Raw genomic sequence first — 56,404 nt, forward strand, 5'->3', positions numbered from 1 at the left:
TCCAGGTATCACAACACTCTCTGAGGCGGGGCACCGGCCTTGCGCTGTGCGCGGGTGGCCGGTGCCCCGCGGCGAGCGCGTGACGCACGCCGCCTGGCGGCAAAGCGTGCCTTCCGGCCCGTGTGATGCCCCAGAATGCCGCATCCCGCTGGAGGGGAGCGGCGCCCCGCGGCGGTCGGCGCCGCTCCCGGTCGGGCTCAGTGCACGCGGGCGAGGGTCACTCCGTCGGCGATGGGGAGCATCACCACGTCGACGCGGACGTCGGCGAGGACCTCGTCGTTGAACGCGGCGATGGCCCGGTCGTCGGCGTTCTGCGGCGCGAGCACCCGGCCGGCGCGCAACGTGTTGTCCACCGCGATGACCGCGCCCGGCCGCATCCGCGGCACCAACTCGTCCCAGTAGATCGGATAACCCACCTTGTCCGCGTCGATGAACGCGAAGTCCAGGTACCGCTCGCGCGGCAGCTCGCGCAGCGTCTCGGCGGCCGGGCCGATACGCAGCTCGATCCGGTCCTGCACTCCGGCCCGGGCCCAGTAGCGCCGGGCCACGCCGGTGTACTCCTCCGAGATGTCGAAGCAGGTCAGCCGGCCACCCTCGGCGAGCCCCCGGGCGATCGCCAGCGAAGAGAGCCCGGTGAAGGTGCCCACCTCCACCGCCTGCCGTACGCCGAGCAGCCGGGTGAGGAAGGTCAGAAACGCGGCCTGTTCCGGCGCGACCTGCATGGTGGCCTGAGCGGGCAGGGCCGCCTGGGTCTCCTCGGCCAGGTCACGCACGATCTCGTCCGGGGCCGAACCGTGGGCCACGAGGTAGGCGTGCAGTTCCGGGGTCAGCGGCAGCGGCTTTGTGGTCATGACCGGAACCTAGCCGAGATGCTCGATCTCCTGGCCCCCCGGCGCGACCTTCGTCCACAGGTCGGTGACGTTGAGGCCCAGCTCGGCCAGCAGGGTGCGCAGCAACGGGAGAGAAAGGCCGACCACCGTACCCGGGTCGCCCTCGATCCCGGTCAGGAACGGCCCGCCCAACCCGTCAATGGTGAACGCCCCCGCGACCGCCAACGGCTCGCCCGTCGCCACGTACGCGGCGATCTCCTCGTCGCTGATGTCCGCGAAGTGCACCGTCGTGGAGGCGACCGCCTCCGCCCGCGCCTCGTGCACCACGTCAATCAGGCAGTGCCCGGTGTGCAGCACCCCGCTGCGGCCGCGCATCCGCCGCCACCTCCGCGTCGCGTCCGCCGCGTCGGCCGGCTTGCCGAGAATCTCCCCGTCGAACGCCAGCACCGAGTCACAGCCGAGCACCAGCGTCCGCTCGTCCGGTGACGGGCGTAGCCGGCCCAGCACCGCCTGCGCCTTCAGCCGGGCCAGCTCCAGGCACAGATCCTCCGCCCGGTCGCTGACCACCTGCGACTCGTCGACCCCGCTCACCAGCACGTCGGGTTCGATCCCGGCGGCGTGCAGCAGCTTGCGGCGGGCGGGACTCTGCGAGGCGAGCACGAGGCGCAACGGCAGGGAAGTCGACACGCCTTTGACGCTACCGGCTGACCCGGGGCGGAGGATCGCCGGCACGACGACGCCGGCGCCACACCAGATATCCACCGCCGGCCGCCACCAGCACCCCCAACGTCGCCAGCCCGCGTACCGCCGCGCCGTCATCACCGTCGTCGGGCAGCGCCCGTTGCGACGCGGGCGGGGTCACGGCCGACGACTCGAAACCCAACGGAGGCACGTCCGCCGTGAGCGCGGCGACCAGATCGATGACGCCGTAGCCGTACTCGTCGTCGCGGCCCGGCGGGCCCTTGTCGATCGCGGTCGCCGTGAGGCGGTGGGCGACCTCCTCGGCGGGGAGGTCTGGGTACTTGGAACGGATCAGCGCAGCAGCGCCCGCCACGATGGCAGTGGCACCTGACGTCCCAGTGCCTTTTGAGTACTTGCCCCCATAGCTGGTACTTACCACGCCGACTGCAGGGGCCGCGATGTCGACCTCTGGCCCTGGCACTGACACCGCCGCATGTTCGCCATGTCGGTCGACCCCGGCGACCGCGATGACTCCTGGCTCCGATGCTGGATAACCGACGTGCGCGTCCTCTGGCCTATTGCCGGCTGAGGCAAGGACAACAATATCTGCTTTAAGTGCGCCCTGTATTGCCCGCTGAAGACGAACGCTGGCGCCTGCCACTGCGGAAATGCTGATGATGTCTGCCCCATGCGTTGTCGCCCACTCCACACTCGCTGCGAGTTCCTCTGTATCCCCTTTCCCATCAACAAGTGAGGACCGAATCGGTAGGATCTTCGCGTCAGGTGCAATGCCGAGGGCGCCCTTGCTTTGGCTTGCTCCATGTGCCGCGATCAGTCCGGCCATCGATGTTCCGTGGCTATCACGGTCGGTCCAGCCGTCGCCGCCTTGTTTTGTCAAGTCAAGCCCATGGAGCAAATTTCGTCGCAGATCCGGATGAGGGTCAACCCCGGTGTCTGGGAGTGCGACGACAATGCCACTTCCCCGGCTAATCTGGTGAGCTTTTTCGGCCTGAAGAAAACTCAAATGCCATTGTTCCCCTCGAACCCGAGTGGCGATATCGGCGTGGGTCGCGACGGCCGGTCCTGCAACTGAGGCGATCAGGGCTGCGACCGTGAGTGGATTAATGAAGAGAAGGGTCCCGAGTCCTCTCATGGTCGGCCAAAGCCGATTGCCGGACCAGGGTCAATGGGGCCATCGTCACTCGGCGGGAGAACTATAGGCGCAACTCCTTCCTCGGTCTCCCATGGGTTGTCCGGATCCCATCGCTGTTGCTTGCTGCTCTCTCTCGCGTGATCCGTCGATGGACATGGATTCAAGCTCGGATAGCTCGGGCTCCCCCCGAGGGGTCCGCTATGAATACTGCCGACTCCCCAAACGCGCCCACCTCTGGGACGAGAGCCAGCGCTACCAGTGGGCGCAGTACCAGCCGCGCCTCCACCGATGACGCCTCCGACAGGATTGACTCGCCGGGCAGGCGTTCCCTCACTCGGCCGTGGGAGTCCGGTGGCTGGAGTTCCGCCGATTAGTCCCCCTGCGGGAAGTGAACGTGGTGAAGGATTTGGTGAATAGCCACCCACTCCTTTCGCAGATAGGGGCGGTGGTGGGTTCGGCTTGCCGCGTGAGGGAGGGCCGCTTGAGCCGGCGGTGCCGGCCGGCGGTATTACCGCGGGCAGCGACGACGTTCCTGTCGATGGAGCCAGAGGGCCTTGGGCTGGTGACGGGTTGGGGTTGCGGGTAGGAAGGTCGGAAAGGCCAGTGCCCGCACTGCCAAGTACCGGTCCAACGCCTGGCGAAGAGGGAAGGGCGACTGGGCTGGCTTTAGCGACGGTGTGGATGCGCCTTGGAGCAGGGGGCGGCGGAAGCGGAACAGTGACAATCGGTGGAATGTTCGGAGTTGGCTTCTCGTGCAAGTCGCGGTTCTCCGATTGCCGCGGCACCTTCGGCATTGGAGGAGGTTGGCGGAGCATCACTTGGGCTTGTTGGAGTTCTCCGCTCAGCCCGGCCATCAGCCCGCGCGCCCGCCCGTTCAACCGCTCCAGGTCGGCGTCCGTCACCGGAGGCGTGTTCGGCAGGCGGCTGCCGGCTACCGCCTTCGGGTCGGCGAGGATCTCCTCGTACGCCTGCTTCTGCTTCAGCTTGGCGGCGTACTCGTCGTACAGCGGCTTGAGTTCGGCCCGGGCGCCGGCGAGGGCGCGGGTGGCGGCGGCGAGCGCGTCGTAGTTCGCGGCGGCGGCGTCGTGGGTGCGTTGGACCTTGTCGATGAGCTGGTCCAGTTCCGCGAGGTACGCCCGGGCGGCCGCGTTGGTCGCCGGCGGCCACGCCTCGGCGAGGCCGCGCCGGTATTCGCGTAGGCGGCTGAGGTGGGCCTGGGCGAGGTCGCAGATTTTGCGCCAGCCGGCGACCTGTTTCCACTGCCCGGTGGTGTCCTGGTCCTGGACGCATGCCCACATGCTGAGCACGTCCATGAGCTGCCAGTCGGTAAGGCCGGAGGTGCGGCCGCTGCCCCGCTCGATCATGGCCGCGCCACCGGGCCCTCCTCGGGCGCGGTCGGGTCGCGCAGTGGTGGCACCGGGCGGGACGCCATCGTGGACGGTCCGGCCATGGCCCACTGGACATCGGCCACCCGGGCCGCCGAGAAGGCGTCGGAGTGCTGGTACTTGGCGGCGATCAGGCCGGCGGCGTCGGCGAGGCGGCCGGTGGCGGGCACCATGCCCCACACCATCTCCACCGCGGCGGTCTGCGTCTCGTGGTGGGCCTGGAGGAACTGCACCAGCTCGACGAAGGCGTCGGCCGGGTTGGGGATCCGCGCCCGCATGTCGTCGGCGATGTACGACAGGTGCGGTGCGTAGTTGCGGGTCACCTCGTCCTGGAGCCGGTCGGCGAACTCCCGTAGCTGCCGGATGTCGGCCTCGATGCCGTCGTAGCCGCGTAGCCAGCCCGCCGGTTCGTTCTCCTCGGGGATCATCGACCCTCCCTGCCCGTCACCGCGCCGTTTCCCTGAGTGAGATTAGTGGCTCGCGGCGGATCCCGGCAGGGGGCGTACCCCGGGAAAAGGGTCAGCGGGGGAGGGCGGAGGCGCGCCACGCGCCCGGGCCGGCGACGGGCGTCGCGGCGGCCGGGCGGGCGCTGCGGGCCCAGTGCGACACCGCCGCCGGCGCGGCCGTGGCCGGCCGGGTCCGCACCATGATCGCGCCGACGAGGGCGGCCAGCTCCTCGGCGGTGGGCACCCCGCGGACGATCCGGAACAGCGGCTCATCGGCAGACATGACCCCAGGGTACGCGTCCAGAACTTGACCTTCGCCGCACAGTGGCGTGCCGGCGGTGTGACGGTCGGAGCTGGCGGGTACCGTCTCTGCGATGTCTGACGCGCTTCCCCAACTCGTCGCCGACCGGTACCGGCTTCTGTCGCCGCTCGGCCAGGGCGGCATGGGTCGGGTGTGGAAGGCGCGGGACGAGGTCCTGCACCGGGACGTGGCCATCAAGGAACTCGTCCCGCCGCCCAGCCTCACCCCCGAGGAGCGGCGGGAGATGCGGGAACGTTCGCTGCGGGAGGCCCGGGCCATCGCCCGGCTCAACAACGTCAACGTGGTCCGCATCTTCGACGTGCTGCGCACCGACGGCGATCCGTGGATCGTGATGGAGTACGTGCCGTCGAAGTCGCTGCAGGACACCATCGCCGAGGACGGGCCGGTGTCGGCGGCGAAGGCGGTCCAGATCGGCCTCGGCGTGCTGGGCGCCTTGAAGGCCGCCCACAAGGCCGGCGTCATGCACCGCGACGTGAAGCCGGGCAACGTGCTGCTCGGCGACGACGGCCGGGTGGTGCTCACCGACTTCGGCCTGGCCACCATCCCCGGTGACCCGAACGTGACCCGCACCGGCATGGTGCTGGGCTCGCCGGCGTACATCGCGCCGGAGCGGGCGCGGGACGGCACGGCGGGCCCGGAGGCCGACCTCTGGTCGCTGGGCGCGACCCTCTACGCGGCCGTGGAGGGCAAGTCGCCGTACGCCCGGCCGTCGGCGATCGCCACGCTGGCGGCGCTGGCCACCGAGCCGCTGCCGCCGCCGAAGAACGCCGGTCCGCTCAAGCCGGTGCTGCAGGGACTGCTCCGCAAGGACCCGGCCGAGCGGATCAACGCCGAGGTGGCGGAGCGCCTGCTGCGCAAGGCCGGCGGGCGGCGCGCGAAGAGCATCTCGCTGCGGGACGGCGTACGCCGGCCGGGGCCGAACGGTCCGCGCGAGCCGCGCCCGCCGCTGGTGCCCGCGCCGCGCCCCGCCGACGGGTCCGTCGAGCGGCCGGCCAAGCCGGCCGCGTTCGCGCCGGGTACGGCCGCCGCTGCCGCCGCCGGCCCGGTGGCGCAGTCCGCCGCCACGGCCAAGGTGACTCCGCCGCCGGCCGAGCCGACCACGAAGCTCGACCGGTCCGCCGCGCCCGCCGCCGTCGAGGCCCCGGCGGACGACGCCGTCGCGGCCCTGGCCGAGACGCGGCTGGACGGCACGCCGGTGCCGGCCGCGCCGCCGCAGCCGCCGAAGAACCCGACGTCGGTCCTGGCGGAGCCGGTCAGTCCGGCGCCGTCGTCCGGCCGGGCCGCGGTCATCCCCGGTACGAAGCCGGAGCGCAACCGGCGCAACCTGCTGATCGGCGCGCTGGTCGCGTTGGTGCTGGTGGGCCTGGCGGTGGCGGTGCCGCTGCTCAACCGCGGCGACGGCGAACAGGGCGGTGGACAGCCCTCCGCCCCGACCTCGGCCGCTTCGGCCGCGCCTCCGGGCCCGACCGGTGACGCCTCGGGGGCCGCATCCAGCTCGGCCGCCCCGACCAGCGCCGCGCCCAGCCAGACCCCCTCGGTGGCCCCGTCCGCCACCGGGTTCGCGCTGCCGGCCGGCTGGACCTATTACAAGGGCCCGAACGGTTTCCGGGTCCCGCTGCCGGCCGGGTGGCGCAGCAGCAACGGAAACAACTCGGTGACCTTCAGCGAGCCCAACGGGCTGCGCCGGCTCTATGTCCAGTGGACCAGCTCGCCGGAGAAGGATGCCTACGCGGACTGGAAGAGCAAGGAACCGTACCGGCACAACTACGTCCGAAACTACCAGTACCTCAGCATCACCCCCTGTGACGCGTACCGGACCTGCGCGGACTGGGACTGGCTGGAGACACGGAGCGGCGCCCGGATCCACGTCCGCAACCGCGGCATGGCCACCGCCAGCAACCGGGGCTACGCGCTGCGCTGGGAGGTTCCGGCGAGCGACTGGGACGCCAACCTGGGCAACTGGGCGAACATCACCAAGGGCTTCCAGCCGGACCGGCAGGACTGAGCTGGGGAATCCCACTGCCGCGAAACTGATTCGCATGGCCTTGCGCCGTACGGGGTACTGGACCCGTGACGACGGAAGGAGGTACGACATGCGTTACCGACACAGGGACACCGGGCCCCGGCTGGCGCTGTGGATGCTGGTCGCGCTCGGGGACGTCGTCCTGCTGCTGGTGAGCGCCGGCATCTCCGCGCTGGTGGCGGCGATCGGTGTCGTGGCCCTCGTCGTCGCGGGGGTGGCGGGCTGGCGGCTGGCCCGCCGGACCACCCTGACCGGGCGGGGCGCGGTGTCCGTGCCGACCGCCTCGCGACGCCGGGCCTGACCGCGCACGCAGACGACAACGGCGGCAGCCGGACCGAGGTCCCGCTGCCGCCGAGCGCTGTGTCGGGGTAGCTCAGGTGTTGTTCGCCAGGGCGATCAGGCGGCTCCGGTCACCGTTCCAGTAGTTGCGGTCCACGTTGCCGCTGATCCCGGAGACCGAGCCGCTGGAGGTGTACTGCCAGAAGCTCCAGACCGGGGCGCCGGCCGGCAGGGTGCCCGCCGAGCTGGCCCAGCGAGCGACCCAGAGCGGGTGGTTGGCCCACGGCGCGGACCAGCTGCCGGTGCACTGGTTCCACCAGCTGGTGGTGGTGTAGATGACCGCGTACCGGGAGGTGCGGGCCTTGTAGCGGCTGAGGAAGTCGCTGATCCAGGTCCGCATGGCCGACGTGGTCTTGCCGTAGCAGTAGCCACCGCTGTACGGGTTCGCCTCCAGGTCGAGGGCGGCCGGCAGGGTGCGGCTGTCCGCCGACCAGGCGCCGCCGTTGCTGGCCAGGTAATCGGCCTGGGCCGCGCCGCCGGAGATGTTCGGCCGGGCGAAGTGGTACGCGCCGCGGATCACGCCGGCGTTGTAGGCGTTCACGTAGTTGGCGTTGAAGGCCGAGTCCTTGTAGCTGGTGCCCTCGGTGGCCTTGATGTAGGCGAACTGGATGCCCGCGTTCCGCACGCTGGTCCAGTTGATCGAGCCCTGGTAGTGCGAGACGTCGATGCCAGGGGTGGTCGCGGCGGCGGCCGGTCCGGCCGTGGCGACGAGGGCCGCGGCCGCGGTGGCGGCGACGGTGAGGCCGGTGGCGAGCAGCCGGCGTACGGAGAGTCGGGGGTGGGCCATTGATGCCTCCAGGGACGTCAAATGATTGACGCCTATCTTTGGAGGTAACTGCCCTAGATCGCAAGGGGCCTTAAAGAAATTTTCATAGAAGGTCGTCGTGATGTCGGCGGGGCCGCACCGGGAGTTGGCTCAGCGGAGGGCGCCCGGGTCCAGCGACCAGCGGAAGGGCTCGGCCATGTGCAAGGTCTCACCGGCCTTGGCGACCCGGTCCTCGACGTAGTGTTCCCCGTCCAGCCGGTGCAGCCGCAACGAGTGGCTGTCGCCGTCCTGCTCTACGAGCAGGTACCACGGGATCCGGGCGATGGCGTAGAGCTGCATCTTGAGCAGGCGGTCGGCGGCAGCATTACCTGGCGACACGATTTCACCGACGAGGAACACCCGGTTTGCGTCGAGGTACGTGCCTTCGTCGTCGGCGTCCGTGACCACGAGGTCCGGAATGACGATGCGGTCGACCCCGAGCCGGACGTTGATCGCGTCGTAGACCGAGAGTCCTTCCGACTCCGCTGCCGCCTCGATGCTGTTCGCCAGTCGTCGTGCCACCCGCTGGTGCCGTCGGCTCGGGGCAGGGCTCACGATCAGGCTCCCGTCGAGCAGTTCGATCCGGTCCGGCGTCTCGCCCAGGGCGAGGTAGTCGGCCTCGGTCCAGAGGCCGACGTGGTGCGCGAAGGGCTCCAGCGGAGCTGCACTCACCGGCGTTCACCTCCCGTTCCGACCGCCACCCGATCAGTCTCACACCATACGAGCCGCTGGCTCCGGAGCGACACCGGTTCGCCGGGTAGGCTCCCGGCTCATGCCCCTCCTCGACGGCCTGCGCACGATCTGGGACACCTTGCTGGCCGCGCAGCCCGACCCACCGCCGCTGCTGGTCCTGCTCACCGCGGTGGTCGCGGTCGCGGTCGTCGCCACCCGGCTGCCCTGGCGGATCGCCCGCAACGCGGTGACCATCGCCCACGAGGGCGGCCACGCGCTGGTCGCGCTCCTCACCGGGCGGAAGCTGCGCGGCATCCGGCTGCACTCGGACACCTCCGGGCTGACCCTCTCCGCCGGGCGCCCCACCGGGCCCGGGATGATCCTCACCCTGCTCGCCGGCTACGTGGCGCCCGCGCTGCTCGGCCTGGGCGGGGCCTGGCTGCTCGCCGGCAACCGGATCACCCTGCTGCTCTGGCTCGCGGTGGCCCTGCTGCTGGCCATGCTGGTGCTGATCCGCAACGTCTTCGGGGTGCTCTCCCTGCTGGTCACCGGCGGCGTGGTGCTCGCCGTCTCCTGGTACGCGTCGCCGCAGGTGCAGGCCGCCTTCGCCTGGACGTCGGTCTGGTTCCTGCTGTTCGGCGGCGTACGCCCGGTGATCGAGCTGCAACGGTTGCGCAGCCGGGGGCGGATGCCGGAGTCCGACGCCGACCAGCTCGCCCGGCTCACCCCGTTCCCGCCGCTCTTCTGGGTGGGCGTGTTCCTGCTATTCAGCATCGCCGCGCTGGCCGTCGGCGCGCTGCTGCTCGCCGGACCGATCCTCACCGACGCCGGGTTGACCGGCTGAGCGCGGAGGCCGGGCCCCGGGGCGGCCCCGCGCCGGAGCCGGGCAGAAGGAGCCGGGCAGAAGGAGCCGGGCAGAAGGAGCCGGGCAGAAGGAGCCGGGCAGAAGAAGCCGGGCAGAATCGGACGGATGCGGTATCTGATCATCGGGGCGGGCGCGGTCGGCGGCACCATCGGCGTACGGCTGGCTGACGCCGGCCGGGACGTCACGCTGGTGGCCCGCGGCGCACACCTGAACGCGATCCGGGCGCGCGGCCTGACCCTGCGTACGCCCGACGGCCCGCGGACCGGCCGGCTGCCGGCGGTGGCCGGGCCCGGCGACCGGCCGTTGCCCGCCGACACCGTGCTGGTGCTGACCGTCAAGTCGCAGGACACCGAGGCCGCGCTGGCCACCTGGGTGGACACCCCGGTCGAGGGCGGTGGCACGGCGGGTGAGCGGCTGCCGATCGTCCTGGCCCAGAACGGCGTCGCCAACGAACGCGCCGCGCTGCGCCTCTTCGCCCGGGTGCACCCGGTCTGCGTCTGGTTGCCCGCCACCCACCTGGAACCCGGGGTGGTGGTCGCCAACGGGTACCCGCATCCCGGCATGCTGCACCTGGGCCGCTACCCGTCCGGCTCCGACGACACCAGCCGGGCCGTCGCCGCCGACCTGACCGCCGCCGGCTTCGTCGCCCCGGTCCGCGACGACGTGCTGCGCTGGAAGTACGGCAAGCTGCTCGGCAACCTCGGCAACGGGTTGCAGGCGCTGCTTGGCCGGGACATCCCCGCCCCGCTGGCCGCCCGGGTACGCGCCGAGGGGGAGGCCGCGCTGGCCGCCGCGGGCATCCCGCACACCACCCCGGAAGAGGAGGCCGCCGAGCGAGGCGACCGGGTCCAGCACCGGCCGGTCGACGGCGGGCAGCGGGCCGGCGGCTCGACCTGGCAGAGTCTGGCCCGGGGCGCCGGATCCGCCGAGGCCGACCACCTCAACGGCGAGATCGTGCTGCTCGGCCGGCTGCACGGGGTGCCGACGCCGGCCAACGCCGCCGTGCAGGCCGCCGTCCGCCGGGCCGTGCGCGAACGGATCGCGGCCGGCGAGTTCCCCCGCGCCGAACTGGAAAAAATGATCGGCTGAGCGGGCAACCGCACCGGTCCCGCCAGGCGTCTCTCCGGCGACGTGCAACGGGGGAGGTAACAGGGTGCCGGACGCCGACGGGTTCGACGAGTTCTACCGGGACACCCGGCAGCGGCTGCTCGGCGTCGTCTACGTCCTCACCGGCAACCTGGCGGAGGCCCAGGACGCTGTGCAGGAGGCGTACATCCGGGCCTGGCAGCGCTGGTCGACGGTGTGCCGGTACGACGACCCCGAGGCGTGGGTGCGGGTGGTGGCCAGCCGGATCGCGGTGAGCCGCTGGCGCAGCCTGCGCAGCCGGGCCCGGGCGTACCTGCGGCACGGTGCGGACGAGAGCGTTCCAGGCCCCGGCACCGACACGCTGGAGGTGGTGGCGGCGCTGCGCCAGCTGCCCGAGGAGCAGCGCGTCGCCATCGCCCTGTACTACCTGCTCGGCATGCCGGTGGCCGAGGTGGCCCGGGAGACCGACGCCCCGGTCGGCACGGTGAAGGCCCGGCTGTCCCGGGGGCGCGCCGCGCTCGCCGGGCTGCTCAAAGTCGTGGAGCTGGAGGACGCCGCCGATGCGTGACGAATTCGTCGACCTGGTGAGCCGGGACCTGCGGCGGGTCCGCTGGGCCGAGCCCGCGGAACTCCGGGCCCGGGCCCGGCGGCGGAGCCGGCGTACGGCCGCGGCGACCGCGATAGCCGTACTGGCTGTCGCGTCGTCGGCCGTGGCGGTGGCCGCCCGTCCCGACCCGGCGCCCACGGTCGCCGGCCCGATGAGCGGGTTTGATTCCCCAGGGGCCGAACTCCCCTCGATCGTGCTGCTGTCCGGGAGCGACCTGCCGGTGCGCGCCAACATCCAGCTCGGTGACATCGGCCTCGGCGAGCCGGTACGGGTCGACCCGCTGCTGGAGACGTGCGCCAAGGCGAACGGGGTGCCGCTGGAGCTGGTGACGTCGCGCTACTCGCGGTCACGCAATCTGCTCCAGGCATCGGCGTCGGGCCAGGACGGCACCGGCGGGCTGCCGGTCCTCGCCCAGGACGTGTACCGGATGGGGCGGGCCGGCTCTGCGCAGGTCTTCGCCGACCTCGACCGGTATGTGCGGGCCTGCGCCAGCTGGCGGCAGACGACCCCGGCGGAGCGGGACGGGCTCAGCGGAACGGTGTCCATCCAGCACAGTTGGCAGGTGGTGGAGCGGGACTTCGCCGGCGACCGCTCGATGCTGCTGCGGCACACCGAGGCACCCGCGCCGAGCCCGCAGGTCGTGCAGCCGACGGCCGGCGAGGATCTGCGCGCGGTCGTGCAGGTCGGGGATCTGGTCACCGTGCTCGCCCCGCAGGGGGGCGTGCGCAACCGGTCCGTACCGCTGGTGGACGGCGACGAACTCCGCGCCCTCGGCCGCACCGCCGCAACCCGGATGTGCGCCATCACCAGCCCACCCTGCTGACGCGCCGAGGCCCGCGCCGGACGTCCGGCGCGGGCCTCGACGGCATCCGCTACAGCGGGATGTTGCCGTGCTTCTTCGGCGGCAGCGTCTCGCGCTTGCTGCGCAGCACCCGCAGCGCCCGGACGATCTGCACCCGGGTCTCGTGCGGCGGGATCACCGCGTCGACGTAGCCACGCTCGGCGGCGATGTACGGGTTGGCCAGGGTGTCCTCGTACTCGGCGATCTTCTCGGCCCGGACGGCGGCCGGGTCCTCGGCGTTGGTCAGCTCCGAGCGGTAGAGGATGTTCACCGCGCCCTGCGCACCCATCACCGCGATCTGCGCGGTCGGCCAGGCGAAGTTCAGGTCCGCACCGAGGTGCTTGGAGCCCATCACGTCGTACGCGCCGCCGTAGGCCTTGCGGGTGATCACGGTGACCTTCGGGACGGTGGCCTCGGCGTACGCGTAGATGAGCTTCGCGCCGCGGCGGATGATGCCGTCCCACTCCTGCCCGGTGCCGGGCAGGAAGCCGGGCACGTCCACGAAGGTCAGCACCGGGATGTTGAACGCGTCACAGGTCCGCACGAAGCGGGCCGCCTTCTCCGACGCGGCGATGTCCAGCGTGCCCGCGAAGTGCATCGGCTGGTTGGCGACCACCCCCACCGGGCGTCCCTCCACCCGGCCGAAGCCGACCACGAGGTTCTGCGCGTAGAGCGGCTGGACCTCCAGGAACTCGCCGTCGTCGAGGACGTGCTCGATGACCCGGTGGATGTCGTACGGCTGGTTGGCCGAGTCCGGGATGAGGGTGTCCAGCGCCCGGTCCTCGTCCGTGATGTCGAGCTCCGCGTCAGCGTCGAAGACCGGCGGCTCGTCCAGGTTGTTCGACGGCAGGTACGACAGCAGCGCCTTGACGTACTCGATCGCGTCCTCCTCGTCGGTGCCGAGGTAGTGCGCGTTGCCGCTGCGCGAGTTGTGGGTCCGGGCGCCGCCCAGCTCCTCCATGCCGACGTCCTCGCCGGTGACCGTCTTGATCACGTCGGGACCGGTGATGAACATGTGCGAGGTCTGGTCGACCATCACGGTGAAGTCGGTGACGGCCGGCGAGTAGACCGCGCCACCCGCGCACGGTCCCATGATCAGGGAAATCTGCGGGATGACGCCGCTGGCCCGCACGTTGCGGAAGAAGATCTCGCCGTAGAGGCCGAGCGAGGCGACCCCCTCCTGGATCCGCGCGCCGCCGGAGTCGTTGATGCCGACGACCGGGCAGCCGATCTTCATGGCCAGGTCCATCACCTTGACGATCTTCTCGCCGAAGACCTCGCCCAGCGAGCCGCCGAAGACCGTGAAGTCCTGCGCGAAGACGCAGACCTGCCGGCCGTCCACGGTGCCGTAGCCGGTCACCACGCCGTCGCCGTACGGGCGGGTCCGCTCCAGCCCGAAGTTGGTGGACCGGTGCCGGGCCAACCCGTCCAGCTCGACGAAGGAACCCTCGTCGAGCAGCATCTCGATCCGCTCGCGGGCGGTCCGCTTGCCCCGCGCGTGCTGCTTCTCGACCGCACGGGCCGACCCGGCGTGCACCGCCTCGTCGACCCGACGGTCCAGGTCCGCCAGCTTCCCGGCCGTCGTGTGGATGTTGATCCCGGTCTCGGTAGTCACCCAGGGAATATAACGATGGTTCACCAGGACGCCGCTGTGCAGTGCGCCTCACCCGCTTCCGACCGACCCGACCGCCGGCGGGCCGTAGGCTGGCGGGATGCCCGGCTCGCCGTACACCGATCTGGACCGTCCGCCGCTGTCCGCGGCCCGGCTGCGGCGCGCGCTGGTCGCCCCGTACGGGCCCTGGCGCCGCCTGGAGCTGGTCGCCGAGACCGGCTCGACCAACGCCGACGTGGTCGCGGCGGCGCAGACCGGTGCGGCGGAGGGCCTCGTGCTGGTCGCCGAGCGGCAGACCGCCGGGCGGGGCCGGCGCGGCCGGGTCTGGCAGTCGCCGCCGCGGGCCGGCCTCGCGACCAGCGTCCTGCTCCGGCCCGGCGAGGCCGTCGCCGAGCGCGGCTGGTCACCCGTGCCGCCCTCGGGGTACGGCTGGCTCCCGCTGCTCGCCGGGGTCGCGCTGGTCGAGGCGGTGGCCCGGCTGGCCGAGCTGGACGCCCGGCTGAAATGGCCGAACGACCTGCTCATCGACGGCGCCAAGTGCGCCGGGGTGCTCGCCGAGGCGGTGCCGGGCGGCTCCCCGACCCAGCCCCCCGCCGTCGTGGTGGGCATCGGCCTGAACGTCACGCTCCGCGCCGACGAGCTGCCGGAGAACCCGACCGGGCTGCCGGCCACCTCGCTCCAGCTCGCCGGGGCCGCGGCCACCGACCGGGACCCGCTGCTGCGGGCCCTGCTCCGCGCCGTCGCCGACTGGTACGACCGCTGGCGCGACGCCGGCGGCGACGCGGTGACCAGCGGCCTGCGGGACGCGTACGTGGCGGCCTGCGCCACCGTCGGCCGCCAGGTCCGGGTGCTCCTGCCGGACGGCAGCGAGGTGCACGGCACCGCCACCGGGGTGGACGCCGACGGGCAGCTGCTGGTCGACGGTCCGGCCGGGGAGCTGCGCCTCGCCGCCGGAGACGTGCTGCACCTGCGCTGACTGTGCGGCCGGGCCGCCCGGCCACCGTCGACACCCGCCGAGCGGTGCCGGACGGGCGCCGTCGACACCCGCCGAGCGGTGGCGGGCGCCGTCAACACCCGCTGCACGCTGGCGGGCGGGTGCCGTCAACACCCGCCGCGCGGCTGATCCGCCGGGGTGCGCCGACCGGTTACGGTCAGCGCGTCCTGTTCTGCGAGGAGGTTCCCGTGGCGTTCCCTGAAGACGTGCTCACCGAGGACGAGCACGTCGTGTTGCACCTGCACCCGCACTGGAAGGCCCTGATCCGGCCGATCCTGGTGCTGGTGCTCGCCGTCGCGGCGGTGGTCGCCGGCTGGGCCCTGCTGCCGGCGGGCGACGGCGGCACGATCGCGCTCTACGTGATCGCCGCGCTCGGCCTGGTGCTGGTGCTCTGGCTCGGCCTGTGGCCGTTCCTGATCTGGCGCACCACCCACTACCTCTTCACCAACGAGCGGGTGCTGTTGCAGGAGGGTGTCTTCTCCCGCAACCGGCGGGACCTGCCGCTGACCCGGATCAACGACCACTCCATGCACCAGAAGTTCGTGGAGCGGCTGCTGGGCTGCGGCACGCTGACCATCGAGTCGGCCGGCGAGCGGGGCCAGTCGGTGCTCAACGACGTGCCGGGCGTGGACCGGGTGCAGACGAAGCTCTACGAACTCGTCGAGGCCCACCACGACAAGCACAGCCTCGGCGACGGCGAGATGCGGGAGATCCTCGCCGACATGCGCGACGGCAAACCCCTCCGCGACCCCTCCGCCTAACCCCCACCCACTTTCCCACTGGTTGGGGCAGGGCTGGCCGGCTTGCTGCGGCCCCTCACCTGCCACCCCCGGCGCCGCCGCGTTGATCACGAAGTTGTTGTCCCGGCATCCCCGGCTGCGGGCAACAACTTCGTGATCGCTGGGGCTGGGCCGGCAGAGCGGGGCAGGGTCAGTGGCGGGGAAGGTGGGGTGGGATGGGTTGGAGTTCGATGGTGAGGTCGGCTTTGAAGGCGCGGCCCAGCGCGTCCGCCGATGCCGGGCGGCCCTGCGGGGGCGCGTAGTCGCGCCGGTCGCCGATCCGTTCCGGTCGGGTGCCGGGACGGGGCTCGGTCTCCTCCAACTCGCTGACCGACTCGGCCAGCTCCGCCACCGGGTCCAGCTCGGCCACGTTGTCCCACTCGTCACGCGGGATGCTGTGCCAGGTCTCCTCGGCGTGCTGCGGCACCGGCTGGAAGACGAAGGTCCGGTAGGACCAGAAGCGGAACAGGGTGGCCAGCAGGACGCCGCCGGTCTTCGCGACGTTCAGCATCAGCAGGCTGGTCACGCCGAGGCCGTACTTCGCCGCCGCGAGTACGCCCAGCTCGATCACCAGGCCCGTGGCGTTGAACACGAAAAATAGGACGTACTCCCGCTTCAGCGCCGATTTCGGGCGATCCCGGTACGTCCAGTGTCGGTTCATCAGATATGACGTGATCGTCGCGATGATCGTCGCGATGACGGTCGCCTTGAGTTGGCCGTCGCGGAAAACCGTGAGTGCCAGCGCATTGAACACCGCGTAATTGATGACGGTGTTGATGCCGCCGACGATGCCGAATTTGAGCGCCTCGTGGACGAACTTCTGCCAGCGCTCGGGCAGCAGACGGACAAGAGGCATGCGGAACACCTTAGGGCAGCGGGCAGGGCCGTCTCGGCCCGGCGGGACGGAGTGGGCGGTTGGTCACGCCCCGGACTTCCGGTCGTGGCTCGGTGCCGGAACGGCGGGTGTTCCCGCCTCGACGAAAACGAACCGCCGGTACGACCAGAATCGGAACAGCGTCCCGAGGCCGGTGCCGACAACGAAGCTGGCGATGTTGTCGGCCAGTGGGGTCTGGAACACCCCCGGCCAGAGGGCGCCCAGCCCGTAGCGGCTGACGGCGAGGCAGCCCACGGCGATGCCGAGACCCACGCCGTTGAAGAAGAAGAAGAGGGCGTACTCCCGGGCCGGGTGGGAGCGCTGGCGGTGCCGCCAGGTCCAGAACCGGTTGCCGAGGAACGCGACGGTCGCCGCGACGACCGTGGCGATCGTCTTCGCCGCGACCGGCGGCACGTGCCGGACGCTGGCCAGGTAGTTGAAGAGTGCGAAGTCGACGAGGAAGGCGAGCCCGCCCACGGTGGCGAACTTGCTCATCTCGTGGATCAGATGGCCGAAGCGGTCGAGCAGCGCGCCGAGCGGCCCCCGACGGGTCCGCGGCGGCACCGTCCGGTTCCGGGTCATCGTGGCGGCCACTCGCAGAGAGTACCGGTTTGACGCTCGTGGGAGCGGTAACACCGACAACCGGGGACGCGGCCGGCGGCCGGCCGTCCGGCGACGGCCGGCATCCGCCGGTGCGGTCGACTGCTCAAGGTGATCTCCGTGAGCGGAGCGTAACCGGATCCGGCGCAATTGTGGACCGGATCACGGAATCGTCGTTCGTGACACCGGCGTGCGGTTACCCGCATCGTGCACCTCGCGACCCTCGGCGCTGACGGTGCCCGCCGAAGGTTCTCCGCAAGATTTGCGTGAAACTGCGCGCGAAAGCGGGTAAGAGATCGCGATGCCGCAGCGTGGCCGTACCTTGTGCAGTTCTTCACAACCAGTCCCACTGACTCGCGAGGCAGCCCGGTTTACGCTGAGCCCAATCCCAGGTTTCCACGACGGCGGCGTTCTCGTTCGCCAGTACTCGTGCATCCCATACATCGGTCAGCGTCGACCACAAGGAGATGTGACATGGTTGCTCCGGCTACTGTTCGGGGTATCGATCAGGCCCCGACGTCCCACCCCAAACTGCTCGCCTGGGTTCGTGAGGTCGCGGAACTGACCACCCCCGACCGGGTGGTCTGGGTGGACGGGTCCGACGAGGAGTGGCGTCGCCTCACCGACGAACTCGTCGAGAACGGCACCCTGATCCGGCTGAACCCCGAGAAGAAGCCCAACTCGTTCTACGCGCGGACGGACCCGACGGACGTCGCCCGGGTCGAGGAGCGCACCTTCATCTGCTCGGTCGACGAGGCGGACGCCGGACCCACCAACAACTGGATGGCGCCGGCCGAGATGAAGCGGACCATGACGGAGCTGTACCGCGGCTGCATGCGCGGGCGCACGATGTACGTCATCCCGTTCTGCATGGGCCCCGTCGAGGCGGAGAGCCCGATGTTCGGCGTCGAGATCACCGACAGCCCGTACGTGGTGGCCTCGATGCGGATCATGACCCGGATGGGCGCGAAGGTCCTCGAGGCGATGGGCGACGACGCGGACTTCGTGCACGCGCTGCACTCGATCGGCGCCCCGCTCGCCCCGGGCCAGCAGGACGTGGCCTGGCCCTGCAACGACACGAAGTACATCTCGCACTTCCCGGAGACCCGGGAGATCTGGTCGTTCGGCTCCGGCTACGGCGGCAACTCGCTGCTGGGCAAGAAGTGCTACTCGCTGCGCATCGCCAGCGTGATGGGGCGCGACGAGGGCTGGCTCGCCGAGCACATGCTGATCCTCAAGATCACCTCGCCGGAGGGCAAGGTGTACCACGTCGCGGGCGCCTTCCCGTCGGCCTGCGGCAAGACGAATCTGGCCATGCTGGAGCCGACCATCCCGGGCTGGAAGGTCGAGACCATCGGCGACGACATCGCCTGGATGCGCTTCGGCCCCGACGGTCGCCTCTACGCGGTCAACCCGGAGTACGGCCTCTTCGGCGTCGCGCCCGGCACCGACTGGAAGACCAACGCCAACGCGATGCGGACCCTGGACCGCGGCAACTCCATCTTCACCAACGTGGCGCTGACCGACGACGGCGACATCTGGTGGGAGGGCATGGGTGAGCCGCCGGCGCACCTGATCGACTGGAAGGGCAACGACTGGACGCCGGAGAGCGACAACCTCTCCTCGCACGCGAACAGCCGGTTCTGCACCCCGATCACGCAGTGCCCCATCCTCGCCGAGGACTACTACGACCCGAACGGCGTGCCGATCGACGCGATCCTCTTCGGCGGCCGTCGCCGGGACACCATCCCGCTGGTCACCGAGGCGCGGGACTGGGTGCACGGCGTGTACATGGGCGCCACGCTCTCCTCGGAGACCACCGCCGCCGCGTCCGGCGCGGTCGGCGTGGTGCGCCGCGACCCGATGGCCATGCTGCCGTTCATCGGCTACCACGCCGGCGACTACTTCCGGCACTGGATCGAGATGGGCAAGGGCGCCGACGGCGACGAGGCGAAGCTGCCCAAGATCTACTACGTCAACTGGTTCCGGAAGGACGCGGAGGGCAACTTCCTCTGGCCCGGCTTCGGGGAGAACTCCCGGGTGCTCAAGTGGATCATCGAGCGGCTCGAGGGGCGGGCCGAGGCGGTCGAGACTCCGATCGGCATGGTCCCGGCCCAGGACGCGCTGGACGTCGAAGGGCTGGACATGACCCCCGAGGACGTCCGGATCGCCCTGAAGGTCGACCCCGAGGAGTGGCGCAAGGAGCTGCCGCTGGTCACCGAGTGGTTCGAGAAGTTCGGCGACAAGCTGCCCGGCGTCCTCTGGGCCGAGCTGGACGCGCTGCGCGCCCGGCTCGACGCGGAGCCGCAGAAGTAGAGGTGTGCCGGTTGCCCCCAGCGGGCAACATCGGATGCCATGAGGACGGCCGCCGAACCTGTCGAGGTCCGGCGGCCGTCCGCCGTCCGGGCGCTGACCACGCTGCTCGCCGTCACCGCGGCGGCCACCGTCGTGGTCGAGCTGCTCAATTACTGGTACGCCCCGGAGCAGGAGTTCGGTCTCGCCGTACGCACCGGCTGGGCGATGCTGCGCTCCCTCGCCTTCCTGGTGCTGATCGGCCACGTCAAGCGCGGTCGGGTGGCGGCGCGACCGTTCGGGCTGATCCTCGCGGTGACCACGGTCTTCGCGGTGGGACGGCTGGTCGTGCCCCGGTCGGGGGTGCCACCGCTGCCCGGCCTGCTCGGGTTCGGGGTGCTCACCGCGCTCTGCGTCGCCGTGGTGGTGCTGCTCTACCGGTCCGACGCGGTACGCGGGCACCTGGTCCGGCACCGCAAGGGCCTGGTGATCTCCGATGGGGTCATCTCCTGGCGGGAGGTCACCCCGAAGCGTCCACCGGTCACCGGCTGGCTGCTCACCGCCCGGGTCGCCGCGTTCACCTACAGCCCGCTCATGCTGGTCCCGGCGCTGATCGCGGCCGGCTCCATCCTGGACGGCCGGCTCAGCGCCGTACCGGCCGTGCTGGGCTGGTTCGCCGCCGGCATCCTGGTCAGCTACCTGGTCCTGTTCGGCACCGCGTTCCTGCTGCGGGAACGGGCCTGGGCTCGCCGCTTCCTGATCGTGATCACCCTCGGCACCCTGGCCGTGCACCTCCCGCTCTGCTGGTGGCTCCTCGGCCTGGACGGCCTCGTCCGCGACGGCGCCCCCCTCCTGGCGGCGGCCCTGCTGACCCTCTACTCCCTCCACCGCGCCGCTCACCCCCACCCCCACCCCACCGCCCATTGATCAAACCCGTCGCATCCTCACCGCCCACCCCCCACCGCCCCCACCGCCCCTGTTGATCAAGCCCGTCGTACCTCACCCCTCCGCCGCCCCCCACTGCCCCTGTTGATCAAGGACTTTGCGTCCGTGATGGCCCGGCGGCCGACGCAAACTCCTTGATCAACTTCCCCGGTGGGGGGCGCGGTGGGTGGGGGAGGCAGGGTGGGTGGTGGGCGCGGCGGGGGTGGGGTGCGGGTCGGGGCGGGGAGGATGGCGGGGTGTGGGATGTGATCGTGGTGGGGGCGGGGCCGGCCGGGGCGGCGGCGGCGCTGGGCGCGCGGCGGGCCGGGGCGGAGCGGGTCCTGCTGCTGGACCGGTACGACTTTCCCCGGGACAAGGCCTGCGGCGACGGGATCGCCGCGCACGCGCTGGACGTCCTCGCCGAACTGGGCGTGACCGGGGCGGTCGACGGCTACGCCCCGCTGCCCGCGCTGCGGCTCGTCGGACCGGGCGGTGGGGCGGTGGCCCGGACGCTGCCCCGGCCCGCGTACACGGTGCCCCGGCGGGTGTTCGACGCGCGCCTGGTCACGGCGGCGGTGGCGGCCGGCGCGGAGCTGCGCCGGCACACCGTACGCCGGGTGGAGCAGCATGCGGACCGGGTGGTGCTCGACGGGGAACTGGCCGCGCGGGCGGTGGTCGGGGCCGACGGCGCCGGCTCGATCCTGCGCCGGGCGCTGGGTCACCCGGCGAACCCGGACCGCCACCTCGCGCTCGCCATCCGTGGCTACGCCCCCGCCCTGCCCGGCCCGCCCGAGCAGCTCATCGTCACCTCGTCGGCGCGCTGGCCGGCGTACGCCTGGTCTTTTCCGATCGGCGACGGCCGGGCGAACGTCGGGTACGGGGAGGTGTTGCGGGGCGAGCCGGTGACCCGGGCCCACCTGCTGGACCGGCTGGCCGACCTGCTCCCCGGCGTCGATCCGGCCACGGCGACCGACCTGCGCGCGCACCACCTGCCGCTCTCCACCCACCGGCCGGCGCCGGGCCGGGGCCGGGTGGTGCTGGCCGGCGACGCGCTCTCGTTGATCAACCCGTTCACCGGCGAGGGGATCTTCTACGCGCTGCGTTCCGGGGCACTGGCCGGGGCGGCGGCGGCCGGCACCCCCGCCCACGCGGCCCGCCGGTACGCCGAGGCGCTGCGCGACCGGCTCGGCACGCACCTGCGGCACAGCTCGGTCGCGGCCTGGCTGGCCCGCCGGCGGTGGGTGGTCGACGCCGCGGTCCGGGCGGCCCGCCGCGACGACCGGGTCTACCGGACGGTGGTGGAGCTGGGGCTGGGCGACGGGCGGCTCGACGCCCGCACCCTGGCCCGGATCGGCGCGGGCGTCGTGGCGCGGGATCGGCCACCGCGCCACTGATCTTCAATCCGGGTCGCTACCCTGCAAGGTGATGACTGTGCGGAAACTCCTCTACTCCGTCTACGAGCGCCGGCTGACGGCGAAGCTCGCGGGCAAGCCGGTGCCCCGGCACGTCGGCGTGATGTGCGACGGCAACCGCAGGTGGGCCCGGGAGATGGGCTTCGTCGATCCGAACGACGGCCACCGGATGGGTGCCGAGCGGATCAAGGAGCTGCTGCGCTGGTGCGACGCGGCCGGGGTCGGGCACGTGACCCTCTGGCTGCTGTCCACGGACAACCTGGCCCGGCCGGCCGCCGAGCTGGACCCGCTGCTCCAGATCATCGAGGACCTGAGCACCGAGCTGGCCAAGGAGGGCAACCCCTGGCGGCTGCGCATGGTGGGCGCGCTCGACGTGCTGCCGGCGCACCACGCCGCCGCGCTCAAGGCGGCCGAGGAGCGCACCCGGGGCCGCAGCGGCGGCGCTCAGGTCAACATCGCCGTCGGGTACGGCGGCCGGCGCGAGATCGCCGACGCGGTCCGTTCGCTGCTGCTGGAGCACGCGGCGGCCGGCGGCACGATCGAGGAGCTGGCCACCTCGATCGACGTCGACCACATTTCCGAGCACCTCTACACCAAGGGCCTGCCCGACCCGGATCTGATCATCCGGACCAGCGGGGAGCAGCGCCTCTCGGGCTTCATGCTCTGGCAGAGCGCCCACTCCGAGTTCTACTTCTGCGAACTCAACTGGCCCGACTTCCGCCGCGTGGACTTCCTCCGCGCGCTCCGCTCCTACGCCACCCGCCAGCGCCGCTTCGGCGCCTGACCCCGCCCCTCGCCGTCCACCCGGAGCGCGGGCGGGTCAGGGAAGGTGGGGGAGGGCGGCGGTGAGGAAGGCGCCGAGGGCGGCGGGGGAGTCGAGGGTGAGGTCGGCGGCGTCGGCGACCTCGTGGCCGGTCTCCGGGTTGGCGACGGCCACGCAGACGCCGATGAACTCCGGGTCGGCGGCGGCCCGGGCGCGCAGCGCGGCGAACGCCTTGATGTCGGAGACGTCGTCGCCGAAGTACCAGGCACCGCCGGCGTCCCGGATCACCTCGCCGATGACCATGCCCTTGTCCCGGTCGACCGGGGGCTTCAGCTCCAACACCATCCGCCCGGCCTGGCAGCGCAGACCGAGCCGCTCGGCGTTGGCCCGGCCCCACTCCTGCACCAGGTCGCCGAGGTGCGGGGCGGTCCGCCAGTGCAGGGCGACGGAGAGCCGCTTGAACTCGACCAGGGCGCCGGGCGGCAGTTCGGCGCGGGCCCGGTCGGCCAGCTCGGACATGGTGGGCACCCAGGGCAGCGCGGCGGGCTCGGTGACCGTCTCGCCACCGGAGTGGCTGTGCTCCAGGCCGTAGAGCCCGTACAGGTCGATGCCGTCGAGGCCGCCGAGCTGGTCGCGGAGGAACTCCACCGGGCGCGCGGAGACGATGGCGATCCGGCGTACCCGCGGGGCGAGCGCCGCCAGCGCGGTGAGCACCCGGGGAGCGGGCCGGACCGTGGTGGGATCGTCGTCGACCGGCGCGAGGGTGCCGTCGAAGTCGAAGAAGAGCACCACGTCCCGCGCGCGTGCCGCGGTGGCACGCCACGCGTGCTCGGCGTCCAACGGGGTCCTCGGCGGCTGGTTGCCCAGATTCAACGGCGGCACGCGCGTCAGCGTACCCCGCGCCGGGCGGGGTATTCGTGGCCGCGACGTGGCCGGCCAGGCGGTGGTCAGCGTTCGGCGGCTCCCCGTCCCCGGCGCCCGAACGGCACCACGGCCGCGTCCTGGCCGTGGCTGAGCAGGTAGCCCTCCACGAAGCCGGTGTTCCGGTCGCCGGTGTGTGCCTCGATCTCGTTGAGCCGCGCCACCAGGAACTCGGTGAGCGCGCTGACCCGGTCGTTGAGCCGGTCGTGCAGTTCGGCGACGACGGCGAGGACCACCGAGGTGCCGGCCGTGATGAGCGCGAAGAGGTTGACGACCAGGGGAAGCTGCCCGCCGTTCAGTACGCCGACCACCACGTTGCCGGTCACGCACGATGTCACCGACACCACCGCGACCACGACTGCCAACCATTTCAGGGTCATGGACAGACCCCTCCTTCTGTCCCGCAGGGCTGAGTTCGGCCTTGTCCCGTCCCCCCGCCGACGACGAGCCCCGAGCAGTACAAACAGGGACGCTAGCGCGTCCGATCCGGGCCCGGAGGGGATAGATCGGATCTGTCCGGGGGTTCTTTCGCCATTTGCGGAACTGCCTGGCGTGTCGACTACCCGGCCTGCCTGCCTCGTTTTCCGGAATCCGTCGGCAGGGTCGGCCGGTACGCGAGGTAGCGGATGGTCTCCCGGATGTGGAACTTCTCCGCGTCCGAGACCCGGGGGTCGACGAGCCGACGCAGCAGTGCCTCCACGTCCGGGTCCATCGGCGGCGGGGTGGGGCTGGCCTTGGGCGCGGTCGCCCGGTCCCAGCCCAGCGCGGCGAACGCGGCCGCCGGGTTGAGGCCGAGTCCCTCGCAGAAGGCGACCACCCGTTCCACCTCGGGGTCGCTGGCCCAGTCGCCGCGTACCCACCGGTTGATGGTCTGCCGGGAGACCCCGGTGCGCCGGGAGACCTCGGTGCCGCTCCAGGCTCGCATGGCGCGCGCGTCGTCCAGCGCGCGGCGGACGAAGGTGGCGAAGGCGATCTTCCGGGCGTTGGCCGTCTCGGTCACTCCGTGACGGTACGGCCCGGCCGGTCCGGCGGCGCGGCCCGGCACGCTGTTGTCACGCCGACGAGACGGAGGATCGAGATCGCCGGTAAACGATTGGGAGGTGCTCCTGAGGGGCGTCACCCGGGCAGAATAGATGGCCGCCAGTACGGCGGTAAACGGACGAAAAGCTGATACTGTCACGCTCATGAGACAACTTACGGTGTGTCACGTGCATGAGACGACGAGTGCTCACATGCGTCACTCCGCGAGTGCCGAGGGGGCCTCGTGACCGAACTCGCGACCCGCTCCCAGGCCTTCGGCCTGATCGCGGCCGGGGTGGCCGCCGGGTTGAGCGCACCCTGGCGCCTCTACCTGGCCCGGGGCTGCCGCTATCTGTCGCTCAGCGTCGGCGACCGGGACGAGTGGGATGCCTGGCGTAGCCACCTGGGCTGCCCCGAGCTGAGCGTCCGGGTCTACGACGCCGGCGGCGACATCCGCCGGACCTCGGTGGCCGAGGTGATCCTGGACGGGTGCCGGATCAGCGTCGAGCTGGTCGAGGAGGTCAGCACCGAGGACCTGGAGCGGCTGCTGGTCGTCGACCCGGCGACCGAACCGGAGGAGCGATGAACCGGCGGGCCGGCACCCGCGTGGGGGTGCCCCGATGAGCCCTTTCCTGGCCGTCCTCCTCGTCCTCGTGCTCGGCTCGACCTGCTACGCGGCGGGCCGGCTGCACGGGCAGCTCAGCTACCGGATCGGCTACCGGTTCGGCTACCGGCAGGGGTACTTCGACGGTGACCGGGGCGCCTGGAACCGGCGGCGCCGCGACGCGCAGGCCGCGATCGCCTCGGCGCTGGCCCGGTCCACCCCGGCATCGGTGTCCGCCCCGCCCAGCCGCGCCGCGGTCCCGTTCGCCGGCACCGCCGTACCGGCCGCGGTGACCGCGCGGCCCGCACCCGGTACGGCCCCGCGGGCCACCGCGACCGTGCAGCTCGGCGGGCTCGCCACCCGGCAGGGCACCACGTACACGGGCTCCTCGTTCAGCGCGACCGTGGGGGGCGGGCGGCAGACCGGGACCCTGGTACGCCGGCACGGCTGAGGCCGCCCGGACGCGGTGCGCCGTCCGCGGCGGACGCGCACCGTCTGGGCCACCGCCGACCGGTGACGGTGGTCCGACCGGCCGGGATGCGCGCAGGGGGCATGCATCCCGGCCGGCCTCGCGCCGCGGTCCACCTTCTGGGCCGACCCCATGAGTCGCACCGGCCGGCCTCGCGCCGTGGCGCGCCTTCCGGGCGACCGGTGAGTGACACCGGGCCGGCCCGTGCCGCGCTGGCCAGGTCGGGTTCACCCGGTCGGTGCGCCGCGCTGGGCGGACCACTAGCCGACGGGCCGCGCGGGCATTAGCGTCTAGACATGGCACGGGGCTTTCCCGGGCCAGCCGGACAGCCCGGACCTGCGACCTCGCGCACGGGGCCCGCATCCGACCCCGTGTCCACCGGGCACCGGACGAGGCGGAACTCGGGTGGCCGGGTGCCCATCCGCGGAGCAGGCCTGTGACCACTCGCCGTACCCCCGCCGGTGCCGACCAGACCCCGGCCGCGACCGCCACGACCCGCCGGACCACCCGCAGCCGCCGCTCCGCGGCGCTCGCGTCGGCCGGCCCCGAGGAGCCCCGACCAGCCGGCCCGGCCTTTGTCCTGGACACCTCGGTGCTGCTCTCCGACCCCGCGGCGTTCTACCGCTTCGCCGAACACGAGGTGGTGCTGCCGCTGGTGGTCATCTCGGAGTTGGAAGGCAAGCGGCACCATCCCGAGCTGGGCTGGTTCGCCCGGCAGTCCCTGCGCATGCTCGACGAGCTGCGGGTGCGGCACGGCCGGCTCGACCGGCCGGTGCCCGCCAACGACCAGGGTGGCACCCTCCGGGTCGAGTTGAACCACACCGACGACGGGGTGCTGCCGCCGGGGTTCCGCAACGAGTCGAACGACGCCCGCATCCTCTCCGTGGCGCTCAACCTGGCCGCCGAGGGGCGGGAGGTCACCCTGGTCAGCAAGGACATGCCGCTGCGGGTGAAGGCGGCCTCGGTGGGCCTGCGCGCGGACGAGTACCGGCACGGGCAGGCCAGCGACCCGACCTGGACCGGCATGGCGGAGCTGGAGCTGACCGAGGAGGAGATCGCCCGGCTCTACGCGGGCGAGACGCTGGACCTGGACGCCGCCGCCGGTCTGCCCTGCCACACCGGGCTGGTGCTGCACTCGGGTCGGGGCTCGGCGCTGGGCCGGGTGCTGCCGGACAAGACCGTCCGGCTGGTCCGGGGTGACCGGGAGGCGTTCGGGGTGCACGGCCGCTCGGCGGAGCAGCGGGTCGCGCTGGACCTGTTGCTGGACGAGTCGATCGGCATCGTGTCGCTGGGCGGCCGGGCCGGCACCGGCAAGTCGGCCCTGGCGCTCTGCGCCGGCCTGGAGGCGGTGATGGAACGCCGCCGCCACAAGAAGGTCATCGTCTTCCGCCCGCTCTACGCGGTTGGCGGTCAGGAACTGGGCTACCTGCCCGGCTCCGAGTCGGAGAAGATGTCCCCCTGGGCGCAGGCGGTCTTCGACACCCTCGGCTCGGTGGTGCACGAGAACGTGCTGGAGGAGGTCACCGCCCGCGGCCTGCTGGAGGTGCTGCCGCTGACCCACATCCGGGGCCGCAGCCTGCACGACGCCTTCGTCATCGTGGACGAGGCGCAGTCGCTGGAGCGGGGGGTGCTGCTCACCGTGCTGTCCCGGATCGGCCAGGGGTCCCGGGTGGTGCTCACCCACGACGTGGCGCAGCGGGACAATCTCCGGGTGGGGCGGCACGACGGGGTGACCGCCGTGATCGAGGCGCTGAAGGGGCATCCGCTCTTCGCGCACGTCACCCTCAGCCGTTCGGAGCGTTCACCGATCGCCGCAATGGTCACTGATCTGTTGGAGGACGGACCGCTTTGATCCGGGTTTTTGCCCGCTTTTGAGGGCATTCGCCTTGTGGTGCAGATCACAAATAAGGCCCAGCGTTTCCCATCAGCCTCACTGTGCGCAATGGTGTCCATCGAGCGTTTCCGACAACTCCAGTTCCGCGCGGCCACCCGTTGGCCGCATCGGGCTGGAGTTGTCGCACGTCCCGACCGGATCGTCGAGCATCGTTCGCCCGAGGCGGCGAAGAGCCACGAGCGGCGGGACGGCCGGCCAGGAGTTCGGGGCCGGGGGCGCTCGCGGCGTGCCGACGCGCGGCCATTGAGGCGGCCAGGCGTCCGCGCCGTGTCCTTGCCCCCGACGAAGGGACACTTCGTGAGTCGGCTGTGGAGCCGGTTCGGCGCCCGTACGGCCGCTGTCGCGCTGCTTTCCGTAGGCGTCGCCGGTGGCTTCTACCTGGGCGAAGACCGTCAGACCCAGCAGCAGGGCCTGACCGCGCAGGTCGGCCTCGAGGTCGATCAGGCGGAGTACACGTACCAGCGGGACCGGCAGGCCGACCACCGGTTGGTGTCGGCCAAGCAGCGGGCCGCCGAGTACCAGGCGAAGCTGCGGGCCGCCGCGGCGGCCAAGGAGGCCGCCGAGCGGGCCAAGGAGGCCGAGGCGGCCGCCGCGTCCCGCAAGAAGGAGCGCGAGGCCGCGACCAAGGCCGCCAAGCCGTACGACGGCCCGATCCCCGCCTCCTGCGAGGAGTTCAGTGGCAACCGGAAGGTCGGTTGCGCGATCATGCTCGACGAGGGCTTCGGCATCGACCAGTTCCCCTGTCTGGACAAGCTCTGGACCAAGGAGAGCGGCTGGAACCACAAGGCCTACAACGCGGGCTCCGGCGCGTACGGCATCCCGCAGGCGGTGCCGGGCAGCAAGATGGGCTCGGTCGCCGACGACTGGAAGACCAACCCGGCCACCCAGATCAAGTGGGGCCTCGGCTACATCGAGGGCCGGTACAACAACCCGTGCGGTGCCTGGCAGCACTCGCAGAACAAGGGCTGGTACTGATCGGACGCCCATCGGCGGCGGGCGGCGCGGATCTCCGTGCCGCCCGCCGCCGTCTCGTCCCGGTCGGCCGCGGTGCTCGGGTGGCGGTCGAGCCCGATTGCTGATAGCTGTTGGTACGTGACCTGGCGCGGTGGCCCCACGGGCGGCGATCCCCGACGGTTCGGCACCGAGGCGTTCTACGCCTCGCTGGGTCGGGCCTTCGTGGCGATGTGCGCGGTCGTGCCGGTCCTCTTCCTCATCGAGGCCCTCGACGTCGGCCTCCGCGCCGACCTGGACGTCACCGCCGGGATCATCCCGCGCCGGATCCAGGGGCTCGACGGAGTGATCTTCTCGCCGTTCCTGCACGCCGGCTGGAACCACCTCTACAGCAACAGCATCCCGCTGATCCTGCTCGGCACCTTCGTGCTGGCCGCCGGCACCCGCCGGTTCCTCTGGTCCACCATGGTGATCATCCTGGTCAGCGGCCTGGGAGTGTGGTTCACCGGCTCGCCGAACTCGGTGGTGGTCGGCGCGAGCGGGGTGATCTTCGGCTACCTCGGCATCCTGCTCACCCGTGGCGTGGTCGAGCGGAGCTGGTGGAACTTCGCGGTGGTGCTGCTGGTCGGCCTGCTCTACGGCTGGCAGTTGCTCGGCATCCTCCCGACCGACGAGCGCATCTCCTGGCAGGGGCACCTCTTCGGGTTCCTCGGCGGGATCGTCGCGGCGATCCTGTTCCGCCGCCGCCGGGACGAGCTGCCCGACCCGGCGCCGGTCGAGCCGTCCACCGTCACCCTCCCCTGATCGGACACCGACGCGGATCCGGGACGTGCTTGCCCGGTGACCCCCGGCCGCCTACCGTCGGATCAATACGCGTTGATCCGTAACCGAAAGTGACGGTACGCCATGCGCGAGGTCGATGTCGCCGTGATCGGGGCCGGTCCGGCCGGGCTCTTCGCCGCGTACTACGCCGGCTTCCGCGGGCTCTCCGTGGCCGTCGTCGACGCGCTGCCCGAGCCGGGCGGGCAGGTCACCGCCATGTACCCGGAGAAGCTCATCCTCGACGTCGCCGGCTTCCCGGCGGTCAAGGGGCGGGAACTGGTCGCGAACCTGGTCGCCCAGGCCGCGCCCTTCCAACCCGAATACCTGCTCGGGGTGCGTGCCGAGAAGCTGGCGTACCTCGACGGGCGGCCGGTGCTCGGCCTGGCCGGCGGAGACCAGTTGCACTGCGGCGCGGTGGTGGTGACCGGCGGGCTGGGCAGCTTCGCGCCGCGACCGCTGCCGGTGGCGGACAACTTCCTGGGCGCCGGGATCGTCTACTTCGTGCCGCAGCCGGCCGAGCTGGCCGACCGGGACGTGCTGATCGTGGGCGGGGGAGACTCCGCGTTCGACTGGGCGGTCACGCTGGCGCCGATCGCCCGGTCGGTCACCCTGGTGCACCGGCGGGAGAAGTTCCGGGCCCACGCCTCCACCGTGGCGCGGGTCCGCGCGCTGCCGGTGCGGGTGGTGGTCAATGCCGAGGTGACCCAGCTGTACGGGGAGGACCGGGTCACCGGCGCCGAGCTGACCGTACGCGGCGGGCCGGCGGAGACGCTCCCGGTGGACACCGTCGTGGCCGCGCTCGGCTTCACCGCCGACCTGGGGCCGCTGGCCGAGTGGGGGTTGAACCTGGACCGCCGGCACATCGTGGTGGACAGCGCGATGGCCACCAACCTGCCCCGGGTCTTCGCGGCCGGCGACATCACCGAGTACCCGGGCAAGGTCCGGCTGATCGCCACCGGCTTCGGCGAGGCCGCCACCGCGGTGAACAACGCGGCCGTGGCGATCGACCCGTCGGCGCACCTGTTCCCCGGTCACTCATCCGACGGCAGCTGAGCGGTTCCGGGCGCGGGCGGGCTAGGGGAGGCCGATGAGGTCGGCCAGCAGGGCGGTCTGGTGGTCGAAGTACTCGTCGCGGTGCGGCAGCATCCGGTTGATCCGGCCGAAGAGCTCGAAGCTGATCAGGCCGAAGAGCTGGGTCCAGCCGGCCATGCCCCGAGCCAGCAGCGCGGGGGGTAGCGCCATGTCGGTGGCGGCCGCGACCTCGGCCAGGTCGTCGCGGAGCGGCTCGGGTAGTTCCTCCTCGGGCGGGCGCAGCCGACCGCTGGCCAGCCCGTCGCGGAGGATGCCGACCAGGGCGAGCGGGGGGCGTGAGGCCGGCGCCACGGTGTCGTCCGGGGCGGCGTACCCGGGGACCGGGCTGCCGTAGAGCAGGGCGTACTCGGCGGGGTGGGCGAGCGCCCAGGCCCGGGCGGCCCGGCACGCCGCGTGCCAGCGCCCGCGCAGGTCGACCGGGTCGACCGCGGCATCGGCCGCCTCCACCGCGTCGCCGAGCGCCTGGTACGCGTCGAGGATCAGCGCGGTGAGCAGGTCGTCGCGGCTGGGGAAGTAGCGGTAGATGGCCGAGGAGACCATGCCCATGTCGCGGGCGACCGCGCGGAGCGAGAGGTTCGCGCCGTCGGTGGCCAGGTGACGCCGGGCCACCGCCTTGATCTCGTCGATCATTCCGGCGCGGACCCGGGCGCGGAGCGAGGGAGCGACCATGCCCCCCACTCTGCCATGACCGAGAGCGGCAATCAAAAGAGAGAGCACTGCTCTTGACGAGGCGACCCACCCTGGCGCATGCTCTATTGCGAGAGCGGTGCTCTCGGAACGTACCTCTGCTTCGAAAGGCGGCCTCTTCCATGGCCCTGCACGTGATCGTCGGCGCCGGACCCGTCGGCACCGCCACCGCCCGCCTCCTCGCCGACCTCGGCGAGCAGGTGCGGGTGGTCACCCGGCGCGGCACCGGACCCGAGCACCCGGCGATCGAGCGGGTCGCCGCCGACGCCGCCGACACCGGCCGGCTCACCGCGCTGACCGAGGGCGCCGCCGCGCTCTACAACTGCGCCAATCCGGCCTACCACCGGTGGCCCGTGGACTGGCCGCCGCTGGCCGCCGCGCTGCTCACCGCCGCGGAGCGGACCGGCGCGGTGCTCGCCACCGTCGGCAACCTCTACGGGTACGGGGCGGTCGACGGCCCGATGAGCGAGGCCACCCCGCTCGCCGCCACCGGCGTCAAGGGGCGGGTCCGCAACCGGATGTGGGCGGACGCGCTCGCCGCGCACCAGGCCGGCCGGGCCCGGATCACCGAGGTACGCGGCTCCGACTACCTGGGCGCCGGCGGCTCCTCGCTGCCGATGATGGTGCTGCCCCGGGTGCTCGCCGGTCGACCCGTGTTCCTGCCGGTCGACTGGGACGCCCCGCACACCTGGACCTACATCCCGGACGTCGCCCGCACCCTGGTCGCCGCCGCGACCGACGAGCGGGCCTGGGGCCGGGCCTGGCACGTGCCCAGTTCCCCGGCCGTACCGATGCGGGACCTGGCCACCCGCGCGGCGGCCCTGGTCGGCGCCCGGCCGCCCCGCCTGATCCGGATGCCATACCCGGTGCTCTGGCTCGCCGGGCTGGCCGACCCGACCGCCCGCGAGCTGCGGGAGACCGCCTACCAGTTCCGCCGGCCGTACCTGCTGGACGCCACCGCCGCCGAGCGGGACCTCGGCCTGGCGCCGACGCCGCTGGACGAGGCCCTGGCCGAGACCGTCGCCGGGCTGCGCCCGGTCACCGGCGCGGACTCGGCCCCAGCGCGGCGATGAGCACCGCGACCATGGTCAGCGCGGCGCCGAGCAGGGTGTCCAGGCCGGGGCGCGCGGCCGAGGTCGGGAGCAGCAGGTCGATCAGGACGGCACCGACGATCTGCCCCGCGATGGTGGCCAGGCCCAGCAGCAGCACCCCGGTGAAGCGGACGATGGCCGCGGCCAGCGCGATGAACACGATGCCGATCGGCCCGCCCAGATAGAGCCACGGCTCCGCCGGGAAGCCGCCGGCCGGGCGGCCCCGCACCGCCACCTCCACCGCGAACGTGGCCAGCAGCGCCGCCGTGCCGACGGCGAAGTTCACCAGCGTGGCGATCGCGGCGCTGCCGGCCGCCGCCCGCACCTGGCCGTTCACCGCCTGCTGCCAGGCGATGCCGACCCCGGCGGCCATCGGCAGCAGGGCCAGCGCCAGCGCGCCGGGATCACCCAGCCGGTCGCCCACCGCCAGCAGCACCGCCAGCACGGTGAGCACCGCGCCGACCAGCCGGTGCGCGGTGATCGGCTGCGGCCCGTTCGGTCCGAGGCCGGCCCGGTCCACCAGCAGGCTGCTGCCCGACTGCCCGGCCACCACGGCCACGGTGAACACGGCGACGCCGAGCGTGCCGATGGTGAGCCCCTGGGTGGCGACCAGGAAGGCGCCGCACAGGCCGCCCAGGCACTGCCAGGGCCGCAAAGAGCCGGCGCGCAGCGCCACCCGCAGGGCGGCCAGCCCCCGCCGGCCGCCCGGGGTGGCGGGAACCAGCACCAACAGGATCAGCAGGCCCAGGCCGAACGAGACCACCGCCGCGGCGATCCCGTCGGCCAGCCGTACCCCCAACTCGCCGTTGATCCGGGACTGGACGGCCACCGCGACGCCGGCGACGGTGGCCAGCCCGACGCCGGCGATCCGCCGGGCGGCCGGCAGCGTGGGCGGAGCCGCCGTCCCGGCCAGCGTCACTCCTGCTCGGCCAGCGGACGGCCGTCGAAGTCGACCGCCGAGTAGAGGGCCAGCTTCTCCAGCCGGTGGTACGAGTCGATCACCCGGATGGTGCCGCTCTTGGAACGCATCACGATCGACTGGGTGTACGCCCCGCCGGAGCGGTAGCGCACCCCGCGCAGCAGGTCGCCCGAGGTGACGCCGGTGGCCACGAAGAAGCAGTTGTCGCCGGTGACCAGGTCGTCGGTGAAGAGCACCCGGTCCAGGTCGTGCCCGGCGGCGATCGCCTTCTCCCGCTCCTCGGCGTCCTTGGGCCAGAGCTTGGCCTGCATCATCCCGCCCATGCACTTGAGCGCGCAGGCCGCGGTGATGCCCTCCGGCGTGCCGCCGATGCCCATCAGCACGTCGACGTCGGACTCGCCCCGGGCCGCCGCGATCGCACCGGCGATGTCGCCGTCGGAGATGAACCGGATGCCCGCCCCGGTCCGCCGGATCTGCTTGACCAGGTCGTCGTGGCGCGACCGGTCCAGCACACAGACCGTCACCTCGGCGGCGTCGGTGCCCTTGACCTTGGCGATCCGGCGGATGTTCTCGGCCACCCCGGCGTTGATGTCGACCACGTCGGCGTACATCGGGCCGACCGCGAGCTTCTCCATGTAGAAGACGGCGCTCGGGTCGAACATCGCGCCGCGCTCGGCGACCGCGAGCACCGCGAGGGCGTTCGGCATGCCCTTGCTCATCAGCGTGGTGCCGTCGATCGGGTCGACCGCCACGTCCACCTCGGGACCGGTCCCGTCGCCGACCTCCTCGCCGTTGAAGAGCATCGGGGCGTTGTCCTTCTCGCCCTCGCCGATCACCACGACCCCGCGCATCGGGATCGAGTTGATCAGCTTGCGCATGGCGTCGACGGCGGCTCCGTCGCCGCCCTCCTTGTCGCCCCGACCGACCCAGCGGCCGGCGGCCATCGCCGCGGCCTCGGTGACCCGGACAAGGTCGAGGGCGAGGTTACGGTCCAGATCCTGGGGGGTCCGCGTCCTGGTGATTGTCATGACGGCTTCCTCCTCGCGACGTTGCGGGGTGGACCGGCGGGATGCGGCCGTCGCCGCCGCCGGTTTTGTCGCTGATCCTCACACGATCTCAGGTTCCGCGTCGGAGCGGGGCGGAGGAGGCCAGGATCACGCCTCCCGGCGGGCTGCGAGAATGGTCGGGTGGAACCCGCACAGCCTGCCGACCGCGTACCGACCGACGCCACCCCGCCCGACGGCCAGCCGCCGGTCGGGCCCGCCGCCCCGGCCGGGGAGCCGGCGCTGGTCGAGTCGTCGACCGGTCCCGCACCGCTGGCCGAGGCCGGCGAGCCGGCCCTCGTCGAACCGGTCGACCGGCCGGCCGCGGGCGAAGCCGGCCCGCACCCCGCCGTCCCCGGCGACCAGCCCGCCCCGCCGGCCGGCAAGGAGAAGTCGCGCTCCGAGCGGTCGCCCCGGGACATGGCCCTGTCCCTGCTGGTGCTGCTGGTCCCCATCGTGCTGCTGCTCGCCTTCTACCGGGGCTTCCTGGGCGGGGACGAGCCGACCACCGTCGATGCCGCGCCCGCGATCGAGCAGGCCCGGGCGGCCGGCGCGTTCCCGGTCAGCGCGCCCGAAGGGCTGGCCTCCGACTGGCGTACGGTCAGCGCCCGCTACCGGACCGAACCCGGTGGCGCCACGCTGCGGATCGGCTACCTGACCCCGGAGGGTCGGGGCGCCCAGCTGGTGGAGAGCAACGTGCCGGCCGAGCAGTTGCTGCGCACCGAGCTGAAGGGCGGCCAGCCGCAGGGGCCGGCCGAGCTGCCCGGCGCGAGCTGGCAGCGGTACACCGCCCGGGACAACGAACAGGCCCTGGTCCTGCTCGAACCGAACCGCACCGTGCTCGTGATCGGTGACGCCCGCGAGGGCGAGCTGCGCCGGCTGGCCAGCGCGCTGCGCTGACCGGCCGGCATCCCGGCCGCCGTCGCCGAGGCCGACCGTCGACGGCCGTGCCAACCGGACAGGGATTGCCGAACACCACTTCAGGGAACAGAGGAGGCACGGACCCGTCGCCGCCTCTTCAGGCCGCACCGGGGCCGTACGCCGGAGCCGGCGTCAGGGCTGCGGCGAAACGCCTCCGGCACCTCGTGGGCCGGACGACCCACCTGGAGAGATGCACATGAAGATTCGACGGTTCAGCGCCGCCGCCTTCGCCGCGGCGCTGCTCATCCCCGGCGTCGCCGCCTGCAACGGCGACGGGACCGCCGGCGCGGGGGCCTCCGGCACCCCGAGCGCCTCGGGCAGCATCGCGCCGAGCGGCAGCGCGGGCACCGGCGACGCCAAGCAGGCGCTGCTCGACTCCACGAACGCGATCCGCGACGGGAACTTCCGGTTCACCATGTCCGGCGCCGGCTCCACGGCGGAGGGGCAGGTGCACGAGCCGAGCCAGAGCGCGGCGATGCGGATGACGATCGGCGACCCGTCGTCCGACCTGATGATGAAGCTGGACCTGATCCACTTCAAGCCGGACAGCTGGGTGAAGCTGGAACTCGGCGGGAAGGCCGCCAGCAGCGTTCCCGGCGTGCAGAAGCTCAATCTCGGCAAGTACCAGCACCTCGACCAGACCCGGATCAAGGGCAACCGGGCGCTCGGCTTCGACTTCGACAAGATCGACCCGGCCGGCAGCGCCGTGCTGACCCAGGGCATCACCGAGGTCCGGCAGGCCGGCGAGGGCGCGTACGAGGGCACCGTCGACGTGTCCAAGGCGGCCGAGGCCGGCTCGCTCGACCCGGCCGTGATCACCGCGCTCGGCACCCAGGCGCAGACCGTGCCGTTCACCGCCAAGGTGGACGGGCAGGGCCGGCTCAGTGAGCTGGTGCTGAAGCTCCCCGCCGCCGGGCAGAGCGCCGCGCAGGACGTCAAGATCACGTACTCGGACTACGGCAGCGCGGCCGCCGCGCAGAAGCCCCCGGCCGACCAGGTCGTCGAGGCGCCGGCCGAGTTCTACAACCTGTTCAACTGACCGAACGCATCGGTGGGGCGGCCCCGGCCGCCCCACCGGCGTGTCCGGGTCAATCCTCGGCGGCTCGGTCGCCGCGCCGGCGTGTCCGGTCGGTTCCCGGCGGTTTGGTCGCCAGGCCGGCGTGTCCGGTCGCCGGGCCGGCGGTCCGGTCAGTCCTCGGCGGGTTGCCGGGCGGCGTCGATGCGGGCGCGGGCACCGTCCAGCCAGCGCTGGCAGACGCCGGCGAGCCGCTCGCCCCGCTCCCAGAGGGCCAGCGACTCCTCCAGCGAGGTCCCGCCGGCCTCCAGCCGTTCGACCACCTGGGCCAGCTCGGCCCGCGCCTGCTCGTAGCTGAGCCGCTCGTCCGGCCCGGCGTCTCTCTGGTCGCTCATCGGGCCCATCCCATCACACCCCCGGCGCGGACCGCGGGCACGGGTCGCCGGGGTCGGACGGCGCGTCGCCGGAACCAGCGGGTCGGGACCGCGTCCCCGGGCCGGTCAGCTCCCGCCGTCCACCGTCGCGGCCAACTCGCCCTCGGCGAGGCGGACCCGCAGCGGGTCGCCCTTGGCCACCTCGGACGCCGCGCGGACCACGTGCCCGTCGGCGCGCTGGACGATCGCGTACCCCCGGTCGAGGGTCGCGGCGGGGGAGAGGGCGCGCAGCCGGGCCAGGGTGTGCCGCAGGTCGTCGCCGGCGGCGGCGAGCCGGTGGTCCAGGCACCGGCCGGCGCGGTCGCGCAGCGCGACCACCTCGGCGGCCCGCTGCTCGACCATCACCTGCGGGCGGGCCAGCACCGGACGGGAGCGCAGCAGGTCCAGCCGGTGCGACTCCCGGTCGACCAGGTTGCGGACCGCCCGCTCCAGCCGGGACCGGGCCTGGCCGATGAGGCGTACCTCCTCGGTGAGGTCGGGTACGACGCGCTTCGCCGCGTCGGTCGGCGTGGACGCGCGGACGTCGGCCACGTAGTCGAGCAGCGGCGTGTCCGTCTCGTGGCCGATCGCGCTGACCACCGGGGTACGACAGGCGAAGACCGCCCGGCAGAGCGCCTCGTCGGAGAAGGGCAGCAGGTCCTCGATGCCGCCGCCGCCCCGGGCGATGACGATCACGTCGACGGTGGGGTCGGCGTCGAGCACCTTGAGCGCCCCCACGATGTCGGGCACCGCGCTCGGGCCCTGCACCGCCACGTTGACCGTGCGGAACTCCACGGCGGGCCAACGCCGGCGCGCGTTGGTGAGCACGTCCCGCTCGGCGGCCGAGGCCCGCCCGGTGATCAGCCCGATCCGCTGCGGCAGGAACGGCGGGCGGCGCTTGCGGGACCGGTCGAAGAGTCCTTCCGCGGCGAGCAGCTTCTTGAGCTTCTCCAGCCGGGCCAGCAGCTCACCCAGCCCGACCTGGCGGATCTCGTCGGCGCGCAGGCTCAGCGTGCCACGGGCGGCGTAGAACTCGGGCTTGGCGTGCAGCACCACCCGGGCGCCCTCCCGCAGCTCGGGCGCGCCGGCGTCGAGGACGTCCCGGTTGGTGGTGACGGTCAGGCTCAGGTCGGCGGACGGGTCGCGCAGGGTGAGGAAGACGGTGCTGGCGCCCGGCCGGCGGCTGATCTGCGCGACCTGCCCGTCCACCCAGACCCACCCAAGCCGGGCGATCCACGCGCCGACCTTCTGGCTGACCACCCGGACCGGCCACGGCTCCTCGGACGTGCTCCGTCCGGCCTCGCTACCGCCCTGCCCCACCGCGCCCATCCGCCCACCCTAGTTCCCGCCGCACCGCCCACCCCGACACCACCTCCGCCCCACCCGTGTCGCCGCGAACGGGACGGCGGTGCGTTCCGGGACCGCGGCGCACCTGGTGATCAACCGGGTGGGGCGGGGACCGTCGACGCTCCGCGGCCGCTGCCGGCCGAAGAGCGGCCACGTACGATGGTCGGGTGACTGAGGCTGCGACCACTCCCCGGACCGGCAAGCGCGTGCTCCTGGCCAAGCCCCGCGGCTACTGCGCGGGGGTGGACCGGGCGGTGCAGACCGTCGAGGAGGCGTTGAAGCTCTACGGCGCCCCGATCTACGTGCGCAAGCAGATCGTGCACAACAAGCACGTGGTGCAGACCCTCGAGGCCCAGGGCGCGATCTTCGTGGAGGAGAACGAGGAGGTGCCGGAGGGCGCCACCGTCATCTTCTCCGCGCACGGCGTCGCCCCCGAGGTCTACGAGCAGGCCCGGGAGCGCTCGCTCAAGGCGATCGACGCGACCTGCCCGCTGGTCACCAAGGTCCACCAGGAGGCCCGCCGGTTCGCCGCCGAGGACTACGACATCCTGCTGATCGGCCACGAGGGGCACGAGGAGGTCATCGGCACCGCCGGTGAGGCGCCCGCGCACATCCAGCTCGTGGACGGGCCGGACGGCGTCGACGCGATCACCGTGCGTGACCCGGCGAAGGTCGTCTGGCTCTCCCAGACCACCCTCTCGGTCGACGAGACGCTGGAGACGGTGGCCCGGCTCAAGCAGCGGCTGCCGCTGCTCCAGTCCCCGCCCAGCGACGACATCTGCTACGCCACCTCCAACCGGCAGCACGTGGTCAAGGAGATCGCGCCGGACTGCGACGTGGTGATCGTCGTCGGCTCGCGTAACTCCTCCAACTCGGTCCGCCTGGTCGAGGTGGCCCTCGACGCCGGCGCCCGCGCCGGGCACCTGGTCGACTTCGCCCACGAGATCGACGACGCCTGGCTGGCCGACGCCCGCACCGTCGGGGTGACCTCGGGCGCCAGCGTGCCGGACGAGCTGGTCCAGCAGGTCCTCGCGCACCTGGCCGAGCGGGGCTTCACCGACGTCGACGAGATCACCACCGCCAACGAGCGGCTGACCTTCTCGCTGCCGCAGGAACTCAAGCGGGACATGAAGGCCGCCGCGCGCGGCTGACGGCCGGAACGGAACCGTCGGCCGGCACGTCGAACTCGGCATGAAGACTCCTCGGACGGTGCTGGTCGCCCTGCTCGCCGGCGTGGCGCTGAGCGCCTGTGCGGGTCCGGGCACCGAGCCCGCCACCCCCGCGACGACGGGAGCCACCCCGGTGACCAGCCAGCCCAGCCCGGACCCGAGCGCTGTCCCGAGCGACCCGACCCCGACCGGCAACGGCGGCCCGACGCCGACCGGCAAGGGCGGTCCCTCGGTGCCGCCTCCCGCCCGGGACACCCTGACCGGCGTGGTGGAGGCCGGGGTGGAGCCGAACTGCGTGCTGATCGGCGGCAACCTGCTCGTCGGTGGCCCGCGCGACGTGCTCCAGCCGGGCACCCGGGTCGTCGTGACCGGTCACCCGCAGCCCGGCCTGATGACCACCTGCCAACAGGGCACCCCGTTCGTCGTCGAGTCCGCCCGCCGGGCCTGAGCACGGCCCGGGCTGGGTCACGCCCCCGCCGGCGCGGTCCCGCCCCGACCGGCGGAGCCCCGCCCCCACGGGTGGGGACGGGGCTCCTGACGGGTCGGGCGGGCGGTCAGTTCACCGCGCCGACGGCCACCGAGCCGCGCCCGACGACCGCGCCCTCGACGGTGGTGACGGCCAGGTCACCGTAGAGTTCCCGGCCCGCCGCCGGGGCGGCCAGGGCGGTCACCGTGCCGGTCAGCGTGGCGGTGGCGCCGTTGGCCAGGAACACCGGGGCGCCGGGGGCGGCGAGGGCACCCAGCGCCGGCGACGAGAACGAGTCCCGGTAGTCGTACTCGGTGCCGCCGGCGGCCACCGCGTAGCCCTGCACGACCACCCGGTAGCTGCCGGCGACCGGATTGGCCAGGGTCACCGCCTCCTCCGAGTCGCCGTCGGCGGAACGGCCCACCTGGGTCGCGCCGCGGAAGACGTACAGGTCCAGGTCGGCACCGAGGTCGGAGGTGTTGCCAATCCGGGCGGTGAAGGAGGTCGTACCGGCCGGGACGTCCACCGTGTACTCCTGGCTGGTGCCCACGGTGATGCTCGGCCGCCCGCTGCGCACGCTGGCCAGCGGCCCGCCGACGCCACTGACCCGGACCGGGCCGAAGGTGTTGGTCAGGTCCCAGCTCACCTCGGTCGGGGTGCCGGCGGTCACCGACGGCAGCTCGACGACGGCCGGTTCGACCGCGACGCCCTGCACCCGCGCCTGGAGCTGGTACGGGTTGTCCAGGCTCGGGGAGGTACGCCGGGCCTCCACCTCGATCTCCCACACCCCGGCGATCGGGTTCGGGTAGTCCCGCTCCTGCGGCTTGCAGGCGGCCGCGTCGGAGAAGTTGGTGTAGCAGGCGGTGCTCGCGGTGCTGTCGACCGGCACGCCGTACGGGTTGATGGCGATGAACCGGGTCTGCGAGCCGGTGGCGATGCCGGAGAGGTTGACCTGGAGCGCGCCCGCGCCCTCCGGGACCGTCACGAAGTACGAGGTGAAGCTGTTGCGATCGACCGAACCCTCGGCGGTGAAGGCGTAGCCGGGCGCGGTGACCTGGGTCGGCACCACCACGACGGTGGAGACCTCAAAGTCGATCACCGACGTGGCCGGGTCGTCCACCGTCATGATCGCGCCGTGCGCGCCGGTGCTCAGCGGCTTGGCCTTGACCGCGACGGTGACCGTCCGGTTCAGCGGCAGCGCCACGGACTTCGGCGCCGAGAAGGTGCCGTCGTTGCCCCGGAACGCGATCTCGTGCCGGATGGTCCGGTCCGGGCCGCTGGTCCGGGTCAGCTTGACCTCGTAGGAGCGGTTCTCCTTGACCTGCTGGCCGCCCCGGCCGACGGCGCAGCGGTTGTAGACGCCGGTGCCCACGTTCGGGTTCTTCTCGAACTCGCCGCTGTCCGGGTTGTACGTCGCCAGGTTGGCCGACAGCTCGGTGCAGACCGGCGCGGCCGACGTGTAGCCGCGGGTCTGCACGCCCTTGGCGAGCAGGCCCCAGGCGCCCGGCACGTTGAGCATGCCGTAGCCCTGGCCGTACGTCGGCACATCCTTGATCGCCTTGGCCGAGCTGTAGAGGGCCCGGCGCAGCCCGGCCGGGGTGACCGCCTGGCCGGTGGCGCGGGCCGCCGAGAGCAGCAGCGCCGCGCCGCCGGTGACCTGCGGTGCGGCCATCGAGGTGCCGTTGAGCAGCTGGTATCCCGGGGGCAGCGGGTAGCCGGCCTCGGGGACCGGGTTGCCCGGCTGCCAGGTCGGCGCGGTGGAGATCGCCGAGCCCGGTGCGGTGATGTTCGGCTTGAAACCGCCGTCCTCCCGCGGGCCGCGCGAGGAGAAGTTGAACAGGGCGTTCTCGGTGCGTACCACCGAGCCGTAGTTGGCCAGCCAGGTGTCCCTGCTGACGTTCGCGGCCACGCTGACCACGTTGCTGGCCACCGACGGGTCGCCGACGGTGTTCAGCCCGGGGCCGGAGTTGCCGGCGGAGAGGATCAGCTGCACGCCGTACGTGGTGATCAGGGTGTTGTAGAGCTCGGCGTGGGCGTTGGCGCCGTCGTTCAGCGCGGGCAGGCCACCGATCGACAGGTTGACCACGTCGACCTTGCGGTTGACCACCAGGTCGACCATGCCGGTGGTGAGCGCCGCCGCGGTGCAGCCGCCGCCCCACGAGCAGGCCCGGGCGGAGACCAGCTTGGCGCCCGGGGCGGCGCCGTCGAAGGCGCTGTTGCCCAGCATGTCGTTGGCGGCGGTGATGCCGGCGACGTGGGTGCCGTGGGTGGCCTCGATGATGCCGATGTTCACGTAGTCGACGAGGCCGGGGCCGCCGGCCGGCGCGGTGTCGACGTCCTCGCGGTACTCCACGACGAACGGCATCTGGTCCCGGACCGGGGTGGCCGGGTTGTCCGTGCCGAAGTGGCCGACCTGGAACTTCTCCTTGTACGGCCGCATCACCTCGTCGTCGGTGAAGTCACGGTTCTGGTTGACGTCCACCCGGATGTCGTGGCTCACCGGGTCGTAGAGCACGCCCCAGGCGTCGGTGGTGTCGCCGTCGCGGTTCACGTCACCGGCCGGGTCGCTGCCGGCGGTGATGGACTCGCGGAACGTGTTGAACTTGAAGGTGCCCGCCGGCGCGGTCCAGGTGGTCGCGGCCGAACCGGCGCCGATGACGAACGACGGGCCGGTGACCTCGGTGGTCATCGGCCGCCAGGTGGAGTCCTCGAGCGGGTCGGTCGCGGTGACCCAGTCGACGATTTTGCGCTCGCCGGTGGTGGTCTGTTGCAGGGCCGGCTGGTCCAGGTCGATCCCGGAGTCCATGATGCCGATGGTCACGCCGCGCCCGTCCCAGGTCGGGTGCGCGGCCTTGAAGGCCTCCGCGCCGGTCTCGGCGGTCGGCATGTACGGGTTGATCGCACCGGTGCCCGCGCCCGGGCCGGCCAGGGTCTCCCCCTGCCGGGCGGCCTTCGCGCCGGACGGGGCGGTCTCGGGGGCCGGGTCGGGGCGCTTGATGGTCTCGTCGAGGTCGACGGCGGAGACGCCGGGCAGCGTGGCGGCCTTCAGCACCTTGCCGGTGGGCACCTTGGCCAGCAGGTAACCGACCTGGTCGTAGCGCTGGCTGACGGTGGCGCCGAGGCCCTCGAGGCCGGCGGCGACCGTACCCGTGGAGCCCCGCCGGGCGGCGATGATCAGGGTGACGGTCGGGGCGTGCTTGGCCTCCGCCTCGTCGAGGAGCTTGGCGTCGTGCGCGCCCAGCGCCTCGACCGCGGTCGGCGGCGAGACGTCAGGGGTGGCGGTCGGGGCGGTGCTCGCGGTCGCCGCGCCGCCGCCGACGGTCACGGCGCCGACGGCCAGGACCGAGGCGAAGAGAGCCGCGGAGGCGCGCCGGCTCCGGTTGCGGGGATGGCTCACGTTCTCTTCCTCCAGAGAACAGGGCCCTGCCGGGAACAGGGCACGTATGTCCGCGATCCTCTGGGGCACCCCGCCCGATGTCACTAGTCCAGGATGGATTTGTGACCGGTCCGTAACGCAGATCGACCATCGTCGTCACAGTCGGCACGTGGATCGTCGAGGGTCGCTGGCCGTTCGGACGATGTGGACGGGGCGTCGAGCAGCTCCGGCGCCTGTGGCTGCCGAGGAGTCAGCTCGACCTGCGCCGGGGCGGCCAGCTCCTGGTCGGAGACGCCCAGCTCGGCGAGCTTGCGGGCGCTCACCAGCACCCGCGCCTCCAGCGAGCCGACCGCCCGGTTGTACGCCGTGACCGCGCCGCCGAGCGAGGCACCGAGCTTGCCGACGTGCTCGCCCAGGGTGGACAGCCGCCCGTACAGCTCGCGGGCCAGCGAGTGCACGGTGGCCGCGTTGCGGGCCAGCGCCTCCTGCCGCCACGAGTACGCCACCGTGCGCAGCATCGCCACCAGGGTGGCCGGCGTGGCCAGCACCACGTTGCGGGCGAAGGCGTGCTCCAGCAGCGTCGGGTCGCGCTGGAGGGCCACGTCGAGAAACGGGTCGGCCGGCACGAAGAGCACCACGAACTCCGGGGTCTGATCGAAGGCCGCCCAGTAGGACTTGGCGGCCAGCCCGTCCACGTGCGCGCGCAGGTGCCGGGCGTGCGCGTCGAGCTGGGCGTCCCGTCCCCGCTCGTCGCGCGCCTCCATGGCGGTCAGGTACGCGTCGAACGGCGCCTTGGCGTCCACCACCACGGTGCGGCCGCCGTGCAGCCGGACCACCAGGTCGGGGCGGACCCCCTGGTGGTCCGTGGCGGCGGTGACCTGCTCGTTGAAGTCGCAGTGCTCCAGCATGCCGGCGGCCTCCACGATCCGCCGGAGCTGGTGCTCGCCCCACCGGCCGCGCACCTGCGGGGCCCGCAGCGCCGCGACGAGCTGCTTGGTCTCGGTGCGCAGCTCCCCGGAGACGCTGCTCATGGCGCGAACCTGCTCGCGCAGCTCGGCGTACGCGTCGACGCGGTCCCGCTCCAGCTCGGTGACCCGCTGCTCGTAGCGGCGGAGAGTGTCGTGCAGGGGCGCCACCGCCCGCGCCACCGCCTCCTGGGACTGGGCGGTCGCCTCGTAGCTGAGCGCCCGCATGGACTGCTCCAGCCGCCCCTCGCCCTCGCGGTTGGCGGCGAGGGTCGCCTCCAGCCGGGCGATCTCGGTCGCCGACCGGGCGCGGGCGGCCAGCCAGCCGACGGCGCCGCCCGCGCCGAGGCAGAGCACCACCACGGCCACCGTCGAGAAGCTCATGGCGAGAAGCTTGCCAAACGGATACGACGTGCGCCTGCTGGGTACGGTCGAGTCATGGAACTCGCCCTGTGGCTGGTCCTCATCCTGATGCTCGGAGGTGCGCTGGTGTTCTGGCGGTGGGGAAGCAGGTCCCGGCGGGCCACCGAGCTGGCCGACGCCCGCGCCGAGGCGCAGCGGTGGTACGAGCGGCTGGGCGGCCAGCTGATGAACCTGCACGGCGACGCCCCGGCCGTACGCCAGGCGCTGGCCGACGCCGGTGAGCGGTACAACGCCGCCGGTTCCCAGCTCGAGCAGGCCCGCACGCCGCACCAGTTCGCGCTGGCCCGGGAGACCGCGCTGGAAGGGCTGGCGTACATCCGGGCCGCGCGGACGGCGATGGGCATCGACCCAGGGCCGGAGCTGCCTCCGCTCGCGGCCGCCCGGGGCGCCGGCATGCTCACCAAGGAGCGCGAGGTCAACGTGCAGGGGCAGACCTACCGGGCCGGCCCTCAGCCGGGCAACCAGACGCCCTACTACTACCCCGGCGGCAACTGGCAGGGTCGGCGGGTGCCGGCCGGCTGGTACTCGACGCCCTGGTGGAAGACGGCGCTCGGCACCGGCGCCGGGGTGCTCGGTGGCCTGCTGATCGCCGACGCGCTCTTCTCGCCCGCCTTCGCCGACCCGGGCTACGGCTACGAGTCCGGCTACCAGGAGGGTTTCCAGGACGGCTACGGCGACGGCCAGGACTACGGCGACCAGGGCGGCAACGACGTCGGCGGCGACCAGTTCGCCGGCGACCAGGGCGACTACGGCGGCGGCGACTTCGGCGGCGGCGGGGACTTCGGCGGTGGCGACTTCGGCGGCTTCGGTGGCGGCGACTTCGGCGGCGGTGACTGGTGAGCCGAGTGGCGTGAGCGGCGGGCCGCTCGCGTGACCCCGCTCGCGCCGGTGGTGGGTGCGGCGGAGGCCGGGGCGCGGTGCCCCTGGCCGGCCAGTTAGAGGGCGCGGCGGAGGCCGGGCGTGGTGCCGTCAACCGGGCCCGTTGATCGCCGAAGGGCTGTCGCCGGACGGCGGGTACACCCATCACTTTCGACCGATATGCCTCCCCGGCATATTCATGACGGAGCGGCATATCGCTAGTGACCGATATGCCGCCGCCGGCGCGGACATCCACCCCATCCGCACCCAACCCGCCCCCTGCCCGCGCCTCGTTGACCAAGGAGTTTGCGTCAGGATGGCGCGGGCTTCCCGACGCAAACTCCTTGGTCAACAAGGCGGGGGTGGGGTGGGGTGGGGTGGGGAGAGGTGGGGTCAGCCGGTGTTGCGCATGCCGGCGGCGATGCCGTTGACCGTGGTGAGCAGGGCCCGTTCCAGGGCGGTGCCGTCGTTGGGGGCGCGCCGGCCGCCGGGTGCGGTGGCCACGGCCCGGCCCGCCGCGCCGGAGTCCCGGTACTGGGCAAGCAGCGCCACCTGGAGGTGGTGCAGCGGTTCCAGGTAGGTGTCGCGTACCGCCAGGGTGCGCTGGAGCACCGGCGAGTTCTCCAGCAGGGCCGGCGAGGCGGTGACCGCCAGCACCTCCTGCTTGGTCAGCTCGTACTCCTGCTCGATCTTGGCGAAGATCGGGTGCAGCTTCTTCGGGACCAGCGTCTCGACGTACCGGCGGGCGATGGACAGGTCCGTCTTGGTCAGCATCATCTCGACGTTCGACAGGAACGTGCGGAAGAAGTGCCAGTTCCGGTGCATCTCGGCGAGCACGTCCTCGAGCCCGGCCGCGCGGGCCGCGGCCAGGCCGGATCCGACGCCGAACCAGCCGGGCACGATCTGCCGGGTCTGCGTCCAGCCGAACACCCACGGGATGGCGCGCAGGCCGGACAGGCCGGCGCCGGTGTTCGGCCGCTTCGCCGGCCGGGAGCCGATGTTCAGCGCGCCGAGCAGCTCGGTCGGGGTCGACGCCCAGAAGTACGCCGCCAGGTCGGGATCCTCGACCAGGGACCGGTACGACCGGAACGCCGACTCGGACACCACGTCCATGGTGGCGTCCCAGCGCTCCAGCATCTCGGCCGGCTGCCGCGGCGCGGTGTGCAGCAGCGTGGCCTGGAGCACCGCGGCCATGGTCAGCTCCAGGTTCTCCCGGGCCAGCGCCGGCAACGTGTACTTGTCGGAGATGACCTCGCCCTGCTCGGTCACCTTGATCGCGCCGTCCAGGGTGCCGTACGGCTGGGCCAGGATGGCGTCGTGGGTGGGGCCGCCGCCCCGACCGACCGTGCCACCCCGGCCGTGGAAGAGCCGCAGGTGCACGCCGTGCCGGGCGGCCACGTCGCGCAGCGCCCGCTGGGCCCGGTGGATGGACCACTGGCTGGTGGTGATGCCGGCCTCCTTGTTGGAGTCGGAGTAGCCCAGCATCACCTCCTGCACGTCGCCCCGGGCCGCCACCAGCGCCCGGTAGGCCGGCAGCGACAGCAGCTCGTCGAGCAGCTCGCCGCCGGCGTTCAGCTCGGCCGGGGTCTCCAGCAGCGGCACGATGCCGATCCGGGCCCGGCCGCTGTGCACGTCGACCAGGCCGGCCTCGCGGGCCAGCACCACGGCCGCCAGCACGTCGTCGACACCGAGCGTCATCGAGATGATGTACGACTCGATGACCTCGGGACCGAACCGGTCCTGCGCCTCGCGGACCGCGGCGAACACGTCGAACGTCTTCTGCGCCGACTCGGTGAGCGGGGTGTCCTGGGTGGAGAGCGGCCGGCGGCCGGTCAGCTCGTCGGCGAGGAGCTTGGTGCGCTCCAGCCGGGTCAACGACGGGTAGTCGGGGACCTCGCCGACCGCGGCGTAGAGCTGGGCCAGCACCTCGTGGTGCTTCTCGGCGTGCTCCCGGACGTCCATGGTGGCCAGGTGCAGACCGAACGCGGAGACCGTACGGATGGTCGAGGCGAGCCGGCCGACCGCGGTGAGCTGGCCGGAGTTGCGGGCCAGCGAGGCGCGCAGCAGCTCCAGGTCGGCGATCAGCTCGGCCGAGCCACGGTAGTCCCGCCCCGGCACGTGCGCGGTGCCGCTGCGCAGCCGCTCCCGGGTGTTGGCCAGCTTCGCCTTCACGCACCGTGCCTTGAGCCGGTACGGCTCCTCGGCGTTGACCCGGCGGAACCGGGGCGCCACCTCGGGCAGCGCGTCCAGGTCGGCGGCGAGGCTGGCGGAGAGGTCCAGCGAGACCGCGCGCAGCCGCCGGGAGACGCTGACCTCGTTGATCAGCTCGTCCATCGCCCGCTCGGTGGCCTCGATGCCGTGCTCGTGCTGGATCCGCAGCACCTCCCGGGTGACCGCCGGGGTGACGAACGGGTTGCCGTCCCGGTCGCCGCCGATCCAGGTCCCGAAGGTCAGCGGGCGGGCCGTCGGCGAGGTCTCCACGCCCAGGGTGCGCAGCGTGTCGGCGAGGTCGTCGAGGACCTGCGGCGCGGCCTCGGCGTGCAGGTCGCGCAGGTAGTAGATGGCGTTGCGGGCCTCGTCGGTCGGGTCCGGCCGGTCCAACCGCAGCTCGTCGGTCTGCCACATCAGGTCGAGCAGCTCGGCCAGGCGCCGGTTGGCCGGCCCTTCGTCGCTGGCGCCGTAGAGGATGGCGTTCGCGGTCTCGGTGTCCAACTCGTCGGCGATCGCGCGCAGCTTGGACAGGATGGACCGGCGGGCCGCCTCGGTGGGGTGGGCGGTGAAGACCGGGCGTACCGCGAGCCGGCGGGCGGCGGCGGCGATCTCCTCGGCCGGCACGCCGCGTTCGGCGATCATCTTGGCCGCCTGGTCCAGCCAGCCGCCGTGCATGGCCCGGCGGCGGCGCAGGTCGCGGGCCCGGTGCACCTGCTCGGTGATGTTGGCCAGGTGGAAGTAGGTGGAGAAGGCCCGGGCCAGCTTGGTCCCGGTGGTCACGTCGAGACCGCCGAGGCGCTGCGCGGCGGCCGGCGGGTCGGAGCGGACCTGGGCGCGGATCTCCTCGACCAGGTCGAGCAGCGGGCGGCCCTCCTGCCGGGCGAGGGTCTGCCCGAGGAGCGTGCCGAGGCGGCGGATGTCGGCCCGCAGTGCGGCGTCCGGGCCGTCGTGGTCGTGCTGGTCGGTCACGGTGCGCTCCTTACGTGAGTACGAAGGACAGCGCTGTCCGACTCCCTGGATGGTATCCGTGCCGGGGCCGACCGGAGCAGGGGGATCGCGTGATGATCTGCACTCCGGGACGGCCGGTGCGGGTCAGTCAACGGTCCGTGGCCCGTCGCCGAGGGCGGGCCGGCTCCCGGCGGCGCGGGCGGCCCGCCGGTGTGCCTGGAAGATCGTCGCGGTGATCAGCCCGAGCGCGCCGAGCAGCGCCCACAGGGTCAGCCCGGCCGTGGCCCAGCCGGCCGAGCGGCGATCGAAGTACACCGCCGAGCGGATCAGGTCGGTGGCCAGTCCGGGCACGTTCCAGCGGTGCATGCCGCGCATCCAGTCGGGCAGGAACTCGGGGGCGTAGATGCCGCCGGACCCGGGGTTGCCCAGCACCACGAGCAGCAGGATGACGATGCCGGTGCCGATCACGCCGAGCCAGGCCTGCACGGCGGCGGCCACCATGGCGGCGGCGAAGACGGTCAGCGCGCCGACCCCGGAGAGCGCGACGATGTCGTGGTCCCAGACGTCGAGCACCGGACTGACCACGACGGCCCCGACGATCCCGAGCAGCACCGAGTAGACCGCGAGCGCGGCGATCCGCAGGCCGGCCCGGGGCAGGCCGGCAGGCGCGGTGCGGGTCTGCAGGCCGAGCGCGGTGGAGGCGAGATAGCCGCCGAGCACGAGGCCGACCGCCAGGTAGAACGGGACGAGGCCGCGCGGGTCGGTCTCCGCCACCGGCACCTCGTCGGCGACCTGGATCGGCACGCCGGCCTGCCGGGCGGCCTCGGTGAGCACCTGGGTCACCAGTTCGGCGGCGGCCGGCGAGGAGGCGCTGGCGGTGGTGAGCCGCAGCCCGTTGTCCGGACCGCCGGTGAGCACACCGTAGACGGCGCGGGCGGTCAGGCCGTCGTCGGCGGCCGTCGGGTCGTCGTACTCGACCGGTTTGAGCTTGTCGGTGCGCTGCCGCACGGCGGCCAGCACGGCCTGGGCGCGCTGGTCGCCGAGCACCACCCCGACCGGGACGTCCCGCGGGTCGGGCTGGTGCAGCGCGCCCACGTACGCGGCGATGAACGCGGTGGCCAGGGCGAGGGTGCCGACCAGCAGCGCCGCGGTGCGGGGCAGCCAGCGGCGTACCGGAAGGTCCCGCTCCGCCTCGTCCACGGGCTCAGCCTATGGTGGCGCTTCGCCCGGTTTGCGGGGTTTCGCCACCCTTCGCCGCGGCGGCGGTCAGCCCTCCACGGTGGCGAAGGCGCGGACCGGGAAGGTGCCCATGCCGGCCACCCGCGGCGGCGCGGCGGTGAACCGGAACCCCTCCGGCGGCAGGGCGGCCAGCCCGGTCAGGTGCTCGGCGATCGGGATGCCGGCGGCGAGCAGGGCGCTGTGCGCGGGGCGCTGCCCGGCGGCGGCCGGGGTCATGTCGTCGATGTTGATCGAGTCGATGCCGACCAGCGCCGCGCCCGCCTCGACCAGCCAGTCGGCGCCGTCGGCGGTCAGGTAGGGGGCGTCCGGGCCGGCGTACCGGTCGGTGCCGAAGTGGACGTCCCAGCCGGTGTGCAGCAGCACCGCCCGGCCCGCCACCTCGTACGGGGCGAGCAGCAGCCGGTCGACCGCGCGGGTGCCGGCGGGCACCCGGACCACCAGGCCGGGCAGGTCGGCGAGCCGGTCCAGCGGTACGCCGGTGAGATCCGGCCCGTCGGCCCAGCGGTGCGCCGGGGTGTCCAGGTAGGTGCCGGTGTTGGCGATCATGTCGATCCGCGCGACGTGGAACTCCACGCCCGGCGCGTACCGCTCCCGGGACGCCTCCCAGGTCAGCCAGTCGGTGATCCGGGGCGGCTGCCAGCCAGGCAGCGTGACCATCCCGTCGCTGATGACGTGACTGAGCTCGATCAGCCGCCGGCCGCCCTCGGCCGCCGGTGCCCCCGTGCCCCGACCGCCCTTGTGCGGCTCCTCGATGATCGTCTTGCCGCTGATCCGCACGTCGGCGACCATCAGCAGCCCGAGGTGCCGGACGAACAGCGCGGCCAACTCCGTGTCGGCGATGTCGCGGCCGGGAATGTCGAGGCGGAAGCCCTCCGTCCGGAGTCCCCCACCGTTGGCGAAGGCGACCTCCGCGTCGAACTGTGCCCGGTACTGCTCAATCATGCCGCTCACCGCACCACGCCGGCCGCCGCACGGGCAAGATCCGCCGTCGGAATGCCGTGCAGCCCACAGCGGGCAGGGCAGGGAAGGTGCCGCGCGGGGGGAGCGCGGCACCTCCGGCGGCCCCGCTGGGCGGTGGACCTCCTGCGCGGACCCGCGCCGGGGCGTCGGGCCCCCCCGAATGGGTCCGCGTGTCCCCGCCGTCCCGGCGTCCTGGGGCGACCGGGATCGGGCCGTTGCCGACAATCCTCGGTCGGTCGGCCGACCCGGTCTTGTAAAAATGTGCGCGATTCGGGTCCGGACCCCGCTCAGGCCGCCCCGGTCCGCGGCGCGGGGCTGTGCAACAGCCGCCGCAGCCGGGCCGGCGGGTGGCCCACCTGGTCCCGGAGCACCCGGGTCAGGTGCGCCTGGTCGGCGAAGCCGTAGTCGCTGGCCAACGCGCCGAGCGGGCGCCCGTCCGGCTCGACCAGGGTGTCCAGCACCGCCTGGACCCGCAGCCGGTTCCGGTACGCGGTCAGGCTGCTCCCGGTGACCCGCTGGAAGACCCGGCTCAGGTGGTGCGGCGAGCAGCCGACCGCCCGGGCGACCTCCTCGAGGCCGAGCGTGAAGTCGGAGGTGGCCAGCACCTCGCGGGCGCGGTCGGCGAGGCGCCGGTGTGCGGCGAGCGTCGACGGGCGCCGCCGGATCGCGTGGTCGAGGTCGGCGTCGGCCCCCTCGCCGGCCAGCCGGCTGTGCTGGAGCAGCCGGCCCAGGAAGCGGTGGAACCGCTCGGCCAGCTCGAAGCTGTCCAGCCCGCGCCGGGACGCGGCGACCAGCTGCCGGTGCGCCAGGTCCAGGGCCGGGTCGGAGCGGCCGTCCCAGCCGTCGCGGGCGAACCAGCGGGCCGCGTCCGGCCGCTCGGCCAGCACCTCGTGATCCACCTCTAGGCAGGTGTACGAGTCGCCGCAGCCGTACGGGTGGGCCACCGCCATCTCGTCGCCGGGCCGGGCGAACAGGACGGACGTGCTGTCGGCGACCGCCGTACGCCCGTTGAACCGGCGCTGGTACGCCCCCGACACGCCGATGAGGATCTTGTACCGGTCGTCCGCCACGCTCTCCGACCAACCATGGTCCTCGACGATGCAGCGGGCCTGGTAGATCAGGATCCCGTCCGGATGGCCGAGCACCCGCCAGCGGGCGGACGTGGTGCTCCGGCGTGGATCACTGCCGACTCCCTCGGGCAACGCGACTCTCCCCCCGGTGGCCCGTCCCGGCGTGCCGTGCCGGGCGGGTTCCTGGAGAGATAGTGTCGAGCCGACAGACCCCCCGTCCAGCCCGGGCGAGGGGTGATCGTCGTGTGCTCTCCGCGGGGAAGTGATCACGCATGCTCACCGGACTGTTCGCCGCCGCCCTGGCCGATCCCGGGCTGGCCCGCGCGCGTGACCTGGCGCGCTCCGGTGCCGCCCAGGTCGACGGCCTGGACCTGACCGCCCCGGCCGCGCTGCGCCCGTTCGCCGTCGCGGCCGTCGCCGCCGACGAGCCGGCCGGGGGCGCCGGACGGCCGGTGCTCGCCGTGACCGCCACCACCCGGGAGGCCGACGACCTGGCCGCCGCGCTGGGCAGCCTGCTCCCGCCGGAGCAGGTGGCGGTCTTCCCGTCCTGGGAGACGCTGCCGCACGAGCGGCTCTCGCCCCGCTCCGACACGGTCGGGCGGCGGCTGGCCGTGCTGCGCCGGCTGGCCCACCCGGACGCGGCCGACGCGCACGGCCGCACCGGCCCGCTGCGGGTGGTCGTGGCGCCCGTCCGGTCGCTGCTCCAGCCACAGCTCAAGGGGCTCGGCGACCTGGAACCGGTGCAGCTCGCCGCCGGCGACGAGGCGGACCTGGAGGAGATCGCCCGCCGGCTCACCGACATGGCGTACGCCCGGGTGGACCTGGTCACCAAGCGCGGCGAGTTCGCGGTGCGCGGCGGCATCCTCGACGTCTTCCCGCCCACCGACGAGCACCCGTCCCGGGTCGAGTTCTGGGGCGACGAGGTGGAGGAGATCCGCACCTTCGCCGTGGCCGACCAGCGCACCATCGAGGGCGTGGCGCAGCTGTGGGCGCCGCCGTGCCGGGAGCTGCTGCTCACCCCGGAGGTGCGGAAGCGGGCCGCCGCGCTGGCCGCCGAGCACCCCGAGCTGACCGAGATCCTGGACAAGCTGGCCGAGGGCATCCCGGTCGAGGGGATGGAGTCGTTGGCCCCGGCGCTGATCGGCGCCGACGCGCTGGAGCTGCTCGTCGACTGCATGCCGACCGGCAGCCACGTGCTGCTCTGCGACCCGGAGCGGATCCGCACCCGGGCGCACGACCTGGTCCGTACCTCGGAGGAGTTCCTTCAGGCCAGCTGGGCCGCGGCCGCCGTCGGTGGCCAGGCCCCGGTCGACCTCGGCGCCGCGGCCTTCAAGACCCTCGCCGAGGTACGCACCCGCGCCCGCGCCCTGCGCCAGCCCTGGTGGACGCTGTCGCCGTTCGGCCTGGTGGACGACCCTCATTCGGTCCGGAGCGCCGGCCACCGGCGCGGAGGCCGAATTATGGTCGACGCGGACGCGGCGTCCGCCCGGCAGCCCTGGGAGGACGAGCCGGTCGAGGTCGACGTCACCCCGGACGACGCCATCGCGGTCACGCTGGCCGCCCAGCCCGCCCCGCTCTACCACGGCGAGACCGCCCGGGTGGTCGCCGACCTGAAGCGCTGGGCCGACCAGGGCTGGTCGATCGCGCTGGTCTTCGAGGGGCACGGGCCCGCCCAGCGGGCCGTCGAGGTGCTCCGCGACGCCGGCCTGGGCGCCCGGCTCACCGAGGAGGTGCCGGCCGCGCCGGTCCCCGGCGAGCTGCTGGTCTCCTGCGGCCGCCTGACCGCCGGCTTCGTCGACGAGGCGTCCCGGTTCGTGCTGCTCACCGGCGACGACGTCACCGGCGGCCGGGGCACCTCCACCCGCGACATGCGCAAGCTGCCCAGCCGGCGGCGCAACACCATCGACCCGCTGGAGCTGCGGGCCGGCGACTTCGTGGTGCACGAGCAGCACGGCATCGGCCGGTACGTCGAGCTGGTCCAGCGCACCGTCAACGGCGCCAGCCGGGAATACCTGGTCATCGAGTACGCGCCGAGCAAGCGCGGCCAGCCCGGCGACCGGCTCTTCGTCCCCACCGACCAGCTCGACCAGCTCTCCCGGTACGTCGGCGGCGAGCAGCCCACGCTGCACAAGATGGGCGGCTCGGACTGGCAGAAGTCCAAGGCCCGGGCGCGCAAGGCGGTCCGTGAGATCGCCGCCCAGCTCATCCAGCTCTACGCCGCGCGCAAGGCGTCCAAGGGGCACAACTTCGGCCCCGACACGCCGTGGCAGCGGGAGCTGGAGGACGCGTTCCCGTGGCAGGAGACGCCCGACCAGCTGGCCGCCATCGAGGAGGTCAAGCGGGACATGGAGCAGACCGTCCCGATGGACCGGCTGATCTGCGGCGACGTCGGCTACGGCAAGACCGAGATCGCGGTGCGGGCGGCGTTCAAGGCGGTGCAGGACGGCAGGCAGGTGGCCGTGCTGGTGCCCACCACCCTGCTGGTGCAGCAGCACTACAACACGTTCGCCGAGCGGATGAGCCAGTTCCCGGTCAACATCCGGCAGCTGAGCCGGTTCCAGACACCGAAGGAGAGCGAGCGGACGCTGGAGATGGTCGCCGACGGCAGCGTCGACATCGTGATCGGCACCCACCGGCTGCTCCAGGCGGCCACCCGGTTCAAGCAGTTGGGCCTGGTGATCATCGACGAGGAGCAGCGGTTCGGCGTCGAGCACAAGGAGCACCTGAAGACGCTGCGCGCCTCGGTCGACGTGCTGGCCATGTCGGCCACCCCGATCCCGCGCACCCTGGAGATGGCGATCACCGGCATCCGGGAGATGTCCACCATCGCCACCCCGCCCGAGGAGCGGCACCCGGTGCTCACCTTCGTCGGGGCGTACGACGACCGGCAGGTGGCCGCCTCCATCCACCGCGAGCTGCTCCGCGACGGGCAGGTGTTCTACCTGCACAACCGGGTCGAGTCGATCGACAAGGCGGCCCGGCGGATCCGGGAGCTGGTGCCCGAGGCCCGGGTGGCGGTGGCGCACGGACAGATGGGCGAGGACGCCCTGGAAAAGGTGATGGTCGGCTTCTGGGAGAAGGAGTTCGACGTGCTGGTGTGCACCACGATCGTGGAGTCCGGCATCGACATCCCGAACGCCAACACGCTGATCGTGGAGCGGGCCGACCTGCTCGGCCTGGCCCAGCTGCACCAGATCCGGGGCCGGGTCGGTCGCGGCCGGGAGCGGGCGTACGCGTACTTCCTCTATCCGCCGGACAAGCCGCTCACCGAGAACGCGCACGAGCGGCTGGCCACCATCGCCCAGCACACCGAGCTGGGCGCCGGCATGTACGTGGCGATGAAGGACCTGGAGATCCGGGGCGCCGGCAACCTGCTCGGCGGCGAGCAGTCCGGGCACATCGAGGGCGTCGGCTTCGACCTGTACGTGCGGATGGTCGGCGAGGCGGTCTCCGCGTTCAAGGGCGAGCGGCCGGAGGAGGAGGTCGACGTCAAGATCGACCTGCCGGTCGACGCGCACCTGCCGCACGACTACGTCGCGGTGGAGCGGCTGCGCCTGGAGATGTACCGCAAGCTCGCCGAGGCCCGGGACGACGAGCGGCTGCGCGAGGTGGTCGCCGAGATGACCGACCGGTACGGCGAGCCGCCCGCCCCGGTGCAGAACCTGGTGGCGGTGGCCCGGTTCCGGTTGCTGGCCCGCCGCTACGGCCTGACCGACGTGTCGATGCAGGGCAAGCACATCCGGTTCGGCCCGCTGCCGCTGCCCGACTCCAAGCAGCTGCGGCTCAAGCGCTACCACCCGGACTCGGTCTACAAGGCCGCGCTCGACCAGGTCAGCGTGCCCCGGCCGAGCACCCGCCGGATCGGCGGCGAGCCGCTGCGCGACCAGGCGCTGCTGGAGTGGTGCGCCCAGCTCCTCTCCGACGTGCTCGGCGAGCCCGAGGAGCTGGCCGGTGCCGCCGGCCCCGCAACGGCGGGCGCACGGTGAGCCGCCGGGCCGGGGGCACCGCGCAGTCGGGGAGTGCGGACATCGCGGTGGGCGGCGTCACAGCCGGGCGGAGGGCGTGAGAGAGTGGCCGTCATGCGTGCTCGCCGTCTCCTCGCCGCCGCCAGCGTCGCGGCCCTCGCTGTGCTTCCCGTCGCCGGCTGCGGCCGGTCCGCCCCGGACGTCGCCGCGTACGTCGGTGACACCAGCTACTCGATCGACCGGGTCAACGCCATCCGGGACGAGGCCGCGCAGGCGTACGCCGGGGTGGTCAAGTCCGCCGAGGAACAGGGCCAGCAGGTGCCGGCCGAGCGGCGGCAGCTGGACCTGGACGGTCAGGACGTGGTCAACCTGCTGGTCGGCCTCGACCTGGGTAAGCGGATCGTCGCGGCGAAGCAGCTGCAGACCGCCGACGAGATCAGCCCGGCGGACATCGGGCAGGCGCTCAACGTGCCGGACACCGAGTACGCGCGGCTCGCCGCCGAGTGGTACGACGTCTTCGCCGCGCTCGGCAAGGGGCTGCCGAAGGCGGAGCTGTCCGACGCCGACCGGACCGCCGTCTACGCGGCGCTGGTGAAGGCGAACGTGGCCCCGGCCGGCTGGTCCGTGGACGACCAGCGCAAGGCCTTCGCCGACCCGACCATCGCGCCGCAGCTGTCGGCCGTGGTGGGGCTGAGCGAGGCGCTGAAGGACGAGGTGGAGCGCCAGGACGTGCGGGTGAATCCGCGCTACGCGTCGCTCGCCGTGCCGGCCCTGCTCCAGCTGCGCACCATCAGCCTCTACGACCTGCCGTACGTCGACGGCGCCGACCAGGTGACCGACGTCTCGACCCCGGAGCCGGAGGCCACCGACCCGGCCGAGACGGACGCCTCCACCGGCCCGGCCACCACCTGAGCATGACGGCACGGATCATCCTGCTGGTCACCTCGCCCCGGCTGCCGGCCGGCCTGCTGACCGCGGCCGCCTGGGACGCCGTACGCGAAGCTCCGGTGCTGGCCGGCGCGGAGAGCGAGCTGACCCGGGTGGTCCGCACGGCGGGCGCCGAGGTGGCCGTGGTCACCGGGGGTGCGACGCAGGCGCTGCTCGACGCGGCGGCGGCCCACGGCACGGCGGTCTGGCTGGCCGGACCGACCGGGGACGAGGCGCTGGCCCGGGAGCTGGGGCTGCGGCTGGCCCGCGAGCCGGGGCTGGCCGAGCTGGAGTTGATGTACGGCTCCTGGGA

The 56,404-nt window shown here is 72.9% G+C and carries 53 protein-coding genes (1 of these 53 cut by a window edge); 29 read left to right on the forward strand and 24 right to left on the reverse strand.

Going from position 1 to position 56,404, the window contains the following annotated elements:
- Positions 1-197 precede the first annotated feature (197 nt).
- From LQ51_RS00005 to LQ51_RS00015, 3 genes are read right to left on the reverse strand one after another with little or no spacing between them, the layout of a single operon-like run.
- Entirely contained in the window at positions 198-851 is a 654-nt protein-coding gene (locus LQ51_RS00005) for an O-methyltransferase (protein WP_046562498.1), read from the reverse strand.
- 9 nt (positions 852-860) lie between these two features.
- Entirely contained in the window at positions 861-1,517 is a 657-nt protein-coding gene (locus LQ51_RS00010) for a Maf family protein (protein WP_046562499.1), read from the reverse strand.
- Between the two features lie 10 nt (positions 1,518-1,527).
- Positions 1,528-2,484, reverse strand: coding sequence for a S8 family serine peptidase (locus LQ51_RS00015; protein WP_231605112.1), 957 nt, complete (start codon positions 2,482-2,484; stop codon positions 1,528-1,530).
- Here LQ51_RS00015 and LQ51_RS33605 point away from each other — a divergent pair.
- Entirely contained in the window at positions 2,365-2,604 is a 240-nt protein-coding gene (locus LQ51_RS33605; RefSeq protein WP_231605114.1) for a hypothetical protein, read from the forward strand. The genes LQ51_RS00015 and LQ51_RS33605 overlap by 120 nt on opposite strands.
- An 878-nt stretch (positions 2,605-3,482) precedes the next feature.
- Positions 3,483-3,863: a hypothetical protein gene (locus tag LQ51_RS34435; RefSeq protein ID WP_156312931.1), complete on the forward strand. Its 381-nt coding sequence runs from the start codon at positions 3,483-3,485 to the stop codon at positions 3,861-3,863.
- A 161-nt stretch (positions 3,864-4,024) separates the two neighbouring features.
- Here the strand turns inward: LQ51_RS34435 and LQ51_RS00025 are convergent, their stop codons facing one another.
- Positions 4,025-4,477: a hypothetical protein gene (locus LQ51_RS00025; RefSeq protein ID WP_046562502.1), complete on the reverse strand. Its 453-nt coding sequence runs from the start codon at positions 4,475-4,477 to the stop codon at positions 4,025-4,027.
- A gap of 91 nt (positions 4,478-4,568) precedes the next feature.
- Complete coding sequence (locus LQ51_RS00030) at positions 4,569-4,778, reverse strand: acyl-CoA carboxylase subunit epsilon (protein ID WP_046562503.1); 210 nt, start codon at positions 4,776-4,778, stop codon at positions 4,569-4,571.
- 91 nt (positions 4,779-4,869) lie between these two features.
- Here LQ51_RS00030 and LQ51_RS00035 point away from each other — a divergent pair, with 91 nt between their 5' ends.
- Together LQ51_RS00035 and LQ51_RS00040 are read left to right on the forward strand one after the other, a co-directional pair.
- The gene (locus LQ51_RS00035; protein ID WP_046562504.1) at positions 4,870-6,822 is read left to right on the forward strand and encodes a serine/threonine-protein kinase; all 1,953 of its coding nucleotides are present in this window, start codon (positions 4,870-4,872) and stop codon (positions 6,820-6,822) included.
- 88 nt (positions 6,823-6,910) lie between these two features.
- Positions 6,911-7,141 (forward strand): hypothetical protein, encoded by a 231-nt coding sequence (locus LQ51_RS00040; RefSeq protein WP_046562505.1) that lies wholly within the window; start codon positions 6,911-6,913, stop codon positions 7,139-7,141.
- A gap of 72 nt (positions 7,142-7,213) precedes the next feature.
- Here LQ51_RS00040 and LQ51_RS00045 read toward each other — a convergent pair whose 3' ends face one another.
- Positions 7,214-7,966 carry a GH25 family lysozyme gene (locus tag LQ51_RS00045; RefSeq protein WP_046562506.1) on the reverse strand — a complete coding sequence of 251 codons (753 nt, stop codon included), beginning with the start codon at positions 7,964-7,966 and terminating at the stop codon, positions 7,214-7,216.
- A gap of 129 nt (positions 7,967-8,095) precedes the next feature.
- Entirely contained in the window at positions 8,096-8,656 is a 561-nt protein-coding gene (locus tag LQ51_RS00050) for a Uma2 family endonuclease (RefSeq protein WP_082159199.1), read from the reverse strand.
- A gap of 100 nt (positions 8,657-8,756) precedes the next feature.
- On the opposite strand from LQ51_RS00050, the gene LQ51_RS00055 reads away from it, so the two are divergent.
- The 4 genes from LQ51_RS00055 (at position 8,757) to LQ51_RS00070 (ending at position 12,037) form a co-directional block, all read left to right on the forward strand.
- Complete coding sequence (locus LQ51_RS00055) at positions 8,757-9,500, forward strand: M50 family metallopeptidase (protein WP_046562507.1); 744 nt, start codon at positions 8,757-8,759, stop codon at positions 9,498-9,500.
- Positions 9,501-9,626: 126 nt separating this feature from the next.
- Positions 9,627-10,610 carry a ketopantoate reductase family protein gene (locus tag LQ51_RS00060; RefSeq protein WP_046562508.1) on the forward strand — a complete coding sequence of 328 codons (984 nt, stop codon included), beginning with the start codon at positions 9,627-9,629 and terminating at the stop codon, positions 10,608-10,610.
- 64 nt (positions 10,611-10,674) lie between these two features.
- Positions 10,675-11,175, forward strand: coding sequence for a SigE family RNA polymerase sigma factor (locus LQ51_RS00065; RefSeq protein WP_046562509.1), 501 nt, complete (start codon positions 10,675-10,677; stop codon positions 11,173-11,175).
- On the forward strand, positions 11,168-12,037 hold the full coding sequence (locus LQ51_RS00070) for a hypothetical protein (protein ID WP_046562510.1): 870 nt from the start codon (positions 11,168-11,170) through the stop codon (positions 12,035-12,037). Before LQ51_RS00065 ends, LQ51_RS00070 begins: the two co-directional genes overlap by 8 nt.
- A gap of 49 nt (positions 12,038-12,086) precedes the next feature.
- Here LQ51_RS00070 and LQ51_RS00075 read toward each other — a convergent pair whose 3' ends face one another.
- Positions 12,087-13,670 carry an acyl-CoA carboxylase subunit beta gene (locus LQ51_RS00075; RefSeq protein WP_046562511.1) on the reverse strand — a complete coding sequence of 528 codons (1,584 nt, stop codon included), beginning with the start codon at positions 13,668-13,670 and terminating at the stop codon, positions 12,087-12,089.
- A gap of 97 nt (positions 13,671-13,767) precedes the next feature.
- Here LQ51_RS00075 and LQ51_RS00080 point away from each other — a divergent pair, with 97 nt between their 5' ends.
- Entirely contained in the window at positions 13,768-14,643 is an 876-nt protein-coding gene (locus LQ51_RS00080) for a biotin--[acetyl-CoA-carboxylase] ligase (protein WP_046562512.1), read from the forward strand.
- Between the two features lie 206 nt (positions 14,644-14,849).
- Complete coding sequence (locus tag LQ51_RS00085) at positions 14,850-15,422, forward strand: PH domain-containing protein (RefSeq protein ID WP_046562609.1); 573 nt, start codon at positions 14,850-14,852, stop codon at positions 15,420-15,422.
- A gap of 169 nt (positions 15,423-15,591) precedes the next feature.
- Here LQ51_RS00085 and LQ51_RS00090 read toward each other — a convergent pair whose 3' ends face one another.
- Positions 15,592-16,296 carry a GtrA family protein gene (locus tag LQ51_RS00090; RefSeq protein WP_046562610.1) on the reverse strand — a complete coding sequence of 235 codons (705 nt, stop codon included), beginning with the start codon at positions 16,294-16,296 and terminating at the stop codon, positions 15,592-15,594.
- A 63-nt stretch (positions 16,297-16,359) separates the two neighbouring features.
- Entirely contained in the window at positions 16,360-16,950 is a 591-nt protein-coding gene (locus LQ51_RS00095; protein WP_197087481.1) for a GtrA family protein, read from the reverse strand.
- Between the two features lie 438 nt (positions 16,951-17,388).
- Here LQ51_RS00095 and LQ51_RS00100 point away from each other — a divergent pair, with 438 nt between their 5' ends.
- From LQ51_RS00100 to LQ51_RS00115, 4 genes are all read left to right on the forward strand, one after another.
- Complete coding sequence (locus LQ51_RS00100) at positions 17,389-19,230, forward strand: phosphoenolpyruvate carboxykinase (GTP) (protein WP_046562513.1); 1,842 nt, start codon at positions 17,389-17,391, stop codon at positions 19,228-19,230.
- Positions 19,231-19,269: 39 nt separating this feature from the next.
- Positions 19,270-20,133: a hypothetical protein gene (locus tag LQ51_RS00105; protein WP_046562514.1), complete on the forward strand. Its 864-nt coding sequence runs from the start codon at positions 19,270-19,272 to the stop codon at positions 20,131-20,133.
- A 254-nt stretch (positions 20,134-20,387) separates the two neighbouring features.
- Complete coding sequence (locus LQ51_RS00110) at positions 20,388-21,524, forward strand: geranylgeranyl reductase family protein (protein ID WP_046562515.1); 1,137 nt, start codon at positions 20,388-20,390, stop codon at positions 21,522-21,524.
- A gap of 31 nt (positions 21,525-21,555) precedes the next feature.
- Positions 21,556-22,326 carry an isoprenyl transferase gene (locus tag LQ51_RS00115; RefSeq protein ID WP_046562516.1) on the forward strand — a complete coding sequence of 257 codons (771 nt, stop codon included), beginning with the start codon at positions 21,556-21,558 and terminating at the stop codon, positions 22,324-22,326.
- A gap of 36 nt (positions 22,327-22,362) precedes the next feature.
- On the opposite strand, the gene otsB is transcribed toward LQ51_RS00115, so the two are convergent.
- From otsB to LQ51_RS00130, 3 genes are all read right to left on the reverse strand, one after another.
- On the reverse strand, positions 22,363-23,187 hold the full coding sequence (otsB, locus tag LQ51_RS00120) for a trehalose-phosphatase (RefSeq protein WP_046562517.1): 825 nt from the start codon (positions 23,185-23,187) through the stop codon (positions 22,363-22,365).
- Between the two features lie 65 nt (positions 23,188-23,252).
- Positions 23,253-23,606, reverse strand: a complete 354-nt coding sequence (locus tag LQ51_RS00125; protein ID WP_046562518.1) for a hypothetical protein — start codon at positions 23,604-23,606, stop codon at positions 23,253-23,255.
- 179 nt (positions 23,607-23,785) lie between these two features.
- Entirely contained in the window at positions 23,786-24,226 is a 441-nt protein-coding gene (locus tag LQ51_RS00130; protein ID WP_046562519.1) for a helix-turn-helix domain-containing protein, read from the reverse strand.
- A 264-nt stretch (positions 24,227-24,490) separates the two neighbouring features.
- Here LQ51_RS00130 and LQ51_RS00135 point away from each other — a divergent pair, with 264 nt between their 5' ends.
- The 6 genes from LQ51_RS00135 (at position 24,491) to LQ51_RS00160 (ending at position 30,039) form a co-directional block, all read left to right on the forward strand.
- Positions 24,491-24,832, forward strand: a complete 342-nt coding sequence (locus LQ51_RS00135) for a hypothetical protein (protein ID WP_046562520.1) — start codon at positions 24,491-24,493, stop codon at positions 24,830-24,832.
- A gap of 34 nt (positions 24,833-24,866) precedes the next feature.
- Complete coding sequence (locus LQ51_RS00140) at positions 24,867-25,301, forward strand: hypothetical protein (protein ID WP_046562521.1); 435 nt, start codon at positions 24,867-24,869, stop codon at positions 25,299-25,301.
- 454 nt (positions 25,302-25,755) lie between these two features.
- Positions 25,756-27,171, forward strand: coding sequence for a PhoH family protein (locus LQ51_RS00145; RefSeq protein ID WP_046562522.1), 1,416 nt, complete (start codon positions 25,756-25,758; stop codon positions 27,169-27,171).
- Positions 27,172-27,510: 339 nt separating this feature from the next.
- Positions 27,511-28,188 (forward strand): aggregation-promoting factor C-terminal-like domain-containing protein, encoded by a 678-nt coding sequence (locus tag LQ51_RS00150; RefSeq protein WP_046562523.1) that lies wholly within the window; start codon positions 27,511-27,513, stop codon positions 28,186-28,188.
- A 117-nt stretch (positions 28,189-28,305) separates the two neighbouring features.
- Complete coding sequence (locus tag LQ51_RS00155; RefSeq protein WP_046562524.1) at positions 28,306-28,968, forward strand: rhomboid family intramembrane serine protease; 663 nt, start codon at positions 28,306-28,308, stop codon at positions 28,966-28,968.
- Positions 28,969-29,070: 102 nt separating this feature from the next.
- A complete protein-coding gene (locus tag LQ51_RS00160; RefSeq protein ID WP_046562525.1) occupies positions 29,071-30,039 on the forward strand; it encodes an NAD(P)/FAD-dependent oxidoreductase in 969 nt (322 codons plus the stop codon).
- 21 nt (positions 30,040-30,060) lie between these two features.
- Here the strand turns inward: LQ51_RS00160 and LQ51_RS00165 are convergent, their stop codons facing one another.
- Positions 30,061-30,747: a TetR/AcrR family transcriptional regulator gene (locus LQ51_RS00165; protein WP_046562526.1), complete on the reverse strand. Its 687-nt coding sequence runs from the start codon at positions 30,745-30,747 to the stop codon at positions 30,061-30,063.
- 140 nt (positions 30,748-30,887) lie between these two features.
- Between LQ51_RS00165 and LQ51_RS00170 the strand changes: the two genes are divergently transcribed.
- On the forward strand, positions 30,888-31,838 hold the full coding sequence (locus tag LQ51_RS00170) for an NAD-dependent epimerase/dehydratase family protein (protein ID WP_046562527.1): 951 nt from the start codon (positions 30,888-30,890) through the stop codon (positions 31,836-31,838).
- On the opposite strand, the gene LQ51_RS00175 is transcribed toward LQ51_RS00170, so the two are convergent.
- On the reverse strand, positions 31,804-32,775 hold the full coding sequence (locus tag LQ51_RS00175; protein ID WP_046562528.1) for a DMT family transporter: 972 nt from the start codon (positions 32,773-32,775) through the stop codon (positions 31,804-31,806). The two genes, LQ51_RS00170 and LQ51_RS00175, sit on opposite strands and share 35 nt — an antisense overlap.
- Entirely contained in the window at positions 32,772-33,803 is a 1,032-nt protein-coding gene (glpX, locus tag LQ51_RS00180; RefSeq protein WP_046562529.1) for a class II fructose-bisphosphatase, read from the reverse strand. The genes LQ51_RS00175 and glpX overlap by 4 nt, the downstream gene beginning before the upstream one ends.
- 159 nt (positions 33,804-33,962) lie before the next feature.
- Between glpX and LQ51_RS00185 the strand changes: the two genes are divergently transcribed.
- Positions 33,963-34,718 (forward strand): DUF4245 domain-containing protein, encoded by a 756-nt coding sequence (locus LQ51_RS00185; RefSeq protein ID WP_046562530.1) that lies wholly within the window; start codon positions 33,963-33,965, stop codon positions 34,716-34,718.
- Between the two features lie 217 nt (positions 34,719-34,935).
- Positions 34,936-35,778, forward strand: a complete 843-nt coding sequence (locus LQ51_RS00190; protein ID WP_046562531.1) for a hypothetical protein — start codon at positions 34,936-34,938, stop codon at positions 35,776-35,778.
- Between the two features lie 149 nt (positions 35,779-35,927).
- Here LQ51_RS00190 and LQ51_RS00195 read toward each other — a convergent pair whose 3' ends face one another.
- Entirely contained in the window at positions 35,928-36,149 is a 222-nt protein-coding gene (locus tag LQ51_RS00195; protein WP_046562612.1) for an exodeoxyribonuclease VII small subunit, read from the reverse strand.
- A 105-nt stretch (positions 36,150-36,254) separates the two neighbouring features.
- The gene (gene xseA / locus LQ51_RS00200) at positions 36,255-37,496 is read right to left on the reverse strand and encodes an exodeoxyribonuclease VII large subunit (protein ID WP_197087480.1); all 1,242 of its coding nucleotides are present in this window, start codon (positions 37,494-37,496) and stop codon (positions 36,255-36,257) included.
- A 185-nt stretch (positions 37,497-37,681) separates the two neighbouring features.
- Here xseA and LQ51_RS00205 point away from each other — a divergent pair, with 185 nt between their 5' ends.
- Both LQ51_RS00205 and LQ51_RS00210 read left to right on the forward strand, forming a co-directional pair.
- Positions 37,682-38,665 (forward strand): 4-hydroxy-3-methylbut-2-enyl diphosphate reductase, encoded by a 984-nt coding sequence (locus tag LQ51_RS00205; RefSeq protein ID WP_046562532.1) that lies wholly within the window; start codon positions 37,682-37,684, stop codon positions 38,663-38,665.
- Between the two features lie 40 nt (positions 38,666-38,705).
- Positions 38,706-39,131 (forward strand): hypothetical protein, encoded by a 426-nt coding sequence (locus tag LQ51_RS00210; protein ID WP_046562533.1) that lies wholly within the window; start codon positions 38,706-38,708, stop codon positions 39,129-39,131.
- A gap of 106 nt (positions 39,132-39,237) precedes the next feature.
- On the opposite strand, the gene LQ51_RS00215 is transcribed toward LQ51_RS00210, so the two are convergent.
- Together LQ51_RS00215 and LQ51_RS00220 are read right to left on the reverse strand one after the other, a co-directional pair.
- Complete coding sequence (locus tag LQ51_RS00215; RefSeq protein WP_046562534.1) at positions 39,238-42,546, reverse strand: S8 family serine peptidase; 3,309 nt, start codon at positions 42,544-42,546, stop codon at positions 39,238-39,240.
- An 83-nt stretch (positions 42,547-42,629) separates the two neighbouring features.
- Positions 42,630-43,874: a DNA recombination protein RmuC gene (locus LQ51_RS00220; RefSeq protein ID WP_046562535.1), complete on the reverse strand. Its 1,245-nt coding sequence runs from the start codon at positions 43,872-43,874 to the stop codon at positions 42,630-42,632.
- A gap of 54 nt (positions 43,875-43,928) precedes the next feature.
- On the opposite strand from LQ51_RS00220, the gene LQ51_RS00225 reads away from it, so the two are divergent.
- A complete protein-coding gene (locus LQ51_RS00225) occupies positions 43,929-44,753 on the forward strand; it encodes a hypothetical protein (RefSeq protein ID WP_046562536.1) in 825 nt (274 codons plus the stop codon).
- Between the two features lie 411 nt (positions 44,754-45,164).
- On the opposite strand, the gene ppc is transcribed toward LQ51_RS00225, so the two are convergent.
- The 4 genes from ppc to LQ51_RS00245 all read right to left on the reverse strand — a co-directional run bounded on the left by ppc (position 45,165) and on the right by LQ51_RS00245 (position 51,331).
- Positions 45,165-47,951 (reverse strand): phosphoenolpyruvate carboxylase, encoded by a 2,787-nt coding sequence (gene ppc / locus LQ51_RS00230; RefSeq protein ID WP_046562537.1) that lies wholly within the window; start codon positions 47,949-47,951, stop codon positions 45,165-45,167.
- A 123-nt stretch (positions 47,952-48,074) separates the two neighbouring features.
- Complete coding sequence (locus LQ51_RS00235) at positions 48,075-49,130, reverse strand: ABC-2 transporter permease (protein WP_046562538.1); 1,056 nt, start codon at positions 49,128-49,130, stop codon at positions 48,075-48,077.
- A 66-nt stretch (positions 49,131-49,196) separates the two neighbouring features.
- Positions 49,197-50,111 carry a cyclase family protein gene (locus LQ51_RS00240; RefSeq protein WP_052744710.1) on the reverse strand — a complete coding sequence of 305 codons (915 nt, stop codon included), beginning with the start codon at positions 50,109-50,111 and terminating at the stop codon, positions 49,197-49,199.
- A gap of 305 nt (positions 50,112-50,416) precedes the next feature.
- Positions 50,417-51,331, reverse strand: a complete 915-nt coding sequence (locus LQ51_RS00245; RefSeq protein WP_156312932.1) for a helix-turn-helix domain-containing protein — start codon at positions 51,329-51,331, stop codon at positions 50,417-50,419.
- A 140-nt stretch (positions 51,332-51,471) separates the two neighbouring features.
- Here LQ51_RS00245 and mfd point away from each other — a divergent pair, with 140 nt between their 5' ends.
- The 3 genes from mfd to LQ51_RS00260 form a co-directional block, all read left to right on the forward strand.
- Positions 51,472-55,185: a transcription-repair coupling factor gene (gene mfd / locus LQ51_RS00250; RefSeq protein WP_046562541.1), complete on the forward strand. Its 3,714-nt coding sequence runs from the start codon at positions 51,472-51,474 to the stop codon at positions 55,183-55,185.
- Between the two features lie 93 nt (positions 55,186-55,278).
- Positions 55,279-56,076, forward strand: a complete 798-nt coding sequence (locus LQ51_RS00255; RefSeq protein WP_046562542.1) for a hypothetical protein — start codon at positions 55,279-55,281, stop codon at positions 56,074-56,076.
- A gap of 2 nt (positions 56,077-56,078) precedes the next feature.
- Positions 56,079-56,404 carry the beginning of a nucleoside triphosphate pyrophosphohydrolase gene (locus LQ51_RS00260; protein ID WP_046562543.1) on the forward strand. It continues 685 nt past the right edge of the window, so the window shows 326 of its 1,011 coding nt (coding positions 1-326); its start codon is at positions 56,079-56,081; the stop codon falls past the right edge of the window.

Origin of the sequence: Micromonospora sp. HK10 (assembly GCF_000982955.1) — a bacterium.
Taxonomy (GTDB): Bacteria; Actinomycetota; Actinomycetes; order Mycobacteriales; family Micromonosporaceae; genus Micromonospora.

Coding starts and splice junctions, on each gene's coding strand:
- LQ51_RS00005 (WP_046562498.1), bottom strand. CDS start 851: ATGACCACAAAGCCGCTGCCGCTGACCCCGGAACTGCACGCCTACCTC.
- LQ51_RS00025 (WP_046562502.1), bottom strand. CDS start 4,477: ATGATCCCCGAGGAGAACGAACCGGCGGGCTGGCTACGCGGCTACGAC.
- LQ51_RS00030 (WP_046562503.1), bottom strand. CDS start 4,778: ATGTCTGCCGATGAGCCGCTGTTCCGGATCGTCCGCGGGGTGCCCACC.
- LQ51_RS00035 (WP_046562504.1), top strand. CDS start 4,870: ATGTCTGACGCGCTTCCCCAACTCGTCGCCGACCGGTACCGGCTTCTG.
- LQ51_RS00040 (WP_046562505.1), top strand. CDS start 6,911: ATGCGTTACCGACACAGGGACACCGGGCCCCGGCTGGCGCTGTGGATG.
- LQ51_RS00045 (WP_046562506.1), bottom strand. CDS start 7,966: ATGGCCCACCCCCGACTCTCCGTACGCCGGCTGCTCGCCACCGGCCTC.
- LQ51_RS00055 (WP_046562507.1), top strand. CDS start 8,757: ATGCCCCTCCTCGACGGCCTGCGCACGATCTGGGACACCTTGCTGGCC.
- LQ51_RS00060 (WP_046562508.1), top strand. CDS start 9,627: ATGCGGTATCTGATCATCGGGGCGGGCGCGGTCGGCGGCACCATCGGC.
- LQ51_RS00070 (WP_046562510.1), top strand. CDS start 11,168: ATGCGTGACGAATTCGTCGACCTGGTGAGCCGGGACCTGCGGCGGGTC.
- LQ51_RS00080 (WP_046562512.1), top strand. CDS start 13,768: ATGCCCGGCTCGCCGTACACCGATCTGGACCGTCCGCCGCTGTCCGCG.
- LQ51_RS00090 (WP_046562610.1), bottom strand. CDS start 16,296: ATGCCTCTTGTCCGTCTGCTGCCCGAGCGCTGGCAGAAGTTCGTCCAC.
- LQ51_RS00100 (WP_046562513.1), top strand. CDS start 17,389: ATGGTTGCTCCGGCTACTGTTCGGGGTATCGATCAGGCCCCGACGTCC.
- LQ51_RS00105 (WP_046562514.1), top strand. CDS start 19,270: ATGAGGACGGCCGCCGAACCTGTCGAGGTCCGGCGGCCGTCCGCCGTC.
- LQ51_RS00115 (WP_046562516.1), top strand. CDS start 21,556: ATGACTGTGCGGAAACTCCTCTACTCCGTCTACGAGCGCCGGCTGACG.
- LQ51_RS00125 (WP_046562518.1), bottom strand. CDS start 23,606: ATGACCCTGAAATGGTTGGCAGTCGTGGTCGCGGTGGTGTCGGTGACA.
- LQ51_RS00140 (WP_046562521.1), top strand. CDS start 24,867: ATGAGCCCTTTCCTGGCCGTCCTCCTCGTCCTCGTGCTCGGCTCGACC.
- LQ51_RS00160 (WP_046562525.1), top strand. CDS start 29,071: ATGCGCGAGGTCGATGTCGCCGTGATCGGGGCCGGTCCGGCCGGGCTC.
- LQ51_RS00165 (WP_046562526.1), bottom strand. CDS start 30,747: ATGGTCGCTCCCTCGCTCCGCGCCCGGGTCCGCGCCGGAATGATCGAC.
- LQ51_RS00170 (WP_046562527.1), top strand. CDS start 30,888: ATGGCCCTGCACGTGATCGTCGGCGCCGGACCCGTCGGCACCGCCACC.
- glpX (WP_046562529.1), bottom strand. CDS start 33,803: ATGACAATCACCAGGACGCGGACCCCCCAGGATCTGGACCGTAACCTC.
- LQ51_RS00190 (WP_046562531.1), top strand. CDS start 34,936: ATGAAGATTCGACGGTTCAGCGCCGCCGCCTTCGCCGCGGCGCTGCTC.
- LQ51_RS00195 (WP_046562612.1), bottom strand. CDS start 36,149: ATGAGCGACCAGAGAGACGCCGGGCCGGACGAGCGGCTCAGCTACGAG.
- xseA (WP_197087480.1), bottom strand. CDS start 37,496: ATGGGCGCGGTGGGGCAGGGCGGTAGCGAGGCCGGACGGAGCACGTCC.
- LQ51_RS00210 (WP_046562533.1), top strand. CDS start 38,706: ATGAAGACTCCTCGGACGGTGCTGGTCGCCCTGCTCGCCGGCGTGGCG.
- LQ51_RS00220 (WP_046562535.1), bottom strand. CDS start 43,874: ATGAGCTTCTCGACGGTGGCCGTGGTGGTGCTCTGCCTCGGCGCGGGC.
- LQ51_RS00225 (WP_046562536.1), top strand. CDS start 43,929: ATGGAACTCGCCCTGTGGCTGGTCCTCATCCTGATGCTCGGAGGTGCG.
- LQ51_RS00240 (WP_052744710.1), bottom strand. CDS start 50,111: ATGATTGAGCAGTACCGGGCACAGTTCGACGCGGAGGTCGCCTTCGCC.
- mfd (WP_046562541.1), top strand. CDS start 51,472: ATGCTCACCGGACTGTTCGCCGCCGCCCTGGCCGATCCCGGGCTGGCC.
- LQ51_RS00255 (WP_046562542.1), top strand. CDS start 55,279: ATGCGTGCTCGCCGTCTCCTCGCCGCCGCCAGCGTCGCGGCCCTCGCT.